Below are 56666 nucleotides of genomic sequence, written 5' to 3'. Positions count from 1 at the left end.
TGGCGGCATAGAGAGGCGAGTTGTGCAACTGGGCCTGTCCTTCAGCTCTTGCGTGGCGGACGACGACGGTTGTTGCTGTTGCCACCGCCCTGGCGATCCCGCATGTTGCGGTTCACCGGCTGACGGTTGCGAACGACCCGTTTCGGGGCAGTCACGTCATCCAGCAGCGCTTCACGGTCATATTTGCTGACCGGGATCGGGTGGTGGATGTACTCCTCGATGGCCGGCAGGTTGAAGGCATAGTCTTCACAGGCCAGGCTGATGGAGTGACCGCTCTTGCCGGCACGACCGGTACGACCGATACGGTGTACATAGTCTTCGGCATCGTCGGGCAGGTCGTAGTTGAAGACGTGGGTCACATCAGGAATGTGCAGACCACGGGCGGCGACGTCGGTGGCGACCAGAATATCGAGCGCACCCTTGGTGAAGTCTTCCAGGATCTTCATCCGCTTCTTCTGCGGCACGTCACCGGTCAGCAGACCGACGCGGTGGCCGTCATTCTCCAGCCACGCATGCACGTCTTCACAGACATGCTTGGTGTTGGCGAAGACGATGGCTTTTTCCGGCCACTCTTCTTCCATCAGGGAGAGCAACAGCAGCATCTTGTCTTCGTTGGAGGGGTAGAACAGCTCCTCCTGAATGCGGATGCCGGTCATCTGCTCCGGCTCTATCTGCACATGTTCCGGGTGGTTCATGTGTTCGTAGGCCAGCTCCTGCACCCGCAGGGAGAGGGTGGCGGAGAACAGCATGCTCAGACGCTCGGTCGGGGCAGGCATACGACGGAACAGGAAGCGGATGTCCTTGATGAAACCCAGATCGAACATGCGATCCGCTTCATCCAGCACCACGACCTGAATGTTGCTCAGATCGATCACCTTGGACTTGAAGTAGTCGATGATGCGACCCGTGGTGCCGATCAGGATGTCGACGCCCTGCTCCAGCACGGCCAGCTGCTTGTCGTAACCTTCGCCACCGTAGGCGAGGCCGAGTTTCAGGCCGGTGGATGCGGAAATGGTGTCGGCATCGTTGTAGATCTGTACTGCCAGTTCCCGGGTGGGCGCCATTATGATGGCTCTGGGTTGGTTAACCAGACGGGGATTGCTCAGCGGGTGGGTCAGCAAATAGTTGAATGTCGCGGCCAGGAAGGCAATGGTCTTGCCGGTCCCTGTCTGAGCCTGACCGGCGAGGTCATGACCTTCTACCAGCAGTGGCAGAGACAGCGCCTGGATGGGCGTGCAATAGTGAAATCCCTTTGATTCCAGACCAGCCAGAACTTCGGGTTCGAGGCCCATTTGGGCGAATTTTTCGGTCGTTAAGTGTGTTTTGCTCATGGCGGTAGGTTATCAGGTTAGGCTTGCAATAATAAACAGGATCATTTCAAATAGGGCAACTATTGCCTTTGTTGATACGTCAATAAAGCCTTAATTACTGACTGGAGTTGGAGATGAGTGACAAGATTGTTCAGCTGAGCGATGCCAGCTTCGAGGCAGATGTAATCAAAGCCGATGGCGCCGTTCTGGTCGACTTCTGGGCCGAATGGTGTGGTCCGTGCAAGATGATTGCCCCTATCCTGAACGAAGTCGCCCAAGAGTATGCCGGTCGTGTGACAGTGGCGAAATTGAACATCGATCATAACGCCGACACGCCGCCCAAGTATGGCATTCGCGGTATTCCGACCCTCTTGCTGTTCAAGAATGGCGAAGTGGCTGCGACCAAGGTCGGCGCCCTGTCCAAGACTCAGCTGAAAGAGTTTCTGGACGTTAACCTGTAATAATCAAAAAGGAGCGCATTGCAATAATGCGCTCCTTGTGTTTTATCACCTAGACGCTCATCCCGATTGGTGCTAGCTTATCGTTCGTTTGCTAACCTTTTTGCCTGACTCTTTGCTTAGCAGCAGCCTGGCAAGTCAAATCCGATCAGCATCAATCCAGCAGACTGTCTCCTCATTTCAATCCTTGCTTACAGACTTTCACCACTATGAATCTGACTGAATTAAAGAACACTCCTGTGTCCGAGCTGGTAAAGCTTGGCGAATCCATGGGGTTAGAAAATCTGGCTCGGGCGCACAAGAAAGATATTATTTTCGCAATCCTCAAGGCGCACGCCAAGGGTGGCGAGGATATCTTTGGCGACGGTGTGCTGGAAATCCTGACCGACGGTTTTGGCTTCCTGCGTAGTGCAGATGGCTCCTATCTGGCTGGCCCGGACGATATTTATGTCTCCCCGAGCCAGATCCGCCGTTTCAACCTGCGAACCGGCGATACTGTTTCCGGCAAAATCCGGCCACCGAAAGAGGGCGAACGTTATTTCGCGCTGCTCAAGGTCAACGAGGTCAACTACGACCGTCCGGAAAACGTCCGCAACAAGATCCTGTTTGAAAACCTTACCCCCCTGCATGCCAACGAACGTCTGCGCATGGAACGGGGTAACGGTTCTACCGAAGATATCACAGCCCGTGTGCTGGACCTGGCTTCCCCCATCGGTAAAGGCCAGCGTGGCCTGATCGTGGCGCCGCCCAAGGCCGGTAAGACAATGCTGTTGCAGAACATCGCCCAGAGCATCGCCTACAACCACCCGGACTGTGAACTGATCGTCCTGCTGATCGACGAGCGTCCGGAAGAAGTGACCGAGATGCAACGCATGGTGAAGGGTGAAGTGATCGCTTCCACCTTCGACGAGCCTGCTTCCCGTCACGTTCAAGTTGCCGATATGGTGATCGAGAAAGCCAAGCGTCTGGTCGAGCACAAAAAGGATGTGGTCATCCTGCTGGACTCCATCACCCGTCTGGCTCGCGCCTACAACACTGTCATCCCGTCATCCGGCAAGGTACTGACAGGTGGTGTGGATGCCAACGCTCTGCACAGACCCAAGCGCTTCTTTGGCGCCGCTCGCAATGTTGAGGAAGGCGGCAGCCTGACCATCATAGCGACAGCGCTGGTGGATACCGGCTCCAAGATGGACGAGGTTATCTACGAAGAGTTCAAGGGTACCGGCAACATGGAACTGCACCTCTCGCGCAAGATTGCCGAGAAGCGCATCTACCCGGCCATCGACATCACCCGTTCCGGCACCCGGAAGGAAGAGTTGCTGACCACCGGCGATGAGCTGCAGAAGATGTGGATCCTGCGCAAGATCATTCATCCCATGGGTGAGATCGACAGCATAGAGTTCCTGATCGACAAGTTGGCGGCCACCAAGACCAACGACGAATTCTTCGACTCCATGCGGCGTCAGCAGAAGTAATCTGGTCGGAAAATGAAAAACCGCGGCTCATGTCGCGGTTTTTGTTTATCTATTTTCCGGTCGCCTGAGTAGTATGAAACCTCGATGTCACAAGGATAGGGACGTCATGAAGCTTGTATTCTGGATATGGCTGGGCTGCTTGATGGCCTTGCCGGCACATGCCTCGCCTCCTTCCCCACCCAGGGCTGCGCTGGTGGCCGATGAAGGATTGCAGGGCCATCTCGATTTTCTGGCTGGCCGATTGCAGCAGGGGCAGTTTGCGGCCATCGATGCGCTGCTGGACTCCCTGGCCGTGGGCCAGCGGGAATATCTGCTGTGCCAGCTGCTGGCCACCCTCGACAAGACTTCCGGGGCCAGTACCCCGGAGCAGCTTGCCTGGGTGCGCGCCCAGGCGGTCAAGGCACCCCGATGGCTGGTAGAAAAAGAGGTGGATGGCTTTCTGGTCCAGCTGCCCGCCTACGATTTTGCCGCTGCGGCGCGGCTGGTGCTGAACCGCTGGCAACAACAGGCCTGGCAGGGCAATTATCGCCAGTTGCTGGCGCAGGACAGCTTCCAGTTCAAGCAGATATACAACAGCCGCAACCCTGAACTGGCCTTGCAGCAAGAGGCGCTGCTGGCGGTGCTCGATCAGCAGCCTGCTTCTGTTTTGCAGCGTGAAGCCCATCGACTTGCCGCCATGAACATTTTCCTGCCCGATAACCAGCTGCTGCGACAACTGGTCGAACGCACCGGTGATAGCGCTCTCTATCTAAAGCTGTGGCGTCAACCTGTGGATCACGACAGCGTGGCCGCCCTGAAAAGCGTGGCTCGCTTTCACCAGGGTCAGGATGCAAGCAGCCTGCTGATCGCCGCCAGCCGCAACAGTCGCCTGAAACAGCCAGCCTTGCACCAGCTCAGCCAGCTCTCCCCCTTGCCCGAGGCGGCGCAGCAATTCCTGCTGGCCGAGCTTGGCAATCGCCATTACAGCGGTCAGGTCGCCAGCCTCTTGCTGCAGATGGATGAACCCAGGTTGCTTGCCCAGTTCGCTGATCGGCTCACCCGACAGGAAAAGCGCCATTCGAGTTCAGTGATGCTGCCTGATACGGGTACACCCGCTGCCCAGCCAGGGTTATAATGCGGCACCTCCTGAACCCGGTAGGGTACCTGCATGAAATACAAGGATTTGCGTGATTTCATCGCGCAGCTGGAACAAAACGGACAACTAAAGCGCATCACTCGCGAGATAGATCCCTATCTGGAGATGACCGAAATCAGCGATCGCACCCTGCGTGCGGGTGGCCCGGCCCTGCTGTTCGAGAATCCCAAAGGCTACTCCATGCCGGTGCTGACCAACCTGTTCGGCACCCCGGATCGGGTCGCCATGGGAATGGGCCAGCCCAACGTCGGCGCCCTGCGCCAGGTGGGCACCTGGCTCTCCTACCTGAAGGAGCCCGAGCCGCCCCGTGGGCTCAAGGAGCTGATGGAGAAGCTGCCCATCTTCAAGCAGGTGCTCAACATGCCGACCAAGCGGCTCTCCTCCGCCCCTTGCCAGCAACTGGTGCTGGAAGGGGAGGCGGTCGATCTGGACCAGATCCCGATCCAGCACTGCTGGCCCGGTGATGTGGCGCCCCTGGTCACCTGGGGTCTCACCATTACTCGCGGCCCCTACAAGAAGCGCCAGAACCTCGGTATCTACCGCCAGCAGAAGATCGGCAAGAACAAGCTGATCATGCGCTGGCTCGATCATCGCGGTGGCGCCATCGATTTTCGCGAGTGGCAGGAAGCCCACCCGGGGGAGCGTTTCCCCGTGGTGGTGGCGCTTGGCGCCGATCCTGCAACCATACTCGGTGCTGTGACCCCTGTGCCCGACTCCCTCTCGGAGTATGCGTTTGCCGGTCTGCTGCGTGGTAGCCGCACCGAGGTGGTAAAGGCCCTCAGTTGCGATCTGGAAGTACCCGCCAGCGCTGAAATCGTGCTGGAAGGTTATCTGGAGCCGGGCGAGTTGGCGCCGGAAGGACCCTATGGGGATCACACCGGTTACTACAACGAGGTGGACGAGTTCCCGGTCTTTACCATCACTCACATGACAATGCGCCGCGATGCCATCTATCACAGCACCTACACTGGCCGTCCACCCGATGAGCCTGCCGTGCTGGGGGTGGCATTGAACGAAGTGTTCGTGCCACTGCTGCAAAAGCAGTTCCCCGAAATCGTGGACTTCTACCTGCCGCCGGAAGGATGTTCCTACCGGATGGCGGTGGTCACCATCAAGAAGCGTTATCCCGGCCATGCCAAGCGGGTGATGCTGGGTGTCTGGTCCTTCCTGCGCCAGTTCATGTACACCAAGTTCGTTATCGTCTGTGACGACGACATCAACGCCCGTGACTGGAAGGATGTGATCTGGGCCATCACCACCCGGATGGACCCTGCCCGTGACACCACTCTGATCGAACACACTCCCATCGACTATCTCGACTTTGCCTCGCCTGTGTCGGGTCTGGGTTCCAAAATGGGGCTGGATGCCACCAACAAGTGGCCGGGGGAGACCAACCGTGAATGGGGTCAGCCCATAGTCCAGGACGAAGCGGTGAAGCAGAAGGTGGATTCCATCTGGGCCGAGCTGAATATTCTCGGCTAAACACGGCTGCCATGGTGCAAAAGGTTGAGGATCTCCGGGCGGAATTGGGTATGCTCGGGGAACCTGACCAGATGCACTGGTCGTCAGTCCACAGTGAATCAATGAGCGAAAGCGGGCCGAGCGAGCCCGTCACAAGGATAAGAATGCAACGTATCAAGTGCCGCGTAGAGGAACTGCGCGAATATGTCGACACCATCTGGCACGTGGCCCTGACGCCGCTGCAAGAGATCAGCTTCAAACCCGGTCAGTATCTGCTGGTGGTGATGAGTGATTCGGACAAGCGTCCTTTCTCCATCGCCAACTCACCGACTCGCCCCGGTGTGCTGGAGCTGCAAATCGGTGCAACCCCGGAGAATGCCTACGCAGGCCAGGTGCTGGCCCGTATGCGCGAGCAGGGGGAAATAGAGGTTGAACTGGCGGCAGGCAAGGCCTTCCTGCGGGAAGAGTCGCCGCGCCCACTGATCCTGATGGCGGGTGGCACCGGCTTCTCCTATGCCCGCTCCATCCTGGAGTATCTGATCGATACCGGCAGCAAGCGTCCTGTGTTCTTCTACTGGGGTGTGCGTCAGGCCCACTGGCTCTACGAACTGGAGCAGATGCAGCAGTGGGCGAGCGATTATGCACCGCTGACCTTCATCCCCGTGGTGCAGGAGCCGGAAAGCGGCTGGACCGGCAAGAGCGGGCTGGTGCACAAGGCCATCATGGATGATTTCGTCAGTCTGCATGACTACGACATCTATGTAGCTGGCCGTTTCGAGATGGCGGGTGCGGCGCGGGAGGAGTTCAAGATCCTCGGTGCAGAGCCTGAGCGCATCTTCGGCGACGCCTACGAGTTCATCTGAGCTCAGCATGCGAATCGGTAGGTATCAAACCGGCGGCAGTCGTATATGTCGGCCGATTACGCTTCGCTAATCGACCCTGCCGGCTGCTCTTCGGCGAGCCAGAAACAACAAACCCCAGCCAGGCTGGGGTTTGCTTTATGTGCTGTGCGGGCCAGCGGCGACGGCCGGGTTATTCGCCCTTGGCACCAAACTGCTGTTCCAGCTGCGCCAGCTTGGCCTCGAGGGCCGTCAGCTTCTCACGGGTGCGCAGCAACACCTTGGTCTGCACGTCAAACTCTTCGCGACTGACCAGATCCAGCTTGTTGAGCTGAGACTGCAGCACCTGACGGATCTTCTTTTCAACCTCTTCACCCATGCTGCGAATGCCGGGCGGCAGGGAGTTGTGCACCTGTTTGGCGATCTCTTCCAGTTTCTTCGGGTCGATCATGTGATTCTCCTTAAGCAATGGCGCCATTCTACCGACAATTCATCCCCTTTGCCGAGATCGGGGTGGCTTTTTGCCATCAGGAGCGCAGGGCGTGCTGGTCGGGTCTGGTATCCGGAATGAAGCTGTTAACCTATCGAGTCCCGTTTCTATTCCAATTCCTTGATGTTGTACACAAAAAAAGCAGATCAGATGACCGACCAGACGCTTAACAATTGTTGCGTTGCTGTTAAGATGGTTCGGTCGGGTTTTCACCCTCCCCCGTCAGCACATCATGGATAACAACTAAAAAGAGATAAGGATATGAAAAAGAAGCTAATTTATGCCGCAGTTGTCAGTGCCCTGTTGGCTGGCTGTGGTGGCAGTGACGATAACAAAGGCGATACCTCAAGCTATCTCGACTATCTGTTGACCGGTTCCAATGCGGTGCGCCCCAGTGCCCTGGCGGCACGGGCCAGCGATGGCACCCTGAAGTTCTCTACCGAGACGGCAGATCTCTCCAATCCGGTCTCTGCCATGTCAACGCTGGATGGCTGGTCCACGACCCAGGCTATCCAGATCGTACCTGTCACCTCGTCCGGCATTCAGGTTCAGGCACCGACTGCGGCCGAGTTCAGTGCCTCTGTGGCACCGCTCTACCTGCTGGAGCTTGCCTTCGACAGCGCTGCGCTGCGCCCGAATGGCGTGAAGAAGGTGCTGACCTACGGGGTGGATTTCGTGGTGGCCGCATCGGCTGGCAAGTTGAATCTGGTGCCGCTCAAGCCGCTCAATCCCTCTTCCTACTACATGATAGTGGCCACCGATTCGCTGAAAGACAGCACCGGCAGCCCGGTACGGGCAGGTAGCGACTACAGCAACTACAAGAACAACGCGGGCAGCAATGCGCAGGAGCAGACCATCAATGGTCTGATCGCGCTGCAGGAAGGGTTGTTCAAGGCGGCAACGGGTATCGCCACGGATCACGTGATCTTCTCCGACTGGTTCGGTACCCAGTCAGGCGCCGATGTGCTGGTGGCCGTGAAAGGCGCCGCTGCATCTGTCGTGTTGCAGGGGCTGGATGCCGCCAAGGTATGGAAGCAGGATGCGTTGGGCAATACCAGCCTGCCCGGCACCTATACCCTGGCCGTGACCGGCAACGATGACTTCCTGACCCAGCTGGACAATGAGCAGTTCCTGCCGCAGGAGCAGAAGGATGCCATTGCCGCCGCCGTTGCCGCCAGCCCGACGCTGACCGGCATCGCCGGCATGACGAAGGTCTACACCGGTACGGTCAAACTGCCCTATTTCCTCTCCTCACCGGCGACCGCCGGTTCATGGGACAAAGCCAAGACCCAGTCCTGGCACGGTGCCATCCCCAGCCTGTACGCCATCGCCAATGCGCTGAAGGCATCTGACAGCGAAGTGATCGCCGGTCTGGTGGGCGCGGGTGTGGATCCGGCCCTGCTGGCAGAGTTGATGGCCGATCCGACTCGTCAGAGCGAGTTGCTGGCCGAGGCGAGCAAGCTGGTCGGGGTGACCCTCACCTCCGGCGGCAAGCCGCTGGATGCCGAGCAGAACATTGGTCGCTTCAATCCGCTGCCTGCGCTGGAAGAGGTCCAGTCAGTGCCGATGCGGATCTTCGCGGCAGCGCCGCTGGCCAATATCACCGATGTGATCATCTATCAGCACGGCGTCACCTCGGTGAAAGAGAACGCCTATGCGCTGGCACTGGGGCAGATTGGCGCTGGCATCACGGCCAGCAAAAATGTCGCAGTGGTGGTGATCGATCATCCGCTGCACGGTGAACGTGGCTTCGCCTTGAGTGGCAGTATGGATACGGTGACTACCTCCGACAATCCGACGCCGTATCTGAACCTGAGCTACCTGACAGTGGCGCGGGACAACCTGAAACAGAGCGTGGCGGATCTGCTGGGTCTGCGCATGGCGGTGGGTCTGGCCAATAGCCAGAACGCCATCGGCAGTGCCGGCAATCTCAAGGTACATTTCCTGGGGCACTCCCTGGGCGCCATCGCAGGGGCCAACCTGCTGGCGGTTGCCAACCAGCCGATCGGCAACCCGACGGCGGACGCCCTGTTCAAGTTCGATACCGGTGGTCTGGCCATGCCGGGTGGCGGCATAGCACCGCTGTTGCTGAACTCGCCGACCTTCGGCCCGACCATCAAGATGGGCGTGCTGACAGGTGGCAGTGCCGAGCTGAAGGCGGCCTTCACCGCCTATGCGCCCAACTGCCAGACGGCAGTGCCAACCTGCTTCGTCAACGAGTTCCTGCCTAGCCTGGGTGCAACCACTCAGGCGGCCGCAGCCAGCACGCTGCAGAGCTACAGCTTTGCGGCCCAGTCGGTACTGGATTCGGCGGATCCGATCAACCTCGCCAGCGGCATCAAGGCGGACTTCCCGCTGTTTGCCACCGAGATAGTGGGTGACGGTGCCCTGAGCCTGTCGGATCAGGTGATCCCGAACAGCATAGCGTCCGCTCCGCTGGGGGGCACAGAGCCGCTGTTCAAGCTGCTGGCCCTGCAACCGTTGACCGCCACCGGCGCAGCCAACCACCATGCGGCTCGTTTCGTGGCTGGCGGTCACAGCTCCTTGCTGGCACCGGACGAGAACTTCGACCCGACCGGCGCCGTCACTACCGAGATGCAGACCCAGTTCGGCAGCTTCTTTATGAGTGGCGGTACTGCGGTGCAGGTCACCGACAGTTCTCTGCTCAAGCAATAACGCTGCAGACCATAAAAAAACGCCGCCCCTTGGGGCGGCGTTTTCGTTTCTGCGACCGGGGCGAGGTCCGGCCGTCAGGCAGGCTGGTGGTGTCTGTCCAGCCAGCCTTGCAGCAGACCTACCAGCAGGCCCACCAGAAGAACCATGTTGGCGGTGCTGGTGCTGAGCATGTCGAAGAAGCCGAGCACCAGCCAGAACAGCATGAAACCCATCAGGGCCGGTGGCAGGGTGAGACCGCAGGCCGGCTGCAGTTTGCTGCGCAGCCAGCAGTAGCCCAGCAGGGCATAGACAACACCGGAGAGGCCGCCAAACAGCGGTCCGCTGACGAAGAACTCGGCGATATTGGGCAGGGCCGCCCCCACCAGCAACAGGACCAGCAGCTTGCCGCTGCCGAGGCGTTGCTCTATCTGGCCCCCCAGATACCACCACCAGAGCAGGTTGAACACCAGATGCAGTATCGAGAAGTGGATAAAGGCCGGGGTGAAGTAACGCCACGCCTGCCAGTCGGTGAACTGGGCCAGGGTCGGGTGGAACGCCAGCTCGTCGAAGATGGGCAGGCCGATGGCATCCAGGGCATAGATGGCCAGACAGGCGATGATCACCACCAGGGTCAGGGGTCCCGCCTGATGGAGGAAATCGGTGACGGGATCCGTCATCCCCTTGCTGTAATCGATGCGGGCATCCGCCTGACCTGACTGCCAGGAGGCCTCCATGTAGCGGGGATGGGACGGATCGGCCAGGAATCGCTTTACCTCCAGCTGGGCCTGGGCGAGGCGCTGCTCATCCGCCAGCCAGACCGAGACGCCGAGCTCTGACTGGGTCAGCTCGCACGAGATGCCGAGGGTGGCGAGATAGTCCACCAGCGCCTGGGCCATGCGGGCGTTGTCGAGCACCAGCAGTTGGATCATGCGTCGCCTGCCTCGATGGGAAACTCCCGGCGCCACGCCTCGAAGCCGCCATCCAGGCTGTAGACTTCGTCATACCCCTGCTGCAGCAGGTACTGGGCAGCGCTCTGGCTGCTGTTGCCGTGATAGCAGATCACGATGACAGGGGTGTCGAAGTCCACCTCGTCCATGAAGCGCACCAGGGTGCCGTTGGTGAGGTGGAAGGCACCGACCGCATGGGCTGCCTCGAAGGATTGGGGATCGCGAATATCCACGAGGCGGGCTTCACCGGTAGCGAGCTTCTGGTGGGCATCATGGGCACTGATATGGGCAAACTGGTCCATTTGCATGTCCTGCGAATAGGTAACTGGAGGCCAGTTTACCGCAAGCCTGCGCTGGTGCTAAGCCCGCAATGTGTCCGGTCGTCCCGCCGGGAAGATCGCAATTTTCTTCAATATCAGAACCAGGCTCATGGGTAGGGTGAGATCTCGATATCTTCAACGAGCATTATCCATGGAAATGAGTCTGTTGTTATCCATGGCCGGGTTTGCCCTGGCCATGTCCATCTCTCCGGGGCCGGTCAATCTGGTCGCCCTCAGTGCGGGGGCGCAATATGGTTTTCGCGCCAGCCTGCGCCATGTGGTGGGGGCCACCCTGGGTTTCATCCTGTTGTTGCTGCTGATGGGGCTGGGTCTTGGCGCAGCCCTGTCGCACTGGCCAGTGGCGCTCGGTGGCATCCGCTGGGGAGGCATCCTCTTCCTGTGCTACATGGCCTGGCTGCTGATGATGGACAGCGGAGAGATAGAGCGTGAAGGCGGCACGCCACCCGCTTTTTTATACGGCGCCCTGATGCAGTGGCTCAATCCCAAGGCCTGGCTGGCGGCCAGCATGGGGATGGGGGCCTATGGAGCCGTGGGCGATGTGGGCCAGATAGTGTGGTTTACCAGCCTCTATCTGGTGATCTGTCTGGTTTCTATCGCTTGTTGGGCCTATGTCGGCAGCTGTCTGCAGGCAGCTTTGCTCTCGCCTCACCGCTTGCGCTGGTTCAACCGGGCGATGGCCATGTTGCTGTTGCTCTGTGCCGGTTACCTTGTTCTGGAACCTTGAGGAAGGCTCTGCGACTGGTATTGACCCGGGGTCGCGGCGACCAGCCGCTTGAACTGGCGCTGGAAGTGGGCCTGATCGGAGAAGCCCGTCGCCAATGCCACCTCGACCAGGGGCCGTCCCTGAGCGAGCAAGGTTCGTGCCTGGCGTATCCGCTGGTTGAGCAGGTAAGCGTGCGGGGTCATGCCGTAATGGCGGCTGAATACTCGCACCAAGTGGGATGGGGTCAGCCCGGCGACTGTGCTTAGGTGCTGCAAGGTGAGGGTCGTCGCATACTCTTCCTTTATCAGCTCGGCGGCGCGCCTCAGATGCAGGGGCGGTGGCTCGCTCCATCTGGCGGGCGTGAGCCTTGCCAGCAGCTGGTGGCTGAACTGGTGACAGACGACCTCCTTGGCGAGGCGATCTTGCTGGTCATCTTGCAAAGTACGATAGAGGCGCAGCAAACCTGCATACAGCACGGGATCCCGACTGGCCGTCATGTCGAAGGGGCGAAAATGGGCCCCCAGCCCGGCTTCCTCCTGCTGGCCGCGCAGCCAGTCGGTATCGAGGTAGAACATCAGATAAGACCAGGGGTGATCGGCGATGGGGTTGCAGGCATGTACCTCTTCCGGGTTCATCAGTACCAGGGTGCCTGTGTTGACCTCCTGTTTTGTGTGCTGGTTGAGATAGTGACTGTGACCACCCGTGATGGCGCCAATGGAGAAATGGGCGTGGCTGTGTTTTTCATAGCAGACGCGGCGGCCATCCTGCACCGCTCGCGCCTCTATGAACGGCAGGGCAGGGTCACGCCAGAAGCTGTGGTGATCCGCCTCCGCCCTGGCCCTGCTCATGGGTTAACCACCCAGGTAGGCCTGCCGAACGGCCGGGTTGGCCAGCAGGGCAGCCCCCGAGTCTTGCAGCACCACGTGGCCGTTTTCCAGCACATAGCCCCGGTCGGCCAGCTTGAGCGCCTGGTTGGCGTTCTGCTCCACCAGAAAAATGGTCATCCCTTTTTGGCGCAGCTGCTCTATGGTGTCGAAGATCTGCTGGATGACGATGGGGGCCAGCCCCAGCGAGGGTTCGTCCAGCAACAGCAGGCGCGGCTTGCTCATGAGGGCGCGGCCTATGGCCAGCATCTGCTGCTCGCCGCCGGACATGGTGCCGGCCCTTTGCTGCAGTCGCTCGTGCAGGCGGGGGAACAGGGTGAACACCTGATCCAGCAGGCCGTGCTGCTCTTCCTTGTCGACGAAGAAGGCGCCCATCAGCAGGTTCTCCTCCACCGTCAGGCGGGCGAAGATGCGGCGCCCCTCCGGCACCACGGCTATGTCCTTGCGCATGATGCGGGCCGTGCTGAGGGAGCTTATCTGCTCCCCCTCGAACCAGATGCTGCCGCTGCTGGGTTTGGGCTCGCCGCACAGCGTCATCAACAAGGTGGTCTTGCCGGCACCGTTGGCGCCGATCAGGGTGACGATTTCCCCCTCTTTTACCTCGACGCTGACGTCGTGCAGCGCCTGGATCTTGCCGTAGTGGGTCGATACGTTGCGAAGTTCTAACATCTTTTGTGTTCCTTACGACTCGCCCAGATAGGCCTTGATCACAGCCGGATTGTTGCGGATCTCATCCGGCTTGCCGTGGGCCAGCGGTGTCCCCTGATTGACCACGAAGATGCGGTTGGAGATGCCCATCACCAGCTTCATGTCGTGCTCAATCAGCAGCACGGAGACGCCGAATTCGTCCCGCAGGCTGATGATGAGATCGTTGAGCTCATCGGTTTCGTTCGGGTTGAGGCCGGCGGCCGGTTCATCCAGCATCAGCAGGTCGGGCCGGGTCGCCATGCAGCGGGCGATCTCGAGGCGGCGCTGCTGACCATAAGCCAGGTTGCCGGCAGCCCGATTGGCGAGATCCTTGAGCCCTACCTTCTCCAGCCAGAAGGCGGCCTGTTCCAGCCCCTCCTGCTCGGCACGGCGAAAGGCCGCTGTCTTGAACAGACCGGCGATAAAGCCGGTGTTGAGGTGCCTGTGCTGGGCAACCAGCAGGTTCTCCACCGCCGTCATCTCCTTGAACAGCCGCACATGCTGGAAGGTGCGCACAATTCCCTTGCGCGCTATGAGGTGACCGGGCAGCCCCTGGATCTCCTCGCCCTTGTAGCGGATGGTGCCGCCGCTCGGGCGGTAGAAGCCGGTCAGGCAGTTGAAGACTGTGGTCTTGCCCGCGCCGTTCGGCCCTATGATGGAGATGACCTCCCCCCTGTCGACATCCAGCTTGACGCCGTTGACTGCGAGCAGTCCACCAAAGCGCATCGACAGATCAGAGACTTCCAACAACTTCTTCTGATTCGCGCTCATTTTTGTAGCTCCAGGTGAGGTCTGGTCATCGGCAGCAGTCCTTGTGGCCGCCAGATCATCATGAACACCATCAAGAGGCCGAACATCAGCATGCGGTACTCGTTGAATTCACGGGCCAGCTCCGGCAGCACCGTCATGACGATGGCCGCCAGTACCACCCCTATCTGGGAGCCCATGCCGCCCAGCACGACGATGGCGAGCACTATGGCCGACTCGATGAAGACGAAGGATTCAGGGCTGATAAACCCCTGACGGGAGGCGAAGAAACTGCCGGCGAACCCCGCGAAGGTGGCGCCTATGGTGAAGGCGGTCAGCTTGATGATGGTGGGGTTCAGCCCCAGGGACTTGCAGGCGATTTCGTCTTCCCGCAGCGCTTCCCAGGCTCGGCCCAGCGGCATGCGCAGCAGGCGATTGATGACGAACAGGGTGGCGACAACCAGCACCAGTGCCATCAGATAGAGGAAGATCACCTTGTGGTTGGCGTTGTAGGCGATGCCAAAGAAGTCGTGGAAGGTACCAAAGCCCCCATCTTTGACGGTACGGTTGAATTCCAGTCCAGCCAGGGTCGGCTTGGGAATGCCGGAGATGCCGTTCGGGCCGCCGGTCAGGCTGGTCATGTTGTTGAGCAGGATGCGGATGATCTCGCCAAAGCCCAGGGTGACGATGGCCAGATAGTCCCCCCGTAGCCGCAATACCGGGAAGCCGAGCAAAAAGCCGAAGGTGGCGGCCATCAGCCCCGCTATGGGCAGGCACTCCCAGAAGCTCAGGCCGAAATAGGTGTTGAGCAGGGCATAGCTGTAGGCGCCGACGGCGTAAAAGCCCACATAGCCCAGATCCAGCAGGCCAGCCAGACCGACCACCACGTTGAGCCCCAGCCCCAGCATGATGTAAATCAGCGCCAGGGTCGCCAGATCGATGGCACCGCGAGAGGCCATGAAGGGCCAGCTCACCGCAAACAGCAGCACCAGAATGGCGGTGACATTGTAGAGCCGTGGCGCCTCTTCCGGGCTTGGCAGCACCAGCTTGGTGAAACCGGTGGAGAAGCCGCTGATGGAGGCCTGAAACAACCTGCCGATCTGGCCACGCAACAGCTGGAACCAGAACACCAGTGCCGCCCCGCCCACCAGCCAGGCCAGCGATATGTCGAGGCGGCTCACGACCAGCAACTGGCTGCCTTCCGTCTCGAGCCGAAAGCCAAGCAACCAGAAGGAGAGCACCATCAGCACCAGGCTGGCGATGCAGGCATGAATAAATTGATGTTTCATACTTTTTCGACCTCCGGACGACCCAGAATGCCGGTGGGCATGAACAGCAAGACACCGATCAGCAGGACGAAGGCCATCACATCCTTGTATTCGGTGCTGAGATAGCCAGCGGTGAGGGCTTCAACCACCCCCAGCAGCAGGCCACCGAGCACGGCGCCGGGTATGCTGCCGATGCCGCCCAAGACAGCCGCGGTGAAGGCTTTCAGCCCGGCCATAAAGCCGAGATAGGGATTGATGACGCCGTAGTACATGCCGAGCAATACGCCAGCGACGGCGGCCAGGGTGGCCCCAAGCACGAAGGTGATGGAGATGACCACATGGGTATCAATCCCCAGCAGGTTGGCCATCTTGATATCTTCCGAACAGGCCCGGCAGGCACGTCCCATGCGGGATCGGCCGATGAACTGGGTGAGTGCCAGCATGGTGATGAAGGTCACCACGAAGATGATGAGCTGCATGTAGGAGAGGCTGGCCTGAAAGCCGTCTTCTCCACCCAGGGTCCAGCCCCCGGAGATCAGAGTGGGCATGGCGATATCCCGCGAGCCCTGAGCCATTCGCATCATGTTTTGCAAGAAGATCGACATGCCGATGGCGGAGATGAGGGGGATGAGGCGATTGCCGCCCCGCAGCGGGCGATAGGCGACCCGCTCTATGGTCCAGCCATAGGTTCCCGTAATGATGATGCTGACCAGGAAGGCGCCTCCCAGCAGCAGGAAGGTGCTGTCGATGCCCATCATCATGAGCCCGGCCATCACCATAAAGGCGACATAGGAGCCGATCATGTAAACCTCGCCGTGGGCGAAGTTGATCATGCCGATGATGCCATAGACCATGGTGTAGCCGATGGCGATCAACGCATAGGTGCTACCTATGGTTAACCCGTTCAACAGTTGCTGAACCAGGTAAAGGAGGTGTTCGGACATACTACGTTCCCTGTGCTTGCCCGCAAGAAGGGAGGGGTGACTCACGTCACCCCGACCGGCAGATTATTTGACTTGAGTGGAGGTACCGTCGGCGTGCCACTGGAACACACCGAATTCAAAGCCTTTCAGGTCGCCACTCGGTGCCCAGCTCAGGGTACCCATGACGGTCTCGATCGGCGTGGCCTTGATGGCGGCAGCGACGGCAGCCGGGTCATCTTCACCGGCCTTGGCGATACCGGCCGCCAGGGTTTGCACCGCAGCGTAGGTGGTCCAGACGAAGGGACCGGAAGAGTCCTGTCCCTTGGCCTTGAACGCGGCGACCAGCGGGGCGTTGGCCGGCACCAGATCGTATTTGTTCGGCAGGGTGACCAGCAGGCCTTCTGAAGCCGGGCCACCGATGGCGGAGATGTCCTTGTTACCTACCCCTTCCGGACCCATGAACTTGGCCTTGAGCCCTTTTTCGGCCGCCTGGCGCAGGATCAGACCCAGCTCGGGGTGATAGCCGCCGTAGTAGATGAAGTCGACGTTCTCTTTCTGCAGTTTGGCGATCAGGGCGGAGAAGTCCTTGTCACCGGCTGTGATGCCTTCGAACGCCACCACTTTCACGCCGGCTTTATCCAGCGAGGCTTTCACGCTGGAGGCGATGCCTTCACCGTACTGCTTCTTGTCGTGGATGACGGCCACGCGCTGGGGCTTGACCTGCTCGATGATGTACTTGGCGGCAGTCGGGCCCTGATCGCTGTCCAGACCAATGGTGCGCAGGGTCAGCTGGTAGCCACGTTCGGTGATCTTGGGGTTGGTGGAAGCAGGGGTGATCATCAGCACGCCTTCATCTTCATAGATGTCGGAGGCTGGCAGCGTATTGTCGGAGCAGAGGTGGCCGACCACGAACTTGACCCCGTCGTTGATCACCTTGTTGGCGATCGCCACCGCCTGCTTGGGATCGCAGGCATCGTCATAGATGACGGCTTCGATCTGCTTGCCTGCGATACCGCCAGCCTTGTTGATCTGTTCGACCGCCATCTTGCCACCGGTGAACTGCATGTCACCGTATTGGGCGACCGGGCCGGTCACAGGGCCGGCGATGCCTATCTTGATGGTGTCCGCCGCATGGGCCAGCGATACCGATCCGAACAGAGCCATAGAAACCGCTGTCCTGACTGCAATTTTGCTCAACTTATTCATCGATTCGTCCCTTAATCAGTGGATTGTTTCATTTTCCGTGTGTCATTCCGAACCAGGATCCCGCCAGTCCGGCAATAGGTATGGTTCTATCATTCCTCGCTGGGCAATAACAAGCTGTTAAAGATACTAACCAGAGAGGGGGGAACAGGGCTTTTTTGAAATAAATAACTGATATTTTTAGTTCGAGTGGGTGTTGCTGCTGATTTATCAAGTTAACATCTTCACAACAAGGTGTGCTGGTAGCAAATAGTAGAGGAAAAAACTGACGATATTTTACTCTGATGCTGCTCCCAATTTGACCAAAATCCGTTTGCGCAAATGGAGGTGACCGCCTAGATTAGCCAGCATTGACAAATCATTGGCAGTGCCCGTTAAAACCAAGCCTTTATTCGGGAAATCTGCTAATGTTCCGCCTTTGATATTCAGGAGACAGAGATGGCCACTATCAAGGATGTCGCCTCGCGCGCAGGCGTATCCATCTCCACCGTCTCACATGTACTCAATCACACCCGTCGGGTTAGCGAAGATGCAACCCAAAAAGTGCTTGAGGCGGTGGCAGAACTCAACTACGCGCCCAACTCGGTAGCGCGCAGCCTCAAGATAAACTCAACCAAGACCATAGGCATGCTGGTGACCACCAGTGCCAACCCCTTCTTTGCGGAAGTGGTGCAAGGGGTCGAAGCTTACTGCTTCGAGCAGGGCTACAGTCTGATCCTGTGCAACACCGAAAACCAGCCGCCCCGCCAGCAGCATTACCTGAGAATGCTGATGGAGAAGCGGGTCGATGGCCTGCTGGTGCTGGGGACCGACATCGACACCCCGCTGCGCGACATGCTGCGCATCCACAAGAATGTGCCACAAGTGGTGCTGGATTGGGGAACCGAGTGCGATTTCGCCAACGTGATCAATGACAACGCCCGCATCGGTGCGCGTCTGGCCGTGCGCCATCTGCTGGAGCAGGGTCACACGGACATCGTCTGTATCACGGGCCAAATCTCCAAGCCGACCACCCAGCAGCGACTGGCCGGGGTACGCGATGCCCTGGGCGAGCAGGGTCTGACTCTGAAAGAGGAGCAGATCTTTGAAGGGGATTACGAGAGCCAGAGCGGTTTCGATGCCATGCAGCGCATCCTGGCCCTCACGCCTCGCCCGACGGCTGTGTTTGCCTTCGATGATCCCATGGCCATAGGTGCTATCTGCGCAGCCTGGGAAGCCGGGGTCAAGGTGCCGGATGATATCTCCATGATCGGCTATGACGACGTGGAAATGGCGCGCTTCTCCAGCCCGCCGCTCACCACCATACGCCACCCCAAGGCCGAGCTCGGCCTGCTGGCGGTGAAGCATCTGGTGAGCCGTATCCGCAACAAGGCGCTGGAAGTCGAGTCCATGACGGTAGAGCCCGAGCTTATCGTGCGTCGCTCGGTCAAATCCCTGCGCTGACCGCCATGCCGTATTGCACGGCATAGTCGGCACAACGAAAAACCCCCTCTTTACCGAGGGGGTTTTTGTTTATTGGCGGTTTATTGCAGCGCTGGCCAGAAATCCTTGTTGGCGGCCACCAGGTCATCCAGGATGGCCTTCGCCACCGAGGCGCTCGGCACAGTCTTGGACAGGGTGATCGCCTGCCACAGCTTCTGGTAGGAGCGCTCGACCCAGGCTTCCACCACCAGCTTCTCGACGGCCACCTGCTGGCCCATCAAGCCTTGCTGGAACAGGGGGATATCGCCGACCTGCAAGGGCTCGGGCCCGCTGCTGCCCACCAGGCAGGGGATTTCGACCATGGCCTCGGGGTCGAAGTTGTTGATGGCACCCCGGTTGGGGACTATCAGCAACATCCGCTCCTGGGTGTTGAAGGCGATGGCGGTGGCGAGATCCACTATATAAGAGGCGTGCTCGTCGATCTCCAGCTCGCCCGCTTCTGAGTGACCCGCCTTGACGATGGCGCGGCAGGCGCTGAATACCTGCTTCTCGCGGTGCTCCATCACCTCGTTGGCGCGGGTATGTTCAGGGTTGGCGTGGGCCACCACATAGTCCGGAAAGAGATAGTACTTGAGATAGGTGTTGGGCAGGGTATCCGGATCGAGTGCCCACACATCCCTGGCCTTGGCGAAGGTATCGTTCCAGCTTGCCTCGGCATGGCTGGCACTGTTGGGCACATAGCCGTGGCGGGCGACGTGCTCCTTGATCGTCGGCATCAGGTCGTTGCCTGCCAGATCCTCGATGCGGGTCCACCAGCCGAAGTGGTTGAGGCCGTAGTAGCGCACCCGCATCTCTTTACGGGATTTAAGACCGGCGATCTGGGCCATGCGGCCCTCGATCCCGATCGGCATGTCACAAATGTTCAGGATCTTGGCGTTGGGGCGCAGGCGACGGGTTGCCTCCGCCACTATGGCGGCCGGGTTGGAGTAGTTCAGCATCCAGGCGTTGGGGGAGTACTGCTCCATGTAATCGACCAGCTCCAGCACGCCACCGATGGAGCGCATGCCGTAGGCGATGCCGCCCGGGCCGCAGGTCTCCTGACCGACCACGCCGTGACGCAGGGGGATCTTCTCGTCCAGCTCGCGCATGGGGTATTTGCCGACCCGGATGTGGGCCATGACGAAATCCACTTCGCTGAATGCGGCCTTGGGATCGGTACCGTAGCTGAAGGCAATCTCGGGTGCCTTCTCCTTGAGCAGGATCCTGCATGCCTCGGCGATGACTTCCTGGCGGGCACCATCGTTGTCGTAGAACTTGATCTCCTTGAGCGGGAAACGATGCTGGTTCTCGAGCAGCATGAGGACGATACCCGGTGTGAAAGTGCTGCCGCCGCCGGCGATGACTACAGAGAATTTTTTCATGATCATGACTCCGTTACGAAAGAAGAGGATTGAGTGGGGTTGTTCATTATCGATTCCATATTTTCACGTACCTGAGGCACATGCAGACCTATGATTATTTGAATGCTGTCGCCATGACGGACTACTCCATGGGCGCCCAGTTGTTTGAAAATGTCATCTGCCGCAGCCTGGCTGGCATTTATCAGCGATATTCTTAATCGGGTGGCACAATTATTCAGGCTTCTTATATTTTTGCTGCCGCCGAGTGCTTCGATGATTTGAGTTGCAATATCACCACCCCGCTGTTGTTTGGCTGCCTGATGATCTGCTTTTGAATAAAGCTTTATTTCACTGTCTTCCCGTCCCGGAGTTTTTAAATTGAATCTCAGAATGAGGCTTCTGAATATCAGGAACCAGAGTCCGGTGAACGCCAGGCCTATGGCTATCTGGGTAAACATCATGCCGGCATGGTTGTGGAACATGGGGATCCAGTTTTGCGGCAGGAACTGGTCGAGCAGGCCGCCGCCCATGTTGCCGACGACGCCGAACAGGTACATGACGGTGGCCATGGTGGCAGCCAGCAGGGCATGGATGGCAAACAGCAGTGGCGAGATGAAGAGGAAGGTGAACTCCAGCGGCTCCGTGATGCCCACCAGCATGGCGGTCAGGGTCGCCGGGATCAGCAGACCGGCCACCTTGGCCTTGTTTTCACGGGCGGCAGTGGCGTAGATGGCCAGGGCAATCCCCATGGCACCGAAGATCTTGGAGTTGCCGTGCAGGGCGAAGCCACCCTGGGGGAACAGCTCGATGAGCGGACGCGTGCTCTGGCTGAACTCCTGCAGATGCTGGGCCCAGTAGAGCTGGATGCCGCCTTCTACCGCGGCCGGGCCGAAGATGAAGGGGCCATAGATGAAGTGATGCAGGCCGGTCGGGATCAGGATGCGCTCGAGGAAGGTGTAGACCCAGACACCGAGCGGGCCCGAGATCAGCATGAACTCCTGCAGGGAAGCGATACCCATCTGTACCTTGGGCCACCCCAGCAGGGTCAGCCAGGCACAGGGGATCATGACGAAGAAGGCGATGATGGTGACAAACGAGCTGCCCTGAAAGATGCCGAGAAAGACGGGAAGCTGTCGATCAAACAGGCGGTTGTGCAGGGCGGTGACGATACCCGAGATGACGATGGCCCCTATGATGCTGGTATCCAGCGTCTTGATCCCCGCTACCATGGCCAGGCCGCTTTCGCCGCCGACCGCCTGGCTGAAATCGACCCCGAAATAGTCGCCCCAGGTCATCCCCATGGCATTGATGAAATAATTCCAGGTCATGAAGCTGACCAGGACGGAGAGACAAGCTCGTGCCTGCGCCTTATTTGCCAGCCCAATCGGCAAGCCGATGGCAAATATAAGCGGCATGTTTCTGAATACGGTCCAGCCACCTTCTTCAATAATATGTACTATTTGAAAAAACAAACCTTGCGGGTTTGCCAGCGCCTCTCCCACGAACATGGGATTTTTCAGCATGATTGCAATGCCCACTACCATACCTGCAAATGGAAACAGTAGTACAGGAGTAAACATTGCTCCGCCAAAGCGTTGAATTTGACTGAGCATATATAGTCCCTTTATTAAAAGAGTTTTTGATGGGGTGTTGTCTGTGTTGCTGAATTGAACCTAACAACAATGAGTCAAGCCCTCATGAAATATGTGGTGGTTATGTGATCCGGCGCATGCTCTTATTTAGACAAAGAGATCTAAATTTTGAGATATTGTTGTACATCTTGTTTTTGTGACGTTCTTGTCGTTTTATTTGAATTTAAAATTGTTTATTTTCAATTGGTTGAGCCTGGAGCCCCTGAATGAGAGGGCCGCGGGTACAGGCCGGGAGAGGTCTATCAGTGATCTATAAATCGGTGGCAGATCGGCTGCGTATCCGGGTCAATGGCGCGGATTGCCGGGTGGGAGACGTATTGCCGAGCGAGAAAATGCTGGCGAGCCAGTTCGGCGTGTCACGCATGACGGTGCGCAAGGCAGTGGACATGCTGATCGAATGGGGGCTGGTGGCGCGGCGCCACGGCAGCGGCACCTATGTGACCAAGAAGGATGTCCAGCATGAGACCAAGGGGCTGAGCGGCTTTACCGAGCTAATGCGCGATCAGGGTCGTCTGCTCACCAGCAAGGTGCTGGAGTTTCGTACCATGCCGGCCCCACCGGCGATTGCCAGCCAGCTCAGGGTCAAGGTAAACGAGCCCGTCTATTTCTCCAGCCGGGTGCGTTCTGTGGACGGTCGGGCCCTGCTGGTGGAGGAGAGCTACATGCCGGTGCGGCTGTTTCGCACCCTGTCGGTGGCCCATCTGGAGGGCTCCAAGTTTGCCTATATCGAGAACGAGTGCCAGCTCCCCATCGCCGGCAACTACGAGAGCTTCAGCGCCGTGCTGGCCGACCGGCAGATGGCCGAGCTGCTGCATATCGAGCAGGGGGCGCCCATCCTGCGGCTGACCTCCCTCTCTTATGGCGAGAACGGGGAGTTTCTCAACTACTCCATCATGTTTCGCAACGCCAACGACTATCACGTTGACTACCACCTGCGCCGTGCCCGCGACTGATGGACCATGCTGTTGCACCTGTCATCGCATAGGCACCACGACCCCCCCCTCGTCAGAGGGGGGTTTTGTTTATGGGCGGGGTGCGTCTCAGGGCTTGAGGCCGAGCCGTCTGGCGAGCCGGTGCAGGTTGCCGCCGTCCATCTCCAGCGCTCGGGCGGTGGCGGCCCAGTTGCCGTGCTGGGCTGCCAGGGTCTGCTCGATCAGCCGGAGCTGGAAGGCATCGGTAGCCGTGCGCAGCCCCATGCCAGCCGTCATCTGCTGCGCTGCCTGTTCCACAGGAATGCGGCTGGATGAGGGGGCGCTGCCGGTGGCAAGGTTGAAGTGGTGGCAATCCAGTGCCGGGGCCTGACTGCCCTGCTCGGCCCGCGCCAGCACGGCGGCTCTGTGGATGGCGTGCTCCAGCTCCCGCACGTTGCCCGGCCAGTCATAGTTGCCGAGCAGTTGCAGCGCCCTGGGCTCGATGCGCAGCCGCTCCAGCCCCAGGCTGACCCGGCAGCGTTCGCAAAAATAACCGGCCAGCAGGGGGATGTCGTCCGGCCGCTCCCGCAGGGCGGGGGCGTGGATCGGGAAGACGCTCAGGCGGTGGTAGAGATCGCTTCGAAATTGCCCCTCGACCACTGCCTGTTTCAGATCCCGGTTGGTGGCGGCCAGGATACGCACGTTCACCTTGAGGGGGGTGTCGTCACCGATGCGCTGCAGATCGCCGTATTGCAGCACCCGCAGCAGCTTGGCCTGCAGCGACAGGGAGAGCTCGCCGATCTCGTCCAGGAACAGGGTGCCCTTGTCGGCCAACTCGAACTTGCCCGCCCGGTTGTGAATGGCGCCGGTGAAGGCCCCCTTCACGTGGCCGAACAGCTCGCTCTCCGCCACCGATTCCGGCAGGGCGGCGCAGTTGAGATAGACAAGGGGCGCGCTGGCACGGGGTGAGCCCTGATGCACCGCCTTGGCGATCAGCTCCTTGCCGACCCCCGTTTCCCCCAGGATCAGCACGTTCAGCTCGGAGCTCGCCACCACGTTTATCTCGTGGCGCAACCGGTCCATGGCCGGGGAGCGGCCAATCATCTCGGGCTGGCCCGGCCCATTCTGGGTAGAGGGAGCGAGGGGTTCGCTGCTCTGGCGGGCGAGCCGTTCCAGCAACAGGGCGTTGCTGAGGGCGGCGGCGGCCAGGGCGCCCACCAGTCGCAGCTCCTCGTCGCTGATGCCGTCGAACTGGGTCGGGTTCATGCCATCTATGGTCAGGGCGCCGATGAGCGTCTGATCCGAAAACAGTGGCAGGCCGACGCAGGCGTGCACCCTGAAGTCGTCGTGATCCGGGATCAGGCCGTCATAGGGGTCGGGCAGGTTGCTGTCGGCGGGGAAGCGCACCACGTCACCGGCACGGGCGATGGCCTCCATGCGCGGATGGTCCGCCAGCGCGAAGCGGCGGCCCAGCACGTCCTGCATCAGGCCGTCGATGGCCAGCGGTATGAACTGGCCCCCCTCGTAGCGCAGCAGGGCCGAGGCGTCCGAGTGCAGCAGGCTGCGCACGCTCTGGATCAGACGGTGGAACCTGTCCTGATGGGAGATGCCGAGTTGCAGGTCGAGGGCGATGCGCGCCAGGCTGTCGGTTGAAATCACGAGAATTGTCCAAATGACAATGTCTTTGTGTTTTTGACTATGAATGGTAAGTGTCTAAATGACAATGCCTGAAATACGTTTTCTATAAAAACAATGAGTTATGAGTTGGCACGTCAACTGCAATAGTCCGTTCAGTCGCACATTCGCTATTGCATTCTGAGGAACAACTTGATGACCATTCACGTCAAAAACAACATTCACTGGGTCGGCCAACGGGACTGGGAGGTGCGCGACTTTCACGGCACCGAGTACAAGACCCACAAGGGCACCAGCTACAACAGCTATCTCATCCGCGAAGGCAAGAACGTGCTGATCGATACGGTCGATCACAAGTTCAGCCGCGAGTTCGTGCAGAATCTGGCGGCCGAGATCGATCTCGCCTCCATCGACGTTATCGTGATCAACCACGCCGAGGAGGATCATGCCGGTGCCCTGACAGAGCTGATGGCCCGCATCCCGGGCACCCCCATCTACTGCACCCACAACGCCATCGATTCCATCACTGGCCACCATCATCATCCTGAGTGGAATTTCCACCCGGTGAAAACCGGCGACAGCCTGGATATCGGCAACGGCAAGCAGCTGGTGTTTATCGAGACTCCCATGCTGCACTGGCCCGACAGCATGATGACCTATATGACGGAGGATGCGGTGCTCTTCTCCAATGACGCCTTCGGTCAGCACTACTGCGACGAGCACCTGTTCAACGATGAGGTGGATCAGGTTGAGCTGATGGAGCAGTGCCAGCGCTACTACGCCAACATACTCACCCCCTTCAGCCCGCTGGTGACCGCCAAGATCAAGGAGGTGCTGGGCTTCAACCTGCCGGTGAGCATGGTGGCCACCTCCCACGGCATCGTCTGGCGCGACGATCCCACCCAGATCATCCTGAAATACCTGGAGTGGGCCGACCACTACCAGGAGGATCGCATCACCCTCTTCTACGACTCCATGTCCAACAACACCCGCATGATGGCCGATGCCATTGCCCAGGGCATCCACGAGGTGGACCCCGGTGTGGCGGTGAAGATCTACAACGTGGCGCGCCACGACAAGAACGAAATCCTGACCCAGGTGTTCCGCTCCAAAGGGGTGCTGGTGGGCTCCTCCACCATGAACAACGTCATGATGCCCAAGGTGGCGGGCATGCTCGAAGAGATCACCGGCCTGCGCTTTCGCAACAAGCGTGCCTCGGCCTTCGGCAGCTATGGCTGGACTGGCGGCGCCGTTGACCGGATCCAAACCCGGCTGATGGATGCGGGTTTCGATATCAGCATCTCCCTCAAGGCCAAGTGGCGCCCGGATGGTTCGGCCCTGGCCGACTGTCGTGAGCATGGCCGCCAGCTTGCCCGCCAGTGGGCGCTGCACCCGCTTGAGGCGCCCCGTCCGATCATCACAACTAGCGCCGCAGCGGCTCCGGTAGTTGAGGCAGGAGTTGTGGTTGAGATGAGTGTCCCCGCTTTTTCTGGTGCGATGGAGATCCCGGCATCTCGCGGCGTGGCCCCGACCACCTGCGAGCAGGACGATGACCAGCCCATGCTCTGCACCGTCTGCCAGTGGATCTATGACCCGGCCCTCGGTGAGCCGGATCAGCTGGTGGCTCCGGGTACCCCCTGGGCCCGGGTCCCAGACAGCTTCCTCTGCCCCGGCTGCGGCATCGGCAAGGAGGTATTCGAGCCCTGCGCGGTGGAGGCCTGTGTATGAAGGCTGCGACTCTGAGTGAGGCCGGTGTCAGCCGGGAGATATTGGTGATCGGCAGTGGCTTCGCTGCCCAGCAGCTGGTCAAAAGCCTGCGCAAGCTGGATGCCGAGCAGCCCATCCGCCTCATCACGGCCGACAGCGGCGACGAGTACAACAAGCCGGATCTCAGCCACGTGGTGAGCCGAGGTTGCACCGCAGCGGCCATGACCCGGCTGAGCGGCAGCGACTTTGCCGAGCAGCAGCGCATCGCGTTGGTGCCCCACTGTCCCGTGCTTGGCATCGATCCCGCTCGTCGTATTGTGATGACCGGGCAGGGGGAGTTTGCCTATGGTCAGCTGGTGCTGGCCACCGGCGCCAGTGCGGCCCGCCCCTACCTGCCTGGCAGTGAGCATCTGGTGACCCTCAACAGCCTGCAAGAGTACGCCGCTGCCGAGGGGCCAATCCAGCAGGCCAGCCGCATCATGGTGCTGGGGGCAGGACTGATTGGCTGCGAGCTGGCGATGGACATGGCGAGCGATGGTCGCGAGGTCACTCTGGTGGATCTGGCCGACAGCCCGCTCAGCGCCCTGTTGCCGGCAGTGCTGAGTCAGCCACTGCAGCAGGCACTGCGCAGTCAGGGGGTCAGTCTGCAATTCGGGACAGGTCTCGCCAGGATGGATACCCAGCCGGGCGATGGCTGGCGCGTCACCCTGAGTAACGGGCGCGTCAGCGAGCAGGATCTGGTGATCGCCGCCATCGGCCTGAAGCCGAATCTGGTACTGGCACAAGCCGCCGGGCTCGTGGTCGAGCGCGGCATCCTGGTCGACGACAGCTTGCAGACCAGCGCTCCCCATATCTTCGCACTGGGTGATTGCGCCCAGTGGCGGGGACAGCTGCTCCCCTTCCTGCAACCCATAGTGCTGGGGGCCAATGCGCTGGCGCGTACCCTGCTTGGCATGCCGACCCCACTGACCCTGCCGTCCATGCTGGTGAAGGTGAAGACGCCGCGTTATCCCTTGCAGCTGGCGGGCCGCACCAAGGGCGAGGATCTCACCTGGCAGTGCCGCTGGAACAGCCAGGGCATGGTGGCCGAGGCGCACGGCGAGGATGGCGAGCTGTGCGGTTTCGTGGTGGGAGGTGATCAGATGAGTGCCGCCTTCCCGCTGCTGCGCCAGTTGCCCCGTTGATTCATTGATAACACCAGGTCGGGTTGACCCGGCCACTTGAGGAGAATTGCTATGTCCATGCAACTTATTCCGTCTCACTGGGTGGTGCGTCGTTCCACCCCCTTCTTCACCCGCAAGAATGTGCCCCAGGCCCTGCTCAGCCACCACAACACGGCGGCCGGAGTGTTCGGCCAGCTCTGCGTGATGGCGGGCACAGTCACCTATCACGGCTTTGCCGACGAGCAGGCCGAGGAGCCCGAAGTCAGCCTGGTGATCCGGGCCGGGGAGTTTGCCACCAGCCCGCCCCAGTACTGGCACAGGGTCGAGCTGTCGGAGGATGCCCGCTTCAACATCCACTTCTGGGCCGAGCAGGCAGAATCCGATCAGCCCCTGTTCAACAGCCGCAAAGGGTGAGAACGGGTGGGGGCCAATCCGGGTGAATGGCCCCCTCTGCCCATGCAGATCAAAATAATCAACTCAGATGTTGGTTATTCTGTGCCCCTGAGTTGAATGAGTGCTGTGGGGGAAGAATGAGTGTGTTCGAAGCCGTGACCCTGGCCGGTGGCCTGGTCTATCTGGTCCTGTTGCAATGGCAGGCCGGGCCCGGCTGGTCATGGCGCCTCTCCATCGGCTTGCTGCTCGTCGGCTGGCTGGTGGCGGCGGATCTCACCCTCTGGCTCGCACTGGGGCTGGTGGTTGGCACCCTCAGCCTGTTTCATCGCTACAAGCCGCTACCGATGCCAAGCGAGATCAACAGCCAGCCGCTGCGGGAGTGGACCCGCCATCTGCTGCTGCTCTGCTGGGGGCTGGTGACTGTGCAGTATGGCCTGCATATCTGGCAACTGGGGCAGGGGATACCTCCCTGGCTGGTGCGTCCGGACGTGGTCGACGGCTTCCTGCCCATCGCCGGTGGGCTCGGGCTGCGGGCCTGGCTCAGTCAGGGCATAGTGGACCCCCATCATCCGGCTGCCACCATCACAGTGCTGGTGCTCTGCCTGTCGGCCCTGCTGCTGGGGCGGGCCTTCTGCGCCTGGTTCTGCCCGATCGGGCTGGTGGGTGAGTGGCTGCATCGTCTGCGCAGTCGATTAATGGCGGGGGAGTGGACGCCGCCGCGCTGGCTCGATGCCGTGCTGCGTTCCCAGAAATTCCTGGTACTCGGCTTTTTGCTCTTCATCATTCTGCTGGCGGTGCCCGCTGCCGCCCTGCCCGGCTATCTCGCCAGTCCCTATCATCAGGCGGCGGACATGAAGATGGGCGCCTTCTTCTTCAATTTGAACCTCATCTCCGGCCTCTGTCTGAGCTGGGTGTTTCTGCTCACTACCCTTTTTCGGCAGGGCTTCTGCCGCTACCTCTGCCCCTACGGCGCCTGGCTCGCCCTGCTGGGCTTGTTGACCCCGCTGCGCATTCGCCGCGACCCGGCCCGCTGCCTGCGAAGCGTTGGCCATGACTGCGACAAGTGCAGCCGGGCCTGCCCGTCCCGCATTCAGGTACATCAGCTGATCGCGGTGCGCAGTCTGGAGTGCAGCAGCTGCCTGAGCTGTGTCGCCGCCTGCCCCAAACGGGCCGATGCGTTGCACCTTGGCAGCAAAACGAGCAGGCTCACTCCTCGCTGGCTGCTGGGTATGCTCTGCCTGCTGTTGTTGATACTGCCGCTGCTCTCCTACGGCCTGCTGGATATCTGGGTCAGCCAGACACCGCTGGCGGTGCGGGCTCAGCTGCTACAGCTGTTGCCCCAACTGGCTCATTGAGTACCGATGCGCCAGTTGCAGGCGGTCTGTTGAGGGGCCGCCGGGCGCTCTGAAGATGCATCCGCATTTGATACCTGAGGGGTAGCAGGGTAAAGTCCCTTCCCCGACATGATGGCCCTGCTGCCATGTCGTGCCGGCAGCTAGCCCCGGTCACACCTTGCTTCGCTTTCGAAGCAGCAAGCACTGGGCGCCGGCAGCATAGATGAGCGCGATCTACCATGACAACCGGCGTAGCAAATGCAACGGTCCGCGGTCGCGATCAGATCAACAATCGTCTTTGGAGAAGTAAATGGGACAGAAACCATCTTTGGTGGGCGGGGCATGCATCATTGCCGGCGTCTGTGTGGGGGCCGGCATGCTGGGCTTGCCGAGTGCCGGGGCGGGCGCCTGGACCATCTGGTCCATCCTGGCCATTACCCTGACTATGGTGGTGATGACGGTCTCCGGCTGGATGCTGCTGGAATCCTATCAGGGCTATCCGCTGCGGGTGTCGTTCGATACCGTGACCCGGGAGTTGCTGGGAGAGAAGGTCAACGCCCTCAACAACATCACCGTCTACTTCGTCGGTGGCATACTGCTTTACGCCTACATCACCTCGGCCGGTCTCATCATAGATGGGATGACGGGGATCGGCAGCCACTGGGCCTCAGTTCTGTTCACCCTGGGCTTCTCCGGGCTGGTATGGCACTCGACCCGGGCTGTGGATCGCATCTCGGTCGTGCTGGTCATCGCCATGGGGCTGAGCTTCGTGTTCGGCATCTCGGGTCTTTCCCTCAACATCAAGCCGACCCTGTTGTTCGATACCCTGAGCGAGCACGCCAGCTATGCACCCTATGCGCTTGCCATGCTGCCGGTGGCACTGACCTCGTTCGGTTATCACCACTCTGTCTCCTCCATGCGCGCCTATTACGGTGAGGAGCGCCGTGCCCGTTACGCCATTCTCGGTGGCACCGCCATAGCGCTGCTGTTCTACCTCATCTGGCTGGTGAGCGTGTTTGGCAACCTGCCGCGCAGCGAGTTCGGGCCCGTGGTGGCGCAGGGCGGCAACGTCGACGTGCTGCTCAAGGCCTTGGCTTCGGTGATAGAGTCGGAGGCCGTCTCCAACGCCCTCAACCTCTTCTCTATGGCCGCCATCCTCTCCTCCTTTATCGGGGTAGGTCTGGGGGTGTTCGACTATCTGGCGGATCTGTTCAAGTTCGACAACAGCCCCAAGGGCCGCGCCAAGTCATGGGGCGTGACTTTCCTGCCACCGCTGCTGCTCTCCCTGCTGTTCCCGTTCGGCTTCCTGATGGCCATCGGCTACGCTGGCGCAGTGGCGACCCTCTGGACCTGCATCATACCGGCCCTGCTGGCCTGGAAGGTGCGCGCCGGCAAGAGCGAGCAAGGCGGCAAAGGCGATGGCTTTCGCGCGCCGGGCGGCCTGCCGATGATAGTGGGGGTCTTGCTGTTCGGTGTGCTGACCGCCCTCTTCCACCTGCTCAATATGGCGGGCCTGCTGCCTGTCTATACCGGCTGATCAAGCCTGGCCAGTCCCACCTGCACTTGTGGGGGATCAACAAAACGGCGCCTTCGGGCGCCGTTTTGGTATAAGGCCAGTGCCCCAGTCTTCCTTTGCATCCTGGCCATGCGCCCAACAAGGGCACACTTCGCTCGCCATCGAAGCGTTGCCGCTGCATCCCCCTTAATCTGCTGATTCTTATCGCAAAGGAGAGGCAAGGATGTACGATATTCACGTGATGTTGCCCGATAACCCGGGCTCGCTGGGGCAGTTTGGTCTCTTGATGGGACGGGCAGGCGTCAGCCTGGAAGGCGGGGGCATGTTTACTGCGGGTGGAGCAGGTCATGCCCATTTTCTGGTTGAGAATGGTGCCAGGGCGGCTCAGGCTGCAGAGCAGGCAGGTCTGGAGGTGGTCGCCGTACGTGAAGTGCTGGTGCGCCGTCTGAAACAGGAAGTACCGGGTCAGCTTGGCGCCATCTGCAGCGCCTTGGGGGATGCATCGGTCAACATCATCATCCTGTACAGTGACCATGCCAACCAGCTGATACTGGTGACGGATGATATCGACAAGGCCCGCACTGTCACGGCCGAGTGGCAATAGCAACGACGAGCAGAGCGTAGCGATATGAGCGAACAGGACACCCTTGAACAAGGTCTGGCACAGGTGGCGGCCGCCATTGCCGACAGTAGTCGCGCCCGCATGCTGTGCGCCCTGATGGATGGCCGTGCCTGGACGGCCACCGAGCTGAGCACTGTGGCCGAGGTGTCGGCATCCACTGCCAGCAGTCACCTTGCCATGCTCCAGCAGCAGGGACTGGCGGCCTGTGTCCGGCAGGGCAAGTATCGCTACTACCGCATCGCGAATCATGAGGTGGCGAGGGTGGTGGAGCAGTTGATGGGGCTGGTAGAGCAAGGTTCTCTTCGTAGCAAGACCCCGGAACGACTGCGCTTTGCCCGCACCTGTTATGACCATCTGGCGGGCGAGCTGGGGGTGAGACTCCATGACAGCCTGATTGCCCGAGGTTGGCTGGACGCCAGCAGTTATGCCCTGACTCCTGAGGGGGAGCACCATTTCGCGCAGCTTGGGGTTGATTGCCAGCCGAGTGGCAAGCGCCACTTTGCTTGCCACTGTTTCGACTGGAGCGAGAGGCGCATGCATCTGGGAGGCGAGCTGGGAACCCGACTGCTTGCCCATTTTTTGGACAAGGGGTGGCTGGTGCGAGGACTGGGTAGTCGTGAGCTGATCCTGACCGCCCGTGGCCAGCGGTTGCTGCAACAGCAGTTCGGGGTCGTGCCACTGTAGTCTGCCATTCAGCTGGTTTGGGCTATAGTTTGGTTCTCTTTGGAGCCTGACTAGGAGATGGCTATGGCATGGACTATCGTTGATTCTCAACCCCGGATCCTCTACAACAAGGACAAGCATGTTGCTGTGACCCCGTCGGCCATGAGCAAGTATCACGAATGGCGGCGGGAGATCGAGCGCGGCTCGGATCCCAAGAGTGCCGCCGGCAAGGTCGGCGATATGCACTACGAGCAGCTGAGCGGCAACAACAAGGGGGTCTACACGATCCGGCTCAGTCAGGAGCACAGGGTCGCCTTTACCATCAATGGCACCCTGCAGCAGGTCAAGGTGATCAGCATTGGCGGCCACTTCCCTCCGAGTTAGTGTGAGGGGGTGTGCTGCAACAAGAAAAACGGCGCCTTTTGGCGCCTTTTTTGATGGTGAAAACCAGCCGACTGGGGGCCATCTGACATCGAACTCAGCGATAGCGGGCTGCTGTGATGAATTGGCCGAAGGTTTCACACCAGACGATCACGCTGCTGTAGCGGGCTGGATCGATGCTGGTGGGCAGTGGCACGATAAAGTTGTCAAAGGTTTTGACCGGCCCGACGTGCACCATCTGTGCTTTCAGGCGGGAAAAATCCGCCTCGGTTTCGACAAATTCCGGTGATAGATAGAGCTGGTAATCGGGCCCAGGTGCCAGCTTGCCCATCAGGCTGATGGCATCGGGCCCAATGCTCACCTTGCCTTCCCCCCAGTGCAGCCGGTCGCTGTCTTTGAGATCCCGACGAAAGGTGCCGCTGAAACTGGCCTGCTGCTGGCTGGCCGCTACCGCGTCACTGCTCGGTGCGGGTGGCGCGATCAGTATGGGAAGGGTATAGATGCCGGCTGCAAACCCCAATCCCCCGATCAGCAGATGAGTCGCCAGCAGCAGGGCCAGGGTCTTGCGTTGCATCATGTCTCTCTCCTTGATAAATGGATGACAATGCCGCTAGCAGCGGCATCCCCACAGACGGGTCACGCTGCTCGCCATCATGCTCCCGGGTAAGGTGAGCGATGGGGTGGATTATGATGATCGATAGTGGGGCCGATTGCCTGGCTCACCTCTCCCGCTTTACAGAAGGGCATCGAAGTCCACGGGGGGCAGTATTTCGAAACCGGGTTTGGCAAACAGATAACCTTGCATCAGGTCTATCCCCATATCCTGCAGACATGCCATTTCATCCCGGGTTTCGATCCCTTCCGCCAGGGGGGTGATGTTCAACTCCTCAAAGAGGGCGAGACAGTGACGCACAATGGCCTGGCGGACCTTGTCTTTATCGATCCCCCTCAACAGATGCATATCCAGCTTGATGATGTCTGGCAGAAAATCTGCCAGCAGATTGAGACTGGAATATCCGGCGCCAAAGTCATCCATCGCCGTCTTGAAACCGAGTGCCTGGTAGTGATCCACTATGTGGCGAATATGCTGGTTATCCGCCACACGCTCCACTTCGGTGAACTCGAACATGATCTGCTCGATGGGAAACTGGTGCTCCCGCGCGGCTTGCAAGGTGGTGCGGATGCAGCGCTCCGGACGATAAACCGCATTGGGCAGGAAATTGATGCTCAGCATTCCCTGCATCTTGAGTTTGGCCGCCAGTGCAATGGCTTTGATCCGGCAAAGCTGATCAAAGCGGTAGCGATTGTCATCGTTGACCCGTGAAATCACTGAGTGGGCGGGTTCGTTATTGATCCCCCTGACCAGCGCTTCATAGCCAAATATGGTGCGGGTGCGACAGCGGATTATGGGTTGAAAGGCCATGGTGAAATCGAAGCCGAGATCCCCGCTTTCCTGGCACTGCTGGCACTGCTGGCACGATAGCTGGGGGGGAGCAGAAGGTATGTCCATGCTTTCCTCATACAGGGGGACTGGTGAGCCGGAGCGCGATATCAAGCCTATATCCAGCTTCAAATGATAACAAGTCTGGATGGCGCCCGGAAAACGGCCTGCCAACAGGTGAATTTGCTGCCATTGAACACTAAACGCTATCTGCCGGAAAGAGGCCAGGCCGGTTGCCAGGGTGTGCTCTCTTGCAGCGCTTGTTGTTGATAACGGGCTATGGCGCCTTCCTGTTTCATCTGGCGGATAACGAGCGCCAGCTGGGCCACCAGGGTTTTATGTTTCTCGTGCAGATACACATATGAGTCAAGGGTATCCATGATGCCTGCGGAGTAGATCCTGGTGCCGGCTTCAGACCTGGTGATAAGCGCGGCTATAGCCTGCTTGGCTACCATGGTTTGCTCAATATAGAGATCGCTGCGCCCCTTGAGCAGTTTGCCCATTCCCTGATCCACAGTGCTGATATCAAACAGCTGGGCGGGCGCCACCACCCTGGACAGTGCCAACTCTGGCAACTTGGCCCCGCGGCGGTACTCCACCCGATAAGAGGTGCCGAGCAGGCTGCTCCACCCCTTGAGCTGAATACCCGGAATGGCGGCATACGCCTCATAGGAAAGGGTGAAGTGGGATTCGGGGACTTTCAGCAGATGGCGGGTTTGCAGTTGATATTCGGTGGCACGATGTATCTCGCCATCGACCTCGCCACTTTCGGCCATATGGGGGGCTCGCCCGCCCGGGTAACCGGCATAGATGAAGTCGTAGCCAAGGCGCGCAAAGGCATCCTGATAAATCAGCTTCAGCCAGCGGCCGTACATGGACTCCTTGGTATCCAGCGAGCTCACCAGAGTGATGGTGCCTTTGGTCGGTGCGCCCATTACCAATGAAGCGTGCAGCAGGAGCAGCATGGCAGAAAAGAAGAGGCAGAAGCTGGGTCTCTGCAGCATGAATTTCCCTGATGGTCAGCGGCTATTAACAGGAGGTTGCTTTCATCATCCTAGCCCACGGCCGTCGCCGATTCAGTTTTTTCGGGGGTGAACCGTGCCTGAAAAAGTGATGAGTGGGCCGGCTATGTTACGCCCGGTCACGGCTCGGCGCGACTGGCGTGATCCGGCTCGGCAGGACATGGAGGGGGAGTGAGTTGTCAAAGGCTGGAACTAGGTGAGTGTCCCAGTTTTGGTCAGCTTTGTGTCGTGGTGATCGGGCGAGCGTACGGCATACCGGCGCTGGACTCAGGGCCTTCATCGCGGAGAGAATGCCGGCAAGCTTTTTCATCACAAGGGAACACGATGCTGATTATCTTCAGTGGTTTGCCGGGCAGCGGAAAGAGCACAATTGCACGCGCGTTGGCCAAGCGGTTGGGGGCTGTCTATCTGCGCATCGATACCATAGAGCAGGCCATTCGTGACGCTGAACGGACGGGTGAAGAGATGGGGCCCGCCGGGTATTTCGTTGCCTATGAGCTGGCCAGAGAGAACCTGAAACTTGGCTCTATCGTCATCACGGATTCCGTTAACCCCATCCAGCTCACCCGGGATGCTTACCATGACATCGCCCTCTCGGTCGGGGTGCCCTGTCTCGATATCGAGGTCGTCTGCACCAATCCGAGCCTGCACCGCGAACGGGTCGAGAGCAGGACGGCCGATATTGCGGGGTTTGCATTGCCGGACTGGCAGGCTGTGCTCGACCGTGACTATGAACCCTGGGACAGGGAGCGCCTGATACTGGATAGCGCCACCCTGTCGGTAGCCCAGAGCGTGGAGCGGATCATTGCCGCGTTGGCACAGGAATCGTAGGTTCGATTAGCGCAGCGTAATCGGACGAACGAGAGGCTTTTGTTCCTGCGAGTCAGGGGCGGCCAGCCGGAGTTGGAAATTAGGCTGGCTGTGATAGCGGGAGAATCCATCATCTGCTGGGATGAGGTGGGTGTCACAACTTTTTATGCCCTACGGGCAACTTAGGTAAAGTCTAACATCACTGGAAATTTGATTAGACCAGCAGCTAAAAGCATTAAAATTATTGTTGTCATAGCGATTATTTCCTGTAATCGTTTATTTTCAGAGTGTTTTCTCTCTACGTTTTCATACTCCTCTAAAGTTGAAATGGCTTTCCCTGTTATTTTATACCTACCACCACCAAGCCTTAAGATTTCCCCAGTCTCAATAAATGATTCAACATAGAGTTTCAGAATTCCTTTTATTCTATTTTTATCTGGATGATTGATTAATCGAAGTGAGTGTAGACCCAACATAAGGTCAACTATATTGAACTCTTCTCTCTTATAGAGATGTCTTTGAATAAGGAATTTAATCACTTCAATTCTTTTATGCGCCTGCAATGTTTTGCGATTGTATGCGTATTGTAAGGTTCTATCTATGACTGATAAAAAACTCATCTTTATATGAATGTATGAACTGAAGTCTTTGATAAAGAATTCTATTAGGCTACTAAATGAAATATCGTAATATCCTTTAAATTTTGTAATTTCTATCGTGGAAGTATCGAGTGTAGAAAGATGCATCTCGTATGGTACTCTTTGTTCTGATCTCTGGTCATAAATATAACCAGACAAAATATCCCCACAGATTCTTTCAACCCAAAAGCTTTGGTCTTTATCTATTTGTATCTTGACCGCATAGCAATCAACTTTGGCTCCTTCTTCTCCAGAGCGAGGTATAGTTTGTGGTGCTGGTTTTTTTAGGGCGTGTCTAAAGAATGCTCTAATGAAAATGGGGCGCATATATATCTCTTGTATAAATAAAAACAAAACTTACACGTGACAAACACTATATTTTTGATGATGAAAATATACAAGGACAAATGTGTTGTTAATCAATTTTTCAATTCATGGTTACAGTGCTTAGTTGCATATAGTCATGAGTACGTACATTTTTTAGGTTTTTTCACATTGATACTTTTGTAAATTGAAGCGGCGCCTTTCGGCGCCGTTTTTACTATTACTCAACCCAACCAACATCACTGCAGCAGGGAGATATCCGCGACTTGCAGGAACAGGTTGCGTAGGTTGTTCAGCAGCGCCAGACGGTTGGCCTTGAGGGCCTCGTCGTCGGCCATCACCATGACTTCGTTGAAGAAGGTGTCGACCGGCTCGCGCAGGGCGGCCAGACGGGTGAGGGCTGCCTGATAGTCACCGGCAGCGAACAGCGGCGCCAGTTCGGCTTGCAGGGCAGCAACCTGGGTGGCCAGCGCCTTCTCGGCAGCGTCCTGCAGCAGTTCCGGTTTGACGGCAGTCGGCAGTTCGCCTTCCACCTTGGCCAGAATGTTGCTGACGCGCTTGTTGGCAGCAGCCAGTGCCAGTGCGGCATCCAGACTGCGGAAGTGGCTGACGGCCTTGACGCGGCGATCGAAGTCCAGCGGACGGGTCGGGCGGCGGGCCAGTACGGCCAGCACCACATCGGCACCGATGCCTTCGTCCTGATAGGCGGCGCGGAAGCGGCCCAGCATAAAGTCGACCACGTCGGTGACGACGGTTTTGTTGGTCAGCTTGTCGCCGTAGACGCGTACCGCTTCTTCAACCAGTTCAACCAGATCCAGATCCAGCTGCTTCTCGGTCATGATGCGCAGAGCACCGATGGCGGCGCGGCGCAGGGCGAAGGGGTCTTTATCGCCTTTGGGCAGCATGCCGATGCCGAAGATACCGGCCAGGGTGTCGAGCTTGTCGGCCAGCGCAACGGCGCAGGCTTCCAGAGCGGACGGCAGGGCATCACCGGCGAAGCGCGGCATGTACTGCTCGTTCAGGGCCACGGCCACCACTTCGTCTTCGCCATCGTGACGGGCGTAATGCATCCCCATCACACCCTGGGTGCTGGCGAACTCGCCGACCATGTTGGTCATGAGATCACACTTGGAGAGCAGACCGGCACGCTTGGCCTGAGCCACGTTGGCACCGATGCGCTCGGCGATGAAGCCGGCAACGGTCTCGATGCGCTCGACCTTGGCCTTGACTGTGCCCAGCTGTTGCTGGAACAGCACGGTTTCAAGGCGCGGCAGGCGGGAGGCCAGCGTCTGCTTGAGGTCGGTCTTGAAGAAGAACTCGGCGTCAGACAGACGGGGGCGAACCACTTTCTCGTTGCCGCTGATGATCTGGCTCGGGTCTTTCGACTCTATGTTGGTGACGAAGATGAACTTCGGCAGCAGCTTGCCGTTCTTGTCGTAGACCGGGAAGTACTTCTGGTCACCCTTCATGGTGTGCACCAGCGCCTCAGCCGGCACGGCCAGGAACTTCTCTTCAAAGTTGGCGGTCAGCACGACCGGCCACTCGACCAGAGCGGTAACCTCTTCCAGCAGTGCGTCGTCCAGATCGGCAACACCGCCGAAGGCGGCAGCGGCCGCTTCGGCGTCAGCCTTGATCTTGGCCTTGCGCGCCATAAAGTCGGCAACCACTTTGCCTTTTTCCAGCAGGATCTGCGGGTACTGGCTGGCGTTGTCGATTTGGAACTCAGGCTCGCCCATAAAGCGGTGACCGCGAATGGTGCGGGCAGAGTCGATACCCAGAATGTGAGCGGGAACCAGATCCCCATCCAGCAGCAGGGTCACGGTGAACACCGGACGCACGAACTGGATAGTCTTGTCGCCCCAGCGCATCATTTTCGGGATGGGCAGCTTGGCCAGTGCCTGGCTAACCAGCTCGCCCAGCAAGTCTTTGGCCGGACGGCCTTCGACCTTGGCGGTGTGAACCAGCCACTCACCCTTGTCGGTGACCAGACGCTCGGCCTGTTCAACTGTGATGCCGTTGCCACGAGCCCAGCCTTCGGCAGCCTTGGTCGGCTTGCCTTCGGCATCGAACGCCTGCGCTACGGCCGGGCCGCGCTTCTCGACGCTCTTGCTCGGCTGTTCGCCGGCCAGCTCGCTTACCTTCAGCGCCAGACGGCGCGGTGAGGCAAACCACTCGACGTCGCCGAAGGCCAGATCGGCCTTGGTCAGTTCGGCTTTGAAGTTGTCGGCAAAGGCTTCGGCCAGGGAGCGCAGGGCTTTGGGCGGCAGCTCAGCAGTACCGATCTCTACCAGAAATGTATGTTGTGCCATGTCCGTTCCTTAACCTTGCTTGTTCTCGTTGCTGCCACGTTGGCACATCGGGAAGCCCAGCGCTTCGCGGGAGGCGTAGTATGCCTCTGCCACGGCCTTGGTCAGGGTGCGAATGCGCAGGATGTAGCGCTGACGCTCGGTGACCGAGATGGCCTTGCGGGCATCCAGCAGGTTGAAGGAGTGAGCGGCTTTGAGGATGCGCTCGTAGGCAGGCAGCGGCAGCGGTTTTTCCAGTGCCAGCAGATTCTGGGCTTCCTTCTCGTACTGCTCGAAGCAGTGGAACAGGAACTCCACATCGGCGTGTTCGAAGTTGTAGGTGGATTGCTCCACTTCGTTCTGGTGGAACACGTCGCCGTAGGTGGTCTTGCCCAGCGGGCCGTCAGACCAGACCAGATCGTAGACGCTGTCCACGCCCTGAATGTACATGGCCAGACGCTCGAGACCGTAGGTGATCTCGCCGGTGACCGGCTTGCACTCGAGGCCGCCAACCTGCTGGAAGTAGGTGAACTGGGTCACTTCCATGCCGTTCAGCCACACTTCCCAACCCAGACCCCAGGCACCCAGAGTCGGGTTTTCCCAGTTGTCTTCCACGAAGCGGATGTCGTGGATCTCGGGATCCATGCCCAGCTCTTTCAGGGAGCCCAGATAGAGTTCCTGAATGTTGTCGGGGGAAGGCTTGATGATCACCTGGAACTGGTAGTAGTGCTGCAGGCGGTTCGGGTTTTCACCGTAGCGGCCGTCGGTCGGACGGCGGGACGGTTGCACGTAAGCGCAGGCGATGGGCTCCGGGCCCAGGGCACGCAGACAGGTCATGGGGTGGGATGTACCGGCACCCACTTCCATATCCAGCGGCTGAATGATGGTACAGCCCTGGCGGGACCAATAGTCCTGCAGCTGCAGGATCAGGCCCTGAAAGGTTTTGACATCGAATTTTTGCATAGTGTTTTTCGCGCGAAGTGAAATCAGAGCAAGATTTGCTGAATGTGAACCGAAGGAGTATACCGTCTGGCATGGTCGGATAATAGGCGAAATTGTAGAGGATTCATGGGGCGGGGCTGCGCCGGGCCTGGTTGGCCCGGGACGGAAGCCCCCTCATGTGGCCGATGAAATCCCCTTCTCGGACAGAGAGTCGGGCAGAGAAAAATAACAGGAGACGAAGAATGGAATTGCGCTGCGCCTGGGTGACCAAGGACCCGGAATATATCGAATACCATGACAAACAATGGGGCAGGCCGGTTTATGACGCCCGCGAGCTGTTTGCCAAGCTCTGCCTCGATGGCCAGCAGGCGGGGCTGTCGTGGATCACCATCTTGAAGCGTACCGAGAGCTACCATCGCGCCTATGCCGACTTTGATCCTGTGCTGATCGCCCGGTTCGACGAGCAGGATGTAGAGCGGCTGATGGAGGACACCGGCATTATCCGCAACCGCCTCAAGGTGCAGTCGATCATCAAAAATGCCCGTGCCTATCTGGCGTTGCAGGCGCAGGGGATCGACTTCGCCGACTTCCTCTGGGGCTTTGTCGGCGGCGCCCCCATGGTCAACCAGCGGCAGGGCAACGGCGATATTCCGGCCACATCAAAGGAGTCGGATGCCATGTCCAAGGCGCTCAAGAAGCTCGGCTTCAACTTCGTCGGCAGCACGATTTGCTACGCCTTCATGCAGGCAGTGGGGATGGTGAACGATCATCTGGTCAGCTGCCCCTGCCACGCCGAGTGTCAGCAGCCCGCCTGAGGGCGCTTATCGACCGTGCCAGACTCCCGCCAATAGACTATCGGTCACGCCGAATGGCCTGGGGGGTCGGCCATCCTCTTCCTTGCGACAAGTTCGGCTGCATTTGTAGCCGAATTTGGCCCGCCAAGCGCCGCTGGCGCGCAAAAAATGCTCACTCTCGCCAGCCGTTCAGACCTGCGTCAGACAATGGCGTGATGGCGCGTTACAATCCGGCCCCCGGCATGGTGCCGGACTGTATTCATAGAGGTTTTTTCATGCGAGCCAAGATACTGGTGCCAGCCCTGGCACTGACCGTTGCCCTGAGTGGCTGTACTACCAATCCCTATACTGGCGAACAGCAGACTGGCAAGGCCGCCTGGGGGGCGCTGGCCGGCGCCGCGACGGGCGCCGCCGTGGGGGCGCTCTCCTCCAGCAAGGGGGATCGCAAGAAGGGTATTCTGACTGGCGTGGCCGCCGGCGCCGCCCTGGGTGGCGGTATCGGTTACTACATGGATGTGCAGGAAGCCAAGCTGCGCGAGAAGCTGCAGGGCACTGGCGTCAGCGTGACCCGCAATGGCGACGAGCTGATCCTCAATATGCCGAACAACGTCACTTTCGATAGCTCCAGCGCCCAGCTCAAAGCGGCCGGTGCCAATACCCTGTCCGGCGTTGCCATAGTGGTTGCCGAGTTCGACAAGACCCGCCTGAACGTGGTCGGTCACACCGACAGCACAGGCTCTCGCGATCTGAACATGAAGCTCTCCGCCCAGCGTGCCGATGCCGTAGCCGCCCAGCTGATCGGCCATGGGGTAACGGGTAGCCGTATCTCCACCCAGGGTGTGGGTCCGGATCAGCCGGTTGCCACCAACAGCACTGCCGCCGGCAAGGCTCAGAACCGCCGGGTGACCATCACCCTGATCCCGACCGCCTAAGTCGTTCCGGTTTGTGGTAACGAAAAGGCCCCGCCAGTGATGGCGGGGCCTTTTGCTATCCGGTGTTGCGGACTTAAACGGCCGCGGTGCTTGCGCCAGGGTAGCCAGGCATACCGCTCGGCTTAAACTGCCGCAGTCAGCTGCACTTCCACCTTGTAGCCTTCGTGGGCAAGGCGGGCTTGTACGCAGGCGCGTACCGGTGCCGTGCCAGCCGGGATCCAGGCATCCCACTGTTCGTTGAAGGCGGCGATATCCGCAATGTCCTTCAGATAGATGTTGGCCATCAGGATCTTGTCGACCCCGGAGCCGTTGGCTTCCAGCAGGCGCTGCAGGCTGGTCAGCACTTCGCGGGTTTGCTGGTGAATGTCGGCGTCGTCCGTGGCGGGCACTTCCACCACGTAGAGGGTGCCGTTGTGGATGACCACGTCTGACCAACGCTGGGTGGTACCGATTCGGGTAATGGCTGTCATGTTTGCTCCGAAACTGGGCTTATTGACCCTTGCGGATCAGATAGCGGTAGGGGGCCTGCTCTGTCTCGCTGGCGACCAGGGTGTGATCCATAAAACGGCAGAAACTGGGGATGTCGCGAGTGGTTGAGGGATCGTCGGCGCTGACCAGCAGAGTCTCGCCCTGGGCCATCAAGCGCACTTTTTTACGCACCATCATTACGGGTTCCGGGCAACGAAGCCCGATCGCATCCAATTCATGGGTTGCGTCGCAGAATAAAGCACTCATCAATAATCAACCTTCAACCGCACTTTCTTGCGCGCTATCGTCACGGGTTCCGGGCAGCGAAGCCCGATTGCGTCCAACTCATGGGTTGCGTCGCAGAATAAAGCACTCATCAATAATCAACCTTCAACCTATTCAGCTGCCAATGATACTCAAGGCGAAAAAATAATCAAACAATGAGGCCTGAATGCAGCATATGTAACCAAAGTGTGATCTGGCCCTACCCACATCTCGCCTTATGAGTAATATAAAAATTGAATCATATTCAACAAGGAGGTGTGAATATGCAGGTCTCCTACGGCAGATTGCAAGCCTACGCAGGCATGGGGTTCTTGGCTTTCGCCATGATAGTGATGGGCAGCCCGATCGGTAATACCGGCACCTGGTTCGGTGCCATGGTGATGATAGGGTTGGGGCTCTGGATCGAGCTCAGCGATTACTACGACGAAGATGAGGACGAGAACGACAATCCTTGAACAGTCAGCTTTTCCCACAATGACAAAGGCGGATCATCATCCGCCTTTGTCGTTTCTGGCTGTCGAGAAAGGGACTAGCGGGTCGAGCGCATGGCCCGCTCCAGATGCAGCGCCGTTTGCTGCGGATTGGCATTGGGATCGTTGAAGAAGTTGCTCAGCACATCCATGATCGCCTGGCGCATGTTGGTCGGCGTTGCCATCCCTTCCGCCATGCTGGGCAGCAGATTGCCCTCTCGCTCCGCCAGCAGGAAATCCTGATAGGAGCGCAGGGCGCAGCGATCGAACTTGCTCATGTCCGGCTTGGTGAGGGCGGGGATCGAGCCCTTCACCCGGTTGAACTCCTGCTGGAAGCGCGGCGTCATCAGCAGCTGGGCCAGTTCACCCTGTGCCTGCAACTGGGCGGGATCCCGCTGCTTGAACATGGCGATGGAGTCCAGGTTATAGCTGAACAGACCGTCGCTGCCCGGGCTGGGCAGACACTCTATGTCTTCCCCGGGCCTGTAGTTGCTCACGCTCAGTTCCCCCTTCACCCAGTCCCCCATCAGCTGCATGGCGGCTTCGCCGGTTTCCAGCTGGGTGGTCGCTTGATGCCACTTCAAACCGACGAAGCTCTTGGGTACGTAGGCGCGCAACTGCTGGAAGCGGGTCAGCACCCGTACCATGTCGGGGCCGGTCAGGGTCGCGCCGTCCAGTTCGACGAAGGCCTTGCGATAGAAATCCTTGCCTCCCTCCCCCAGCGCCACCGTTTCGAACAGCACCGCCAGCTGCCAGGGTTCGTTGCCGATGGCGAGCGGTGTGATGTTCTGTGCCTTGAGCTGCTCTGCCACCACCACAAACTGGTTCCAGTCGGTGGGCGGGGTCAGCTCCAGCTTGTCGAACACCTTGCGGTTGAGCCAGAGCCAGTTGACGCGGTGAATGCCGGTGGGCACCGCCATCAGGGCACCATTCTGGCTGAGGGTTTCTCGCACCATGGCCGGTAGCTGCGGATACCAGCCGAGGTGTTCGGCCATGGGGGTGAGGTCGCGCAGAAAGCCGAGCCCGGCCCACTCCCTCAGCTCATAACCCTTGAGGTGTGCCGCCTCCGGCGGGTTGGCCGCCAGCGCCCGGCTCTTGAGTACCGTCATGGCGCTCTTGCCGCCGCCACCCTGCACCGCGAAGTCGTTCCACTGATTGCCCTGCTCGGTCCACTCGGACTTGAGCACCTCCACCGCCTTGGCCTCGCCACCGGAAGTCCACCAGTGCAGCACCTCCACCTGGGAGGCGCCTACAGGCAGGGAGAGCAGGGCGACAATGGCAAACGGGAACAACTTCATACTGTGACAGCCTTGAGTGAAGGAGAGTGGTCGGTGCCGACCGCACGCCACCCGTGCAGCACCCCGACACGCTGGGAGGCGGCAACGGGCGAAGAGATCAGGGCGATGACAGAAAAAGATAACCACTTCATAAGGTTACTGCCTTGGTAGGGAGAGGGTGGCCTGCAGGCCGCCCTGCGGGCGATTTTCCAGCACCAGATCGCCGCCGTGGGCGTGGGCTATGTTGCGGGCTATGCCCAGACCAAGGCCGGTGCCAGCCAGATCCGTGCTGAGCCGGTAGTAGGGCTCGAAGATGCGCTCGAACTGATCGTCCGGCAGGCCGGGGCCCTCATCCATGATAAAGAGGATCAGCATCTCCTCGTCGTCCATGATGATGATGCGCACTTTCTGGCCGTACTTGATGCCGTTGTCCACCAGGTTGCCGATGCAGCGCTTGAGCGCCAGCGGCTTGCCACGGTAGAGCTGCTTGCAGTGGCCCTCTATGGTCAGCCGTTCGTCATGCAGGTTCATGGACTCGGCCATCTGCTCCAGCATGGCATCGATATCGAGCTGCTCTATGTTCTCGTGGATGTCGGTGTCTTTCACCGTCTGCAGCGCCCCTTTGACCATCAGCTCCAGCTCGTCCAGATCCTTGTTGAACTTGCCGATCTGCACCTCGTCATCGAGCAGCTCGACCCGCAGCCGCAGCCGGGTGATGGGGGTCTTGAGATCGTGGGAGATGGAGCTGAACAGCCGCTCCCTATCATCGATATAGCGGCGGATGCGGTGCTGCATGATATTGAAGGCGCGGGTCGCCGCCACGATTTCTGACGCCCCTTCCTCTTTGAGCGAAGGTTGGTCTATATCCTTGCCCAGGTTGACCGCCGCCTTGGCGAGCCGACGCAGCGGGCGGGTCTGCCAGCGCACCAGCAGGAAGGTGAAGAAGCAGAGAAACACCGTCATCAGGGCGATGAAACGCACCTGGTTGCTCGGCATCACTGTATCGTCGAGGGTCATGTAGGGGGCGGGCAGCAGGGCTGCCAGATAGAGCCATTCACCCGGCTCTATCTCTATCTGGGTCACCAGCACGGGCGGATTGAGCGGTTCCAGCGACAGGGTATAGCGGGCCCAGGAGGAGGGCAGATCCGCCAGCAGGGTGTCGTTGTTGAAGACGTGCAGGTCCTCGGGTCGGGAGAAATCCACCTTGATGGCCATGGCGTCCGAGAGCTTGCGGACCAGCACCCCTTGCACCTCTTTCAGCACCAGCGTTTTGCGCTCGCTGTCGGGGATGGCGCTGATGTGGATCTCTTCCTCGTTGAGTGACACGAAGAAGCGGCTCCCCCCCATATTGCGCAGCTGATCCAGCGCTATGTGGCGGTACTGCAGCGGCAGGGATTTGAAGAAGTTGACGGTGGAGGCGGCCGACAGTGCCAGATTACGGGTGGTGCTGAGCATGCCTTCCAGCTCCCGCTTCTGGATCTGCTGCATCCAGATACCGGTGAGAATGGTCTGGGAGAGCAGGATGGCGAGCAGCAGCAACAGCAGCATCCGCGACAGCAGGGAGCGGGGAACCAGCGCCCGCCAGAACCAGCCACTCCTCATGGGATCTCGCGCCTTTTTTCGTTCAGCATGCCGTTGCTACCTTTTTACCCTTCACGGGATCTCGTGTACTTCGGCAATCAGCATATAGCCGCTGCCGCGTATGGTCTTGATGATGCGCGGGCTCTTGCCGTTGTCACCCAGTTTCTGGCGCAGACGGCTGATCTGCACGTCGATGCCACGCTCCATCGGCAGGCTCTCGCGGCCCCGGGTGGCATCGGAGATGGTGTCTCTGTCCAGCACCACGCCGGGTTGCTGCAGGAACATGCCGAGCAGCAGGGCGTCGCTGCCGGAGAGATCCAGCAGGCTGCCATCGTCGTGGGTCAGCTGGTGGCTCAGGGTGTCCAGGGTCCATTCGGCGAAACGCAGGCGGCGGCTCGGTTCTTTCTCTTTTTCCGGCTGGCGGAATTCGGCGCGGCGCAGCAACGCCTTGATGCGAGCCTGCAGCTCGCGCGGGCTGAACGGCTTGGCGATGTAGTCGTCGGCGCCGAGTTCGAGGCCGATCACCCTGTCTGCCTCATCGGAGGCCGCGGTCAGCATGATGATGGGTACCTGGGAGTCGCGACGGATCTGTTGGCACAGGGTAAAGCCGTCGTCGCCGGGCATCATGATATCGAGAATAATCAGGTCCGGGCTGTGCAGGACGAGCTGCTGGCGCATCTCGTTGCCTTCCGCCGCCGTCAATACCTGGAAACCGGCCCTGGTCAGGTATTCATTGAGCAGCTCGCGGATCTCTTGGTCGTCGTCGACGATCAGCAGTTGTTTGCTCGTTGACATATGTATGTGCATCCACCCATTTTTTTGTGCAGATTGAACCTGTCGGGGGAGCAAAAAGCAAGCAAGCCCCCCATCTAATGTGAGGTTATGGGCAATATCCTCCCATATAGCGCTCTCTAAATAAAAAAGGCCGACCCAAACGGGGCGGCCAAAGCGCAGATTCCGACGACAGGAGATCACCCCGTGTGGCGATCTCGACAGACTCGATGACGGGCCGGCAAGGCCGACCCCAAAAAAGACAGTTTTGGCTCGCCCTCACTGTCGCAGTGAGGGCGAGCCGTTGACATCACACCCGTTCGAACACTGTGGCTATGCCCTGGCCCAGACCGATACACATGGTGGCAAGACCCAGATTGGCGTCCTTCTCCTCCATCAGATGGATCAGGGTGGTGGAGATGCGGGAGCCGGAGCATCCCAGCGGGTGACCCAGAGCGATGGCACCACCGTTCAGGTTGACCTTCTCTTCCGCCACGTCCAGCAGTCCCAGATCCTTGACGCAAGGCAGTGACTGGGCGGCGAACGCCTCGTTCAGCTCGACCAGATCGATGTCGCCTATGGTCAGACCGGCACGCTTGAGCGCCTTCTGGGTAGCAGGCACAGGGCCATAACCCATGATGGCTGCATCGCAACCGGCCACGGCCATGGAGCGCACTCTGACGCGCGGAGTCAGCCCCAGCGCCTTGGCACGATCCGCGCTCATCACCAGCATGGCGGAGGCGCCGTCGGACAGAGCCGAGGAGGTGCCGGCGGTGACTGTGCCGTTGACCGGGTCGAACACAGGGCGCAGCTGGCTCAGGGTTTCGACCGTGGTCTCCGGGCGGATCACCTCGTCGTAGTCGTAGAAGAAGCGGGCGCCACTGGCGTCATGCCCTTCCAGACCGACGATCTCTCTGGCGAAGCGCCCTTCCACGGTCGCGGCATAGGCGCGGCGGTGGGAGCGGGCGGCAAACTCGTCCTGCTGCTGGCGGCTGATGCCGTGCAGCTTGCCCAGCATCTCGGCGGTCAGCCCCATCATGCCGGAGGCCTTGGCTACCGACTTGGCCATGCCGGGGTGGAAGTCGACCCCGTGGCTCATGGGCACATGGCCCATGTGCTCGACGCCGCCAATGATGAAGATGTCCCCATCACCCACCTGAATGGCACGGGAAGCATCATGCAGCGCCTGCATGGAGGAACCACACAGGCGGTTGACGGTGACAGCACCTACCTGCTTCGGAATGCCAGCCAGCAGGGCGGCGTTACGGGCTATGTTGAAACCTTGTTCCAGGGTCTGTTGCACGCAGCCCCAGTAGATGTCCTCGATCTCGTTCGGGTCGAGGTTGGGGTTGCGCAGCAGGATGGAGCTCATCAGGTGCGCGGACAGATCTTCTGCACGCACGTTGCGGAAGGCGCCGCCCTTGGACCGGCCCATGGGGGTCCGGATACAGTCGACAATGACTACGTCTTTCATGAATGGATCTCCTTTCCGCAATCAGTAGAAGGTTTTGCCCTGGGCAGCCATCTCGCGCAAGCGGTCGCTGACACGGTAGAGCGGGCCCAAGTCGGCATACTGGTCGGCCATGGCCACGTAACGATCCAGACCTATGGTGTCCAGATAGCGGAACACGCCACCACGGAAGGGAGGGAAGCCCAGACCATAGACCAGCGCTATGTCGGCCTCGGCCGGCGTGGCGACTATGGCCTCTTCCAGGCAGAGCACCACCTCGTTGATCATGGGGATCATCATGCGGGCTATGATGGCTTCCTTGTCGAAATCCTGTTTCGGCTTGGCAATGGGGGCCAGCAGCTCGTAAGCGGCCACATCGGCCACCTTCTTCGGCTTGCCCTTCTTGTCCTGCTCGTAGGCGTAGAAGCCCTTGCCATTCTTCTGACCGAAGCGGCTGGCGTCGTACATCACATCGATGGCGGTACGGCCTTCCTTGCTCATGCGCGCCGGGAAGCCCTGCGCCATGACGTCACCGGCATGGTGACCTGTGTCGATGCCGACCACGTCCAGCAGGTAGGCGGGGCCCATGGGCCAGCCAAACTCCTTCTCCATCACCTTGTCGACGGCGGCAAAGTCGGCGCCATCGGCGACCAGCTTGTTGAAGCCGAAGAAGTAGGGGAAGAGCACGCGGTTGACGAAGAAGCCCGGGCAGTCGTTGACCACCACCGGCGACTTGCCCATGGCGGCGGCGTAGGCCACCACGCGGTTGATGGTTTCATCGGAGGTCTGCTCGCCGCGGATGATCTCCACCAGAGGCATGCGGTGCACAGGGTTGAAGAAGTGCATGCCGCAGAAGTTTTGCGGGCGCTTCAGTCCCTTGGCCAGCAGGGAGATGGGAATGGTGGAGGTGTTGCTGGCGAGCACGGCGTCTTCGCCAATGATCCCTTCCACTTCGCCCAGCACGGCTGCCTTCACCTTGGGATTCTCGACCACGGCTTCGACCACCAGATCCACGTGCTTGACGTTGTCATAGCTCAGGGTCGGGGTAATGGCGGAGAGCACCTGGCCCATCTTGATGCCATCGATGCGGCCCTTCTCGAGCTGGCCGTTGAGCAGCTTGGTGGCTTCACCCATGCCCAGCGCCAGCGCTTTCTCGTTGATGTCCTTCATCACAGCCGGAATGCCCTTGCTGGCAGACTGGTAGGCGATGCCGCCACCCATGATGCCGGAGCCCAGCACGGCGGCGTGGCTAGTGGCCTTAGCAGCCTGCTTGGCGGCCTTCTTGGCCAGCGCCTTGATGTGCTGATCGTTCAGGAAGATGCCGACCAGCGCCTTGGCGACGTCAGTCTTGGCCAGCTTGATAAAGCCTTGTGCCTCGACCACCAAGGCTTCGTCACGGCTCATGCCGGCGGCGGCTTCGACGGTTTTCACCGCCGTCATGGGGGCCGGATAGTGCTTGCCCGCCACGGCGGCAACCATGCCGGCGGCGGTGCTGAAGCTCATCATGGCTTCCAGCTTGGAGAGACGCAGCGGGGCCTTCTTGGCGGCGCGGCGACTCTGCCAGTTCAGCTTGCCCGCGATGGCATCTTTCATCATCTGTACGGCGGCGCTGTGCAGCGCCTCAGGCGCGACAACGGCATCGACGGCACCCACCTTGAGGGCATCATCGGCACGGTAATCCTTGCCTGTGGTGATCCACTCCAGCGCGTTGTCGGCACCGATGAGGCGCGGCAAACGAACAGTGCCGCCAAAGCCTGGCATGATGCCGAGTTTGGTCTCGGGCAGGCCAATCTTGGCGCTGGTGTCGGCCAGACGAAAATCGGTGGAGAGTATGGTCTCGCAGCCGCCGCCCAGGGCGTGGCCCTTGATGGCAGAGAGGGTCGGTACCGGCAGATCTTCGATGGCGCTGAAGATGTCGTTGGCCTTTTTCAGCCAGCCGAGCAGATCTTCTTGCGGCAGATCGAACAGTTCCAGGAATTCGGTAATGTCGGCACCGACGATAAAGGCGTCTTTGCCGGAGGTGAGGATCAGACCTTTTAGTTCACGTTCTTGTTTTAATGCGGCGATCGCTTCGCTCAGTGAGAGCAGGGTAGCGCGATCCAGCTTGTTGACTGAACCCGGGGCATCAAACCTCAGTTCGGCAATGCCGTTTTCGAGGTAGCTGACCGACAGGGTTTCGCCTTGGTAGATCATGAGAGTGTCTCCTTGTTCCCACTCGGTGGGGGGTGTTGCTCCTTTATCCCCAGCAGGGGGCGAGGCTCACTATTGATCCAAAAGAAGACAATTTCAACACCTATTTAAAACATTTGTTTAACAGGTTTCGAGTAAAAGCTCGCCTCAGGTTAACAGTCAAAATAAAGGCGTCTGATGACGCCTTTATTAATCTTGAACCTTGTCAGCTGGCTAGTTCAGGCCGATCCCGATACTGGCTCAGCACGTCGGGATCGGCGAGGGCATGAGTATTGTTGACGGGTCTGTTATGCACCACTTCCCGCACTGCCAGCTCCACTATCTTGCCGGACTTGGTGCGGGGGATCGCATCCACCTGCAGTATACGGGCGGGCACGTGGCGGGCCGTGCAGTGCTGCCTCACTTGCTGGCGAATGCGCTCGCACAGCGGCTCATCCAGCTTGATGCCTGGCTTGAGCTTGACGAACAACACCACCCGCTCGTCCTGCTGCCACTGCTGGCCGATGACGATGCTCTCTTCCACCTCGTCCAGCTGCTCCACGTAGCGGTATATCTCGCTGGTGCCGATGCGCACGCCCCCCGGATTGAGAGTGGCGTCGGAGCGGCCATAGAAGAGGATGCCGCCGGTGTTGGTCAGCTCGATCCAGTCGCCGTGGCACCAGATGTTGTCGAATCGCTCGAAGTAGGCGGCGTGGTACTTGTCTCCGTTCTCGTCCCCCCAAAAGCCGATGGGTTGGGCCGGGAAGGGCTTGGTGCAGACCAGTTCCCCTTTCTCGCCCTGCACCGGCTGGCCCGCCTCGTTGAAGACCTGCACCGCGAGGCCAAGACCGCGTCCCTGGCTCTCGCCGCGATAAACGGGGCTGATGGGATTGCCGATGACGAAGCAGGAGCAGATGTCGGTGCCGCCGGAGATGGAGCTCAGTTGTACATCTTTTTTGATGCCTTGATAGACGTAGTCGAACCCTTCCGGTGAAAGCACAGACCCCGTGCTGCAGATGAGCCGCAGCTGTGGCAACTCGTGGGTCTTGATGGGGGCATAACCCTGCTTGTGCAGGGCATCCAGGTACTTGGCCGAGGTACCGAACAGGGCGACCTCTTCGTCGCGGGCGAGATCCCACAACACGTTGCCGTCCGGGTAGAAGGGGGAGCCGTCATAGAGCACCAGAGTCGCACCGGAGGCGAGGGCGCTCACCAGCCAGTTCCACATCATCCAGCCGCAGGTAGTGAAGTAGAACACCCGCTCCCCCGGCTTGATGTCGCAGTGCAGCTGATGCTCCTTGAGATGTTGCAGCAGGGTGCCGCCTATGCCGTGGACGATACATTTTGGCTTGCCGGTGGTGCCGGACGAATAAAGGATATAGAGCGGATCGTTGAAGCCCATGGGTTCGAAGCGGAGGACGGCGTCCGGCTGGCTGGCCAGCACTTGCTGCCAGTCGTGGCCCAGTTGCAGGGGATTGCCGAGCAGGGGGATCATCACCGTCTGCTCTATGCTGTCGATCTGGCTGACCACGCTGGCCACCTTGGCCTGGATGTCGATGGCCTTGCCGTTGTAGCGATAGCCGTCCACCGCAAACAGCACCCTGGGCCGGGTTTGGCCGAAGCGCTCCACCACGCTGGCCTCGCCAAAGTCGGGGCTGGTGGAGGTCCAGATAGCGCCCAGGCTGGTGGTTGCCAGCATGGCCACCACGGTTTCCGGGATATTGGGCAGGTAGGCGGCGACCACGTCGCCCCGACCTATCCCCTGGCTGCGCAGCCACTGGGTCAGTCTGGCCACCTGATCCGCCAGTTCACGCCAGCTCAGGGTGCGGCTTGGGCTGCCTTCGATGCGGGAGATAATGGCCGGACTCTCATCCTGGCGGCGCAGCAGGTTTTCGGCGAAGTTGAGTCGGCTATCGGGGAACCAGCGGGTGCGCTGCATATCCTGGCGGTTCTCTGCCACTATGTCGCCGAGTTCCCCTTTGACACCGCAGTGCTGCCACACCAGAGGCCAGAAGCGAGTGGTCTTTTCCACCGACCACTGATAGAGCTGGGCATAGCTGTGCAGTTGCAGGCCGTGGAAGCGGTTGACCTCGCCCATAAACTGCTGGAGATTGGATTGTTGAATCCTGTCCTGATCCGGTTGCCACAGGCAAAGATTGTGCATGAGTAGTCCCTGACTGCATGTATCTACCGGCAGTGTATTGAATTGTTTTTTATTTGTTAATGATTGGTTTTTGTTTCATAACAAAAGCTTTGTAACGTATGCGTTACCTCACGAAGCGATAGCTTGACGGTTCGAGCCTTGATTCGCTTGATGTTATGCTGAAATCACATTTCTCCCGGAGCAGGACGCCATGAGCAGCTACAGCCAACTTTTTGCCCAGCACCTCGATACCTTGCAGCATCGCACCCGCGACATACTGCAACAGCAGGGGCTCAGCGGCCTGGCCATCCACTCCGGCCAGACCCACCGCATCTTCCTCGACGACCAGGATTACCCCTTCAAGGTGAATCCGCACTTCAAGGCCTGGTTGCCGGTGCTGGACAATCCCCACTGCTGGTTGCTGGTGGATGGTGTGAGCAAGCCAGTGTTGCTGTTCTACCGGCCGGTGGATTTCTGGCACAAGGTGGCAGAGCTGCCCAATGCCTTCTGGGTCGACTTCTTCGACATCCGCTTCCTGACGAGGCCGGAGCAGATCGCTGATCACCTGCCTGCCAGCAAGCAGGAGTGGGCTTATCTGGGCGGTCATCTGGAAGTGGCCGAGCTGCTGGGGCTGGGTCAGCCCAATCCGGAAGCTGTGCTCAACTATCTGCACTATCACCGCGCCTACAAGACGCCCTATGAGCTGGAGTGCCTGCGCGAAGCGAATCGCATCGGTGTGCGTGGCCACATCGCTGCCAAGGACTCCTTCATGGCGGGGGCGAGCGAGTTCGAGATCAACCTGGCTTATATGAAAGCCGTTGGCCAAGGGGCCAATGACGCGCCTTACGGCAATATCGTTGCCATCAACCGCAATGCGGCCATCCTCCACTACACCCACTTGTCTGCCTTGCGGGTGCCGGATGCGGAACGTTACTCCTTCCTCATCGATGCAGGGGTGGACTTTCACGGTTATGCCTCCGACATTACCCGCACCTGGGCCTGGCGCAGGGGCGAGTTTGCCGATCTGATTGCGACGCTGGACTCACAACAGCAGGAGATTATCGAGGAGATCAAGCCGGGGAGGCGCTACAGCGAGCTGCATCTGCAGATGCACCACAAGCTGGCGCGACTGCTACAGTCCGTGGAGCTGGTGGACATGTCAGTGGATGAGATGATCCACACCGGCGTGACCAATGTCTTCTTCCCCCACGGCCTGGGTCACTTCCTTGGCCTGCAAGTCCACGACGCGGGCGGTTTCATGCAGGACGAGCGCGGTACGCACCTGTCTGCCCCCGAACAGTTCCCCTACCTGCGTTGCACCCGGGTGATGGAGGTGGGCCAGGTGTTCACCATAGAGCCGGGTCTCTACTTCATCGACAGTCTGCTGGAGCCACTGCGTCAGAGTGAGCAGGGCAAACGGGTCAACTGGAACAAGGTGGAAGCGCTGCGTCCGTTCGGCGGCATCCGCATCGAGGACAACATAGTGCTGCATGCCAACGGGGTGGAGAATATGACGAGACAAGCGGGTCTCTGATGGCGGCTGGCTATTCCATCCCTGCCGCGCCGCTGGAGCTGAGTGAAGAGATCAAAAAGAGCCGCTTCATCACGTTTATTGCCCATACACCGACGGTCGAGGCGGCCAAGGTCTGGGTAAACGAGATAAAGCAGTTACACCCCGGGGCCCGGCATCACTGCTGGGCTTTTGTCGCCGGGGCGCCGCAAGATAGTCAGGTTTACGGCTTCAGCGATGATGGCGAGCCTTCGGGAACCGCTGGCAAGCCTATGTTGGCCCAGCTGATGGGATCCGGATTGGGTGAGATAGCCGCCGTTGTGGTGCGCTACTACGGTGGCGTGCTACTGGGTACCGGCGGTCTGGTCAAGGCCTATGGTGGCGGTGTCGGCGCAGCCCTCAAGCGACTCGAGACTCAGATCCGGCATCAGCAAACCCCTTCTCTCATCCAGTGTGATTACACCGACATGGGCGCGGTAGAGGCGCTGCTCAGCAGCCATCACGGTCAGGTACTGGATGCCGATTATGGTGCTCGCGTCACTTTGCAGGTCGCGTGGGAATCCTCTGTTTGGGCCCAGGTTGATCGGGAATTGACCGACCGAACCCATGGACGGGTATCCCTTCGCTCCTTAGATGGCTAGAATCCATCGCTCTTTTAGCCTGAAGAGGGAGCCGGAATGCACATTCTGAGCATTATTCGCATCGTTGGCCTGCTGGTTGCACTGTTCAGCTCGACCATGTTGTTGCCCGCCATGGTTGCGTTTGGTTATCGGGATGGTGGTGGTGCCGAGTTCGTCAGCTCCTTTTTTATCGCGCTTCTGCTTGGCGTGCTGCTCTGGTTTCCCAACCGCCATCACAAGAAGGAACTCAGATCGAAAGAGGGCTTCCTCATCGTTGTCTTGTTCTGGACTGTGCTGGGCAGTGTGGGCGCAGTCCCGTTCATTATCGGCGATGTCCCCGGTATGTCGGTCTCGGAGGCCTTTTTCGAATCTTTCTCCGGCCTGACCACCACGGGAGCAACCGTGCTGACCGGGCTGGATAACCTGCCCAAGGCCTTCCTGTTCTATCGTCAGTTGCTGCAGTGGCTGGGGGGGATGGGGATCATAGTGCTGGCGGTCGCCATCTTGCCGCTGCTCGGCATCGGTGGCATGCAGCTTTACCGTGCCGAGATTCCGGGGCCGGTCAAGGATACCAAGGTGACGCCACGCATTGCCGAGACTGCCAAGGCGCTCTGGTTCATTTATCTCTTGCTGACCATGCTCTGCGCTCTTGCTTACTGGCTGGCGGGGATGTCGCTGTTCGACGCCATCTGCCACTCTTTCTCCAGCCTCTCCATCGGCGGTTTCTCCACTCACGACGCCAGCATAGGTTTTTTCAATAGTCCGGCGATAAACCTCATCACAGTGTGCTTCCTGCTGATCGGCAGCATCAACTTCGGCCTGCATTTCATGGTGTTTACCCATACGCCGGTGCGTCTGCTGAGCTATCTGCGCGATCCTGAAGTAAAAGTGTTCCTCGGTATCCAGCTGTTCCTGTTTTTGTTCTGCGCGGCCGTGCTGCTGCATCACAACCACTATGAACATTGGCAGGAGACCCTCAACCACGCCCTGTTTCAATCGGTATCGCTCGGCACTACCACGGGTTACAGCACCACCAGTTATGCGGATTGGCCCTCTATCCTGCCCATGATGCTGATGTTCTCTTCCTTTATTGGTTGCTGCGCTGGCAGTACCGGAGGGGGCATCAAGGTGATGCGCTTCATGATCCTGTTCATGCAGGGGGTGCGGGAGTTGAAGCGGCTGGTACATCCGCGCGCCGTCTATACCCTCAAGCTGGGCCGCAAGGCGGTGTCGGACCGTATCGTCGAGGCAGTATGGGGTTTCTTCGCCACTTACATTATTCTGTTTGTGCTGTTCATGCTGGCACTGATCGCCACCGGGATGAATGAGGTGACCGCTTTCTCTGCTGTGGCGGCGACGTTGACCAACGTGGGACCGGGTCTGGGGGATGTGGCCTCCAACTTTGCCGGTACCAGCGCCGCAGCGAAATGGATACTGATCCTGGCCATGTTGTTTGGTCGATTGGAAATTTTCACGCTTCTGGTACTGTTTACCCCCGCATTCTGGCGTAGTTGAGGTTGTTATGGACAAGATTCTGGTGCTTTATTCCTCTCGGGACGGCCAAACCCGCAAAATCATAGATGTCATGCTGGAGGAGATGCCGGGATGCGAGGTGGTGATGCATGATCTGCATGCCCTGCCCATGTGCAACCTCAGCAAGTACAAGAAGGTGCTGATCGGCGCATCTATCCGTTATGGTAATTTTCATCCCAGCTTGCTCAGCTTTATCCACGCTCATCAGGAGCAGCTGGAGGTGGCCAACGCTGCCTTCTTCTGCGTCAATCTGACCGCGCGCAAGCCGGAGAAACAAACGCCGCAGACCAATGCCTATATGAAGAAGTTCCTGCGCCTCTCTCCCTGGAAACCGAAGACCTTGGCAGTGTTTGCCGGTGCGCTTCAGTATTCCCGTTATAACTGGTGGCAGACCCGTATCATTCAGCTGATCATGAAGATGACAGGTGGTAGCACGGATACCAGCAAGGATCTCGAATTTACCGATTGGGAAAAGGTGCGCAGTTTTGCCCGGGAATTCTGGTCAAAAAGATAGCAACCTGATGTGAATACAGGGTTTATTGCCCGAAGGAGCCCTGCTGATGCGGGGCTTTTGTTTAATAAAACAACGGTTGAACCGCAAAACCGCAAAAAGTGCCATTTTTTGCGGTTTTGCCCTTGTCATCCCGGCGCGGCTCCCTATAATGCGCCCCTACCAGCACGGCGGAACACGCCGAACTGATGAGCCAGCTTCCTTGCGAAGCCAGCGCCGAAAGAAAAGCGAAAACAATCGCTTGACTTTCGAAGTGAGGAGCGTAATATGCGCCTCCTCAACGCGACAAGCGTGACGCTCTTTAACAATTTGAATCAAGCAATCTGTGTGGGCACTCACAGCATCGAACATCAAACAATTTTGTT

General features: G+C 59.4%; 54 protein-coding genes (1 of these 54 running past the window's edge). 25 read left to right on the top strand and 29 right to left on the bottom strand.

From position 1 onward, the window contains the following. A protein-coding gene (gene gppA, locus GWQ31_RS19270; RefSeq protein WP_058406732.1) for a guanosine-5'-triphosphate,3'-diphosphate diphosphatase crosses the window boundary here: on the bottom strand, positions 1 to 28 show its 5' end (the start). Its footprint begins 1463 nt before the window's first position; only the first 28 of its 1491 coding nucleotides appear in the window; its start codon is at positions 26 to 28; its stop codon lies off the left edge, out of view. A 13-nt stretch (positions 29 to 41) separates the two neighbouring features. After that, the gene (gene rhlB / locus GWQ31_RS19265; protein WP_219598080.1) at positions 42 to 1331 is read right to left on the bottom strand and encodes an ATP-dependent RNA helicase RhlB; all 1290 of its coding nucleotides are present in this window, start codon (positions 1329 to 1331) and stop codon (positions 42 to 44) included. Between the two features lie 113 nt (positions 1332 to 1444). Here rhlB and trxA point away from each other — a divergent pair, with 113 nt between their 5' ends. The 5 genes from trxA to fre all read left to right on the top strand — a co-directional run bounded on the left by trxA (position 1445) and on the right by fre (position 6702). Then, positions 1445 to 1771 carry a thioredoxin TrxA gene (gene trxA / locus GWQ31_RS19260; protein ID WP_005320671.1) on the top strand — a complete coding sequence of 109 codons (327 nt, stop codon included), beginning with the start codon at positions 1445 to 1447 and terminating at the stop codon, positions 1769 to 1771. A gap of 206 nt (positions 1772 to 1977) precedes the next feature. Beyond that, complete coding sequence (gene rho / locus GWQ31_RS19255) at positions 1978 to 3243, top strand: transcription termination factor Rho (RefSeq protein ID WP_005320670.1); 1266 nt, start codon at positions 1978 to 1980, stop codon at positions 3241 to 3243. 106 nt (positions 3244 to 3349) lie between these two features. After that, the gene (locus GWQ31_RS19250) at positions 3350 to 4357 is read left to right on the top strand and encodes a hypothetical protein (RefSeq protein ID WP_265458005.1); all 1008 of its coding nucleotides are present in this window, start codon (positions 3350 to 3352) and stop codon (positions 4355 to 4357) included. A 33-nt stretch (positions 4358 to 4390) separates the two neighbouring features. Further along, on the top strand, positions 4391 to 5860 hold the full coding sequence (gene ubiD, locus GWQ31_RS19245) for a 4-hydroxy-3-polyprenylbenzoate decarboxylase (RefSeq protein WP_005320666.1): 1470 nt from the start codon (positions 4391 to 4393) through the stop codon (positions 5858 to 5860). Positions 5861 to 6003: 143 nt separating this feature from the next. Next, positions 6004 to 6702, top strand: coding sequence for an NAD(P)H-flavin reductase (gene fre / locus GWQ31_RS19240; protein WP_059113903.1), 699 nt, complete (start codon positions 6004 to 6006; stop codon positions 6700 to 6702). A gap of 169 nt (positions 6703 to 6871) precedes the next feature. On the opposite strand, the gene GWQ31_RS19235 is transcribed toward fre, so the two are convergent. After that, the gene (locus GWQ31_RS19235) at positions 6872 to 7129 is read right to left on the bottom strand and encodes an accessory factor UbiK family protein (protein ID WP_005320662.1); all 258 of its coding nucleotides are present in this window, start codon (positions 7127 to 7129) and stop codon (positions 6872 to 6874) included. Positions 7130 to 7429: 300 nt separating this feature from the next. Between GWQ31_RS19235 and GWQ31_RS19230 the strand changes: the two genes are divergently transcribed. After that, on the top strand, positions 7430 to 9844 hold the full coding sequence (locus GWQ31_RS19230; protein WP_275910035.1) for a VolA/Pla-1 family phospholipase: 2415 nt from the start codon (positions 7430 to 7432) through the stop codon (positions 9842 to 9844). 74 nt (positions 9845 to 9918) lie between these two features. Here GWQ31_RS19230 and glpG read toward each other — a convergent pair whose 3' ends face one another. After that, positions 9919 to 10752: a rhomboid family intramembrane serine protease GlpG gene (gene glpG / locus GWQ31_RS19225; RefSeq protein ID WP_275910034.1), complete on the bottom strand. Its 834-nt coding sequence runs from the start codon at positions 10750 to 10752 to the stop codon at positions 9919 to 9921. Then, a complete protein-coding gene (glpE, locus tag GWQ31_RS19220; protein ID WP_275910033.1) occupies positions 10749 to 11072 on the bottom strand; it encodes a thiosulfate sulfurtransferase GlpE in 324 nt (107 codons plus the stop codon). Before glpE ends, glpG begins: the two co-directional genes overlap by 4 nt. Before the next feature lie 169 nt (positions 11073 to 11241). On the opposite strand from glpE, the gene GWQ31_RS19215 reads away from it, so the two are divergent. Continuing rightward, a complete protein-coding gene (locus GWQ31_RS19215) occupies positions 11242 to 11835 on the top strand; it encodes a LysE family translocator (RefSeq protein WP_275910032.1) in 594 nt (197 codons plus the stop codon). On the opposite strand, the gene GWQ31_RS19210 is transcribed toward GWQ31_RS19215, so the two are convergent. From GWQ31_RS19210 to GWQ31_RS19185, 6 genes are all read right to left on the bottom strand, one after another. Beyond that, positions 11814 to 12662: an AraC family transcriptional regulator gene (locus GWQ31_RS19210; RefSeq protein WP_275910031.1), complete on the bottom strand. Its 849-nt coding sequence runs from the start codon at positions 12660 to 12662 to the stop codon at positions 11814 to 11816. The genes GWQ31_RS19215 and GWQ31_RS19210 overlap by 22 nt on opposite strands. Before the next feature lie 3 nt (positions 12663 to 12665). Next, positions 12666 to 13367 carry an ATP-binding cassette domain-containing protein gene (locus GWQ31_RS19205; protein WP_005320651.1) on the bottom strand — a complete coding sequence of 234 codons (702 nt, stop codon included), beginning with the start codon at positions 13365 to 13367 and terminating at the stop codon, positions 12666 to 12668. Positions 13368 to 13379: 12 nt separating this feature from the next. Further along, positions 13380 to 14156 carry a high-affinity branched-chain amino acid ABC transporter ATP-binding protein LivG gene (gene livG, locus GWQ31_RS19200; protein WP_087756853.1) on the bottom strand — a complete coding sequence of 259 codons (777 nt, stop codon included), beginning with the start codon at positions 14154 to 14156 and terminating at the stop codon, positions 13380 to 13382. Then, positions 14153 to 15421, bottom strand: coding sequence for a high-affinity branched-chain amino acid ABC transporter permease LivM (locus GWQ31_RS19195; protein ID WP_005320647.1), 1269 nt, complete (start codon positions 15419 to 15421; stop codon positions 14153 to 14155). Before GWQ31_RS19195 ends, livG begins: the two co-directional genes overlap by 4 nt. After that, entirely contained in the window at positions 15418 to 16344 is a 927-nt protein-coding gene (gene livH, locus GWQ31_RS19190) for a high-affinity branched-chain amino acid ABC transporter permease LivH (protein WP_005320646.1), read from the bottom strand. The genes GWQ31_RS19195 and livH overlap by 4 nt, the downstream gene beginning before the upstream one ends. A gap of 63 nt (positions 16345 to 16407) precedes the next feature. Further along, the gene (locus GWQ31_RS19185) at positions 16408 to 17529 is read right to left on the bottom strand and encodes a branched-chain amino acid ABC transporter substrate-binding protein (protein ID WP_017411787.1); all 1122 of its coding nucleotides are present in this window, start codon (positions 17527 to 17529) and stop codon (positions 16408 to 16410) included. 435 nt (positions 17530 to 17964) lie between these two features. Between GWQ31_RS19185 and GWQ31_RS19180 the strand changes: the two genes are divergently transcribed. Next, positions 17965 to 18969, top strand: coding sequence for a substrate-binding domain-containing protein (locus GWQ31_RS19180; RefSeq protein WP_005320642.1), 1005 nt, complete (start codon positions 17965 to 17967; stop codon positions 18967 to 18969). 80 nt (positions 18970 to 19049) lie between these two features. On the opposite strand, the gene GWQ31_RS19175 is transcribed toward GWQ31_RS19180, so the two are convergent. Both GWQ31_RS19175 and GWQ31_RS19170 read right to left on the bottom strand, forming a co-directional pair. Then, positions 19050 to 20375: a 6-phospho-alpha-glucosidase gene (locus tag GWQ31_RS19175; RefSeq protein WP_206743569.1), complete on the bottom strand. Its 1326-nt coding sequence runs from the start codon at positions 20373 to 20375 to the stop codon at positions 19050 to 19052. After that, positions 20372 to 21961, bottom strand: coding sequence for an alpha-glucoside-specific PTS transporter subunit IIBC (locus tag GWQ31_RS19170; protein WP_275910030.1), 1590 nt, complete (start codon positions 21959 to 21961; stop codon positions 20372 to 20374). Before GWQ31_RS19170 ends, GWQ31_RS19175 begins: the two co-directional genes overlap by 4 nt. A 284-nt stretch (positions 21962 to 22245) precedes the next feature. On the opposite strand from GWQ31_RS19170, the gene GWQ31_RS19165 reads away from it, so the two are divergent. Continuing rightward, the gene (locus tag GWQ31_RS19165) at positions 22246 to 22953 is read left to right on the top strand and encodes a GntR family transcriptional regulator (RefSeq protein WP_021139530.1); all 708 of its coding nucleotides are present in this window, start codon (positions 22246 to 22248) and stop codon (positions 22951 to 22953) included. Positions 22954 to 23040: 87 nt separating this feature from the next. Here GWQ31_RS19165 and norR read toward each other — a convergent pair whose 3' ends face one another. Next, positions 23041 to 24570, bottom strand: a complete 1530-nt coding sequence (gene norR / locus GWQ31_RS19160; RefSeq protein WP_275910029.1) for a nitric oxide reductase transcriptional regulator NorR — start codon at positions 24568 to 24570, stop codon at positions 23041 to 23043. Positions 24571 to 24741: 171 nt separating this feature from the next. On the opposite strand from norR, the gene norV reads away from it, so the two are divergent. The 8 genes from norV (at position 24742) to GWQ31_RS19120 (ending at position 32328) form a co-directional block, all read left to right on the top strand. Continuing rightward, entirely contained in the window at positions 24742 to 26274 is a 1533-nt protein-coding gene (norV, locus tag GWQ31_RS19155) for an anaerobic nitric oxide reductase flavorubredoxin (protein ID WP_275910028.1), read from the top strand. Beyond that, entirely contained in the window at positions 26271 to 27437 is a 1167-nt protein-coding gene (norW, locus tag GWQ31_RS19150) for an NADH:flavorubredoxin reductase NorW (protein ID WP_275910027.1), read from the top strand. The genes norV and norW overlap by 4 nt, the downstream gene beginning before the upstream one ends. Before the next feature lie 51 nt (positions 27438 to 27488). Next, positions 27489 to 27830, top strand: a complete 342-nt coding sequence (locus tag GWQ31_RS19145; RefSeq protein WP_271787179.1) for a DUF1971 domain-containing protein — start codon at positions 27489 to 27491, stop codon at positions 27828 to 27830. Positions 27831 to 27946: 116 nt separating this feature from the next. Continuing rightward, positions 27947 to 29164, top strand: coding sequence for a 4Fe-4S binding protein (locus tag GWQ31_RS19140; RefSeq protein WP_275910026.1), 1218 nt, complete (start codon positions 27947 to 27949; stop codon positions 29162 to 29164). Positions 29165 to 29453: 289 nt separating this feature from the next. Beyond that, positions 29454 to 30680: an aromatic amino acid transporter gene (locus GWQ31_RS19135; protein WP_059113627.1), complete on the top strand. Its 1227-nt coding sequence runs from the start codon at positions 29454 to 29456 to the stop codon at positions 30678 to 30680. 202 nt (positions 30681 to 30882) lie between these two features. Then, positions 30883 to 31263, top strand: coding sequence for an amino acid-binding protein (locus GWQ31_RS19130; protein WP_256686300.1), 381 nt, complete (start codon positions 30883 to 30885; stop codon positions 31261 to 31263). Positions 31264 to 31287: 24 nt separating this feature from the next. Beyond that, positions 31288 to 31965, top strand: coding sequence for a metalloregulator ArsR/SmtB family transcription factor (locus tag GWQ31_RS19125; RefSeq protein WP_275910025.1), 678 nt, complete (start codon positions 31288 to 31290; stop codon positions 31963 to 31965). Between the two features lie 63 nt (positions 31966 to 32028). Then, positions 32029 to 32328 (top strand): hypothetical protein, encoded by a 300-nt coding sequence (locus GWQ31_RS19120; RefSeq protein ID WP_275910024.1) that lies wholly within the window; start codon positions 32029 to 32031, stop codon positions 32326 to 32328. Between the two features lie 94 nt (positions 32329 to 32422). Here GWQ31_RS19120 and GWQ31_RS19115 read toward each other — a convergent pair whose 3' ends face one another. From GWQ31_RS19115 to GWQ31_RS19105, 3 genes are all read right to left on the bottom strand, one after another. Next, positions 32423 to 32899, bottom strand: coding sequence for a DM13 domain-containing protein (locus GWQ31_RS19115; protein ID WP_275910046.1), 477 nt, complete (start codon positions 32897 to 32899; stop codon positions 32423 to 32425). Positions 32900 to 33058: 159 nt separating this feature from the next. Then, complete coding sequence (locus GWQ31_RS19110; RefSeq protein WP_275910023.1) at positions 33059 to 33835, bottom strand: EAL domain-containing protein; 777 nt, start codon at positions 33833 to 33835, stop codon at positions 33059 to 33061. Positions 33836 to 33972: 137 nt separating this feature from the next. Continuing rightward, positions 33973 to 34770 (bottom strand): hypothetical protein, encoded by a 798-nt coding sequence (locus tag GWQ31_RS19105; RefSeq protein ID WP_275910022.1) that lies wholly within the window; start codon positions 34768 to 34770, stop codon positions 33973 to 33975. Positions 34771 to 35112: 342 nt separating this feature from the next. On the opposite strand from GWQ31_RS19105, the gene GWQ31_RS19100 reads away from it, so the two are divergent. Beyond that, on the top strand, positions 35113 to 35619 hold the full coding sequence (locus tag GWQ31_RS19100; RefSeq protein WP_275910021.1) for an AAA family ATPase: 507 nt from the start codon (positions 35113 to 35115) through the stop codon (positions 35617 to 35619). 161 nt (positions 35620 to 35780) lie between these two features. Here the strand turns inward: GWQ31_RS19100 and GWQ31_RS19095 are convergent, their stop codons facing one another. From GWQ31_RS19095 to glyQ, 3 genes are all read right to left on the bottom strand, one after another. Beyond that, complete coding sequence (locus GWQ31_RS19095; RefSeq protein WP_275910020.1) at positions 35781 to 36563, bottom strand: hypothetical protein; 783 nt, start codon at positions 36561 to 36563, stop codon at positions 35781 to 35783. Between the two features lie 236 nt (positions 36564 to 36799). Further along, on the bottom strand, positions 36800 to 38869 hold the full coding sequence (gene glyS, locus GWQ31_RS19090) for a glycine--tRNA ligase subunit beta (RefSeq protein ID WP_275910019.1): 2070 nt from the start codon (positions 38867 to 38869) through the stop codon (positions 36800 to 36802). 9 nt (positions 38870 to 38878) lie between these two features. After that, positions 38879 to 39808 carry a glycine--tRNA ligase subunit alpha gene (gene glyQ, locus GWQ31_RS19085; protein WP_010672400.1) on the bottom strand — a complete coding sequence of 310 codons (930 nt, stop codon included), beginning with the start codon at positions 39806 to 39808 and terminating at the stop codon, positions 38879 to 38881. Between the two features lie 221 nt (positions 39809 to 40029). On the opposite strand from glyQ, the gene GWQ31_RS19080 reads away from it, so the two are divergent. Both GWQ31_RS19080 and GWQ31_RS19075 read left to right on the top strand, forming a co-directional pair. Further along, a complete protein-coding gene (locus GWQ31_RS19080; protein ID WP_275910018.1) occupies positions 40030 to 40602 on the top strand; it encodes a DNA-3-methyladenine glycosylase I in 573 nt (190 codons plus the stop codon). 254 nt (positions 40603 to 40856) lie between these two features. Then, positions 40857 to 41513, top strand: a complete 657-nt coding sequence (locus GWQ31_RS19075; protein WP_275910017.1) for an OmpA family lipoprotein — start codon at positions 40857 to 40859, stop codon at positions 41511 to 41513. 122 nt (positions 41514 to 41635) lie between these two features. Here the strand turns inward: GWQ31_RS19075 and GWQ31_RS19070 are convergent, their stop codons facing one another. After that, positions 41636 to 41983 carry a RidA family protein gene (locus tag GWQ31_RS19070; protein WP_275910016.1) on the bottom strand — a complete coding sequence of 116 codons (348 nt, stop codon included), beginning with the start codon at positions 41981 to 41983 and terminating at the stop codon, positions 41636 to 41638. A 19-nt stretch (positions 41984 to 42002) separates the two neighbouring features. Beyond that, positions 42003 to 42248, bottom strand: a complete 246-nt coding sequence (gene tusA, locus GWQ31_RS19065; protein WP_005320582.1) for a sulfurtransferase TusA — start codon at positions 42246 to 42248, stop codon at positions 42003 to 42005. A 281-nt stretch (positions 42249 to 42529) separates the two neighbouring features. On the opposite strand from tusA, the gene GWQ31_RS19055 reads away from it, so the two are divergent. Further along, positions 42530 to 42721 (top strand): hypothetical protein, encoded by a 192-nt coding sequence (locus GWQ31_RS19055; RefSeq protein WP_005320579.1) that lies wholly within the window; start codon positions 42530 to 42532, stop codon positions 42719 to 42721. Positions 42722 to 42795: 74 nt separating this feature from the next. Here the strand turns inward: GWQ31_RS19055 and GWQ31_RS19050 are convergent, their stop codons facing one another. From GWQ31_RS19050 to GWQ31_RS19020, 7 genes are all read right to left on the bottom strand, one after another. After that, positions 42796 to 44034, bottom strand: a complete 1239-nt coding sequence (locus GWQ31_RS19050) for an ABC transporter substrate-binding protein (RefSeq protein WP_111589752.1) — start codon at positions 44032 to 44034, stop codon at positions 42796 to 42798. Continuing rightward, positions 44031 to 44165, bottom strand: a complete 135-nt coding sequence (locus GWQ31_RS19045) for a hypothetical protein (RefSeq protein WP_256686280.1) — start codon at positions 44163 to 44165, stop codon at positions 44031 to 44033. Before GWQ31_RS19045 ends, GWQ31_RS19050 begins: the two co-directional genes overlap by 4 nt. 4 nt (positions 44166 to 44169) lie before the next feature. Further along, entirely contained in the window at positions 44170 to 45615 is a 1446-nt protein-coding gene (locus GWQ31_RS19040; RefSeq protein WP_021140662.1) for an ATP-binding protein, read from the bottom strand. A 51-nt stretch (positions 45616 to 45666) separates the two neighbouring features. Beyond that, positions 45667 to 46389 carry a response regulator transcription factor gene (locus GWQ31_RS19035; protein WP_059113618.1) on the bottom strand — a complete coding sequence of 241 codons (723 nt, stop codon included), beginning with the start codon at positions 46387 to 46389 and terminating at the stop codon, positions 45667 to 45669. Positions 46390 to 46675: 286 nt separating this feature from the next. Next, positions 46676 to 47860: an acetyl-CoA C-acyltransferase FadA gene (gene fadA / locus GWQ31_RS19030; protein WP_198519299.1), complete on the bottom strand. Its 1185-nt coding sequence runs from the start codon at positions 47858 to 47860 to the stop codon at positions 46676 to 46678. Then, positions 47861 to 50008 (bottom strand): fatty acid oxidation complex subunit alpha FadB, encoded by a 2148-nt coding sequence (gene fadB / locus GWQ31_RS19025; protein ID WP_275908073.1) that lies wholly within the window; start codon positions 50006 to 50008, stop codon positions 47861 to 47863. It abuts the gene before it with no gap. 202 nt (positions 50009 to 50210) lie between these two features. After that, positions 50211 to 52148, bottom strand: coding sequence for an acetoacetate--CoA ligase (locus GWQ31_RS19020; RefSeq protein ID WP_275910015.1), 1938 nt, complete (start codon positions 52146 to 52148; stop codon positions 50211 to 50213). A 190-nt stretch (positions 52149 to 52338) separates the two neighbouring features. Between GWQ31_RS19020 and pepQ the strand changes: the two genes are divergently transcribed. Genes pepQ through hemG form a run of 4 tightly spaced genes read left to right on the top strand, consistent with a single transcriptional unit; the run spans position 52339 to position 56304 of the window. After that, positions 52339 to 53661 carry a Xaa-Pro dipeptidase gene (pepQ, locus tag GWQ31_RS19015; RefSeq protein ID WP_021140665.1) on the top strand — a complete coding sequence of 441 codons (1323 nt, stop codon included), beginning with the start codon at positions 52339 to 52341 and terminating at the stop codon, positions 53659 to 53661. Continuing rightward, on the top strand, positions 53661 to 54278 hold the full coding sequence (locus GWQ31_RS19010; RefSeq protein ID WP_017413084.1) for a YigZ family protein: 618 nt from the start codon (positions 53661 to 53663) through the stop codon (positions 54276 to 54278). Before pepQ ends, GWQ31_RS19010 begins: the two co-directional genes overlap by 1 nt. Positions 54279 to 54314: 36 nt before the next feature. Beyond that, positions 54315 to 55772, top strand: coding sequence for a TrkH family potassium uptake protein (locus GWQ31_RS19005; RefSeq protein WP_021140667.1), 1458 nt, complete (start codon positions 54315 to 54317; stop codon positions 55770 to 55772). A 7-nt stretch (positions 55773 to 55779) separates the two neighbouring features. Next, a complete protein-coding gene (hemG, locus tag GWQ31_RS19000) occupies positions 55780 to 56304 on the top strand; it encodes a menaquinone-dependent protoporphyrinogen IX dehydrogenase (protein ID WP_234578987.1) in 525 nt (174 codons plus the stop codon). Positions 56305 to 56666 lie beyond the last annotated feature (362 nt).

This window comes from Aeromonas sp. 2MA4, from assembly GCF_029237305.1.
In the GTDB taxonomy this organism is placed as follows: domain Bacteria; phylum Pseudomonadota; class Gammaproteobacteria; order Enterobacterales; family Aeromonadaceae; genus Aeromonas; species Aeromonas salmonicida.
The sequence above is the reverse complement of the archived record's forward strand: the minus strand, read 5'-3'. Positions and strand labels throughout refer to the sequence as shown.

Coding starts and splice junctions, on each gene's coding strand:
- GWQ31_RS19145 (WP_271787179.1), top strand. CDS start 27,489: ATGTCCATGCAACTTATTCCGTCTCACTGGGTGGTGCGTCGTTCCACC.
- GWQ31_RS19215 (WP_275910032.1), top strand. CDS start 11,242: ATGGAAATGAGTCTGTTGTTATCCATGGCCGGGTTTGCCCTGGCCATG.
- glyQ (WP_010672400.1), bottom strand. CDS start 39,808: ATGCAAAAATTCGATGTCAAAACCTTTCAGGGCCTGATCCTGCAGCTG.
- GWQ31_RS19125 (WP_275910025.1), top strand. CDS start 31,288: ATGAGCGAACAGGACACCCTTGAACAAGGTCTGGCACAGGTGGCGGCC.
- rhlB (WP_219598080.1), bottom strand. CDS start 1,331: ATGAGCAAAACACACTTAACGACCGAAAAATTCGCCCAAATGGGCCTC.
- GWQ31_RS19010 (WP_017413084.1), top strand. CDS start 53,661: ATGGCGGCTGGCTATTCCATCCCTGCCGCGCCGCTGGAGCTGAGTGAA.
- GWQ31_RS19070 (WP_275910016.1), bottom strand. CDS start 41,983: ATGACAGCCATTACCCGAATCGGTACCACCCAGCGTTGGTCAGACGTG.
- glpE (WP_275910033.1), bottom strand. CDS start 11,072: ATGGACCAGTTTGCCCATATCAGTGCCCATGATGCCCACCAGAAGCTC.
- GWQ31_RS19075 (WP_275910017.1), top strand. CDS start 40,857: ATGCGAGCCAAGATACTGGTGCCAGCCCTGGCACTGACCGTTGCCCTG.
- GWQ31_RS19110 (WP_275910023.1), bottom strand. CDS start 33,835: ATGGACATACCTTCTGCTCCCCCCCAGCTATCGTGCCAGCAGTGCCAG.
- livG (WP_087756853.1), bottom strand. CDS start 14,156: ATGAGCGCGAATCAGAAGAAGTTGTTGGAAGTCTCTGATCTGTCGATG.
- livH (WP_005320646.1), bottom strand. CDS start 16,344: ATGTCCGAACACCTCCTTTACCTGGTTCAGCAACTGTTGAACGGGTTA.
- GWQ31_RS19005 (WP_021140667.1), top strand. CDS start 54,315: ATGCACATTCTGAGCATTATTCGCATCGTTGGCCTGCTGGTTGCACTG.
- GWQ31_RS19100 (WP_275910021.1), top strand. CDS start 35,113: ATGCTGATTATCTTCAGTGGTTTGCCGGGCAGCGGAAAGAGCACAATT.
- pepQ (WP_021140665.1), top strand. CDS start 52,339: ATGAGCAGCTACAGCCAACTTTTTGCCCAGCACCTCGATACCTTGCAG.
- GWQ31_RS19205 (WP_005320651.1), bottom strand. CDS start 13,367: ATGTTAGAACTTCGCAACGTATCGACCCACTACGGCAAGATCCAGGCG.
- GWQ31_RS19040 (WP_021140662.1), bottom strand. CDS start 45,615: ATGAGGAGTGGCTGGTTCTGGCGGGCGCTGGTTCCCCGCTCCCTGCTG.
- GWQ31_RS19235 (WP_005320662.1), bottom strand. CDS start 7,129: ATGATCGACCCGAAGAAACTGGAAGAGATCGCCAAACAGGTGCACAAC.
- fre (WP_059113903.1), top strand. CDS start 6,004: ATGCAACGTATCAAGTGCCGCGTAGAGGAACTGCGCGAATATGTCGAC.
- GWQ31_RS19130 (WP_256686300.1), top strand. CDS start 30,883: ATGTACGATATTCACGTGATGTTGCCCGATAACCCGGGCTCGCTGGGG.
- glyS (WP_275910019.1), bottom strand. CDS start 38,869: ATGGCACAACATACATTTCTGGTAGAGATCGGTACTGCTGAGCTGCCG.
- GWQ31_RS19180 (WP_005320642.1), top strand. CDS start 17,965: ATGGCCACTATCAAGGATGTCGCCTCGCGCGCAGGCGTATCCATCTCC.
- GWQ31_RS19115 (WP_275910046.1), bottom strand. CDS start 32,899: ATGCAACGCAAGACCCTGGCCCTGCTGCTGGCGACTCATCTGCTGATC.
- GWQ31_RS19175 (WP_206743569.1), bottom strand. CDS start 20,375: ATGATCATGAAAAAATTCTCTGTAGTCATCGCCGGCGGCGGCAGCACT.
- GWQ31_RS19170 (WP_275910030.1), bottom strand. CDS start 21,961: ATGCTCAGTCAAATTCAACGCTTTGGCGGAGCAATGTTTACTCCTGTA.
- GWQ31_RS19105 (WP_275910022.1), bottom strand. CDS start 34,770: ATGCTGCAGAGACCCAGCTTCTGCCTCTTCTTTTCTGCCATGCTGCTC.
- GWQ31_RS19080 (WP_275910018.1), top strand. CDS start 40,030: ATGGAATTGCGCTGCGCCTGGGTGACCAAGGACCCGGAATATATCGAA.
- GWQ31_RS19195 (WP_005320647.1), bottom strand. CDS start 15,421: ATGAAACATCAATTTATTCATGCCTGCATCGCCAGCCTGGTGCTGATG.
- trxA (WP_005320671.1), top strand. CDS start 1,445: ATGAGTGACAAGATTGTTCAGCTGAGCGATGCCAGCTTCGAGGCAGAT.
- glpG (WP_275910034.1), bottom strand. CDS start 10,752: ATGATCCAACTGCTGGTGCTCGACAACGCCCGCATGGCCCAGGCGCTG.
- GWQ31_RS19120 (WP_275910024.1), top strand. CDS start 32,029: ATGGCATGGACTATCGTTGATTCTCAACCCCGGATCCTCTACAACAAG.
- GWQ31_RS19055 (WP_005320579.1), top strand. CDS start 42,530: ATGCAGGTCTCCTACGGCAGATTGCAAGCCTACGCAGGCATGGGGTTC.
- GWQ31_RS19020 (WP_275910015.1), bottom strand. CDS start 52,148: ATGCACAATCTTTGCCTGTGGCAACCGGATCAGGACAGGATTCAACAA.
- rho (WP_005320670.1), top strand. CDS start 1,978: ATGAATCTGACTGAATTAAAGAACACTCCTGTGTCCGAGCTGGTAAAG.
- hemG (WP_234578987.1), top strand. CDS start 55,780: ATGGACAAGATTCTGGTGCTTTATTCCTCTCGGGACGGCCAAACCCGC.
- fadB (WP_275908073.1), bottom strand. CDS start 50,008: ATGATCTACCAAGGCGAAACCCTGTCGGTCAGCTACCTCGAAAACGGC.
- GWQ31_RS19230 (WP_275910035.1), top strand. CDS start 7,430: ATGAAAAAGAAGCTAATTTATGCCGCAGTTGTCAGTGCCCTGTTGGCT.
- tusA (WP_005320582.1), bottom strand. CDS start 42,248: ATGAGTGCTTTATTCTGCGACGCAACCCATGAATTGGATGCGATCGGG.
- GWQ31_RS19250 (WP_265458005.1), top strand. CDS start 3,350: ATGAAGCTTGTATTCTGGATATGGCTGGGCTGCTTGATGGCCTTGCCG.
- ubiD (WP_005320666.1), top strand. CDS start 4,391: ATGAAATACAAGGATTTGCGTGATTTCATCGCGCAGCTGGAACAAAAC.
- GWQ31_RS19045 (WP_256686280.1), bottom strand. CDS start 44,165: ATGAAGTGGTTATCTTTTTCTGTCATCGCCCTGATCTCTTCGCCCGTT.
- GWQ31_RS19210 (WP_275910031.1), bottom strand. CDS start 12,662: ATGAGCAGGGCCAGGGCGGAGGCGGATCACCACAGCTTCTGGCGTGAC.
- norV (WP_275910028.1), top strand. CDS start 24,742: ATGACCATTCACGTCAAAAACAACATTCACTGGGTCGGCCAACGGGAC.
- GWQ31_RS19140 (WP_275910026.1), top strand. CDS start 27,947: ATGAGTGTGTTCGAAGCCGTGACCCTGGCCGGTGGCCTGGTCTATCTG.
- norW (WP_275910027.1), top strand. CDS start 26,271: ATGAAGGCTGCGACTCTGAGTGAGGCCGGTGTCAGCCGGGAGATATTG.
- GWQ31_RS19050 (WP_111589752.1), bottom strand. CDS start 44,034: ATGAAGTTGTTCCCGTTTGCCATTGTCGCCCTGCTCTCCCTGCCTGTA.
- GWQ31_RS19135 (WP_059113627.1), top strand. CDS start 29,454: ATGGGACAGAAACCATCTTTGGTGGGCGGGGCATGCATCATTGCCGGC.
- GWQ31_RS19095 (WP_275910020.1), bottom strand. CDS start 36,563: ATGCGCCCCATTTTCATTAGAGCATTCTTTAGACACGCCCTAAAAAAA.
- GWQ31_RS19185 (WP_017411787.1), bottom strand. CDS start 17,529: ATGAATAAGTTGAGCAAAATTGCAGTCAGGACAGCGGTTTCTATGGCT.
- GWQ31_RS19035 (WP_059113618.1), bottom strand. CDS start 46,389: ATGTCAACGAGCAAACAACTGCTGATCGTCGACGACGACCAAGAGATC.